Origin of the sequence: Burkholderia sp. 22313, assembly GCF_052045245.1 — a bacterium.
Classification (GTDB): domain Bacteria; phylum Pseudomonadota; class Gammaproteobacteria; order Burkholderiales; family Burkholderiaceae; genus Burkholderia.
On record NZ_JBQEON010000032.1, the window covers coordinates 1 to 46,292 of the forward strand.

Below are 46,292 nucleotides of genomic sequence, written 5' to 3' on the forward strand. Positions count from 1 at the left end.
TCGAACTCGCGACCTCAACCTTGGCAAGGTTGCGCTCTACCAACTGAGCTACTCCCGCATTGTCCTGCACCTGCAGCGCCTTGCCGTACAACACGCTGCCAGAAAAATCTGGAGCGGGAGACGAGTCTCGAACTCGCGACCTCAACCTTGGCAAGGTTGCGCTCTACCAACTGAGCTACTCCCGCATGTGTCCTGCATCTGCAGCGCTTTGCCGCACAACACGCTGCCAGAAAAAATCTGGAGCGGGAGACGAGTCTCGAACTCGCGACCTCAACCTTGGCAAGGTTGCGCTCTACCAACTGAGCTACTCCCGCGTATTGCTGCGCCACTTCTACTGCTTCCCCGTCACACACTTACTTCGTCGTGCAGCGGAGAAGCGAGATTATGTCGAAGGCACATTCGTGTGTCAAGAGCTTTTCCAGCCCTTTTTCCAAAAAACCTGCACGCTCGAATGTCCAGGCCCCGGTGCGGGGCCCGTCACGCGCCGCCGCGCTCGCGAATCTGCGGCCATGCGAGCTTCATGTAGTACAGCATCGACCAGATCGTCAGCACCGCCGCGAGATACATCAGCCACTCGCCCCACACGCGCGTGTCGATCGTCGCGATGCCGAGCGGCAGCGGGCCGTAGTACAGCAGCATCGGGATCGCGACCATCTGGCACGCGGTCTTGAACTTGCCGAGCTGATTCACCGCGACGCTCTTCGATGCGCCGATCTGTGCCATCCATTCGCGCAGCGCCGAGATCGCGATCTCGCGACCGACGATCACGAGCGCGATCGCCGCATCGACCCGCGAAATCTGCACGAGGATCAGCAGCGCGGCCGTCACCATCAGCTTGTCCGCCACCGGGTCGAGGAACGCGCCGAACGACGACGTCTGGTTCCACTTGCGGGCCAGAAACCCGTCGAACCAGTCGGTCAGCGCGGCGAGGATGAAGATCGCCGCTGCCGCGAGGTTGCGGTGCGCGCCGCCCATCACCGTGTCCGGCAGATAGAACACGCCGACGACGAGCGGGATCAGCACGATCCGTACCCACGTCAGGAAAATCGGGAAATTGAACGGCATGGCATGCGGGTCAGTAAAGGATTCGCAATTGTGCCGTGTCGACCGGCCTGCCACAAGAACGCGAGAACGCGAGAACGCGCGCAGGGGCCGCCGGCCGCACGGCCGGATCAGTGAAGCTGCTTGTAGATCTGCTCGGCGAGCGCATGCGAGATGCCATCGACGCTCGCCAGTTCCTCGACGCTCGCGGCAACCACCCCGCGCAGCCCGCCGAATCGCGCGAGCAGCCGCTGTCGACGTTTCGCACCGACCCCTTCAAGCTCCTCGAGCCGGGAGGTCTGCCGGGCCTTCGCCCGCTTCGCGCGCATCCCCGTGATCGCAAAACGGTGCGCCTCGTCGCGGATCTGCGCGACGAGCATCAACGCGGCACTCTCCTTGCCAAGCTCGAGCGGCGTGCGGCCGTCCGCGAACACGAGCGTCTCGAGACCAACCTTGCGCCCCTCGCCCTTCGCGACGCCGACCAGCATCGACGTGTCGAGCCCGAGCTCGGTAAATACCTGGCGCGCGATCTCGACCTGACCCTTGCCCCCATCGATCAACACGATGTTCGGCAGCAAGCCCGACGCCTCGGCCTGGCGAGTCGATTCGCCGTCGATGCCGGCCGCGGCGTCGGCGGCGGCCGCCTGCGCGGCCTGCTCGACCATCTTCTCGTAGCGGCGCGTCAGCACCTGCCGCATCGCCGCGTAATCGTCTCCCGGCGTGATCCCGGTAATGTTGTAGCGACGGTACTCGCCCGACTGCATCTTGTGATGGTGATAGACGACGCACGACGCCTGCGTCGCCTCGCCCATCGTATGGCTGATGTCGAAGCATTCGATGCGCAGCGTCGCGAGATCGTCGCATTCGAAGCTGAGCGTCTCCGCGAGCGCGCGCGTGCGCGCCTGCTGCGAGCCCTGCTCGGACAGCAGCCGCGCGAGCGCGAGCCGCGCATTCTGCTCGGCCATCGACAGCCATGCGCGCCGCTGCCCTTGCGGCTGACGCACGAGCGACACCTTGTGGCCCGCCTGCTCGGACAGCAGTTCGAGCAAATCGCGGCTCGCGGGCGCATGGCTCACGACCAGCACGGGCGGCACGCGGTTGCCGAGATAGTGCTGCGCGATGAACGCATCGAGCACCTCGGCCTCGACCGACGCCCCCGCATCGCGTGCCCCGGCCGCTTCTTCCGCGAGCGGGTCGGGCAACGCGCCAGCGGCTTCGGCGGCGGCGTCCGCCACCTCGGCCTCGTCGCCGAGCCCGCCTTCCGCAAGCGTCAGCGCACTTTCGACGTGCGTCGGGAAATAGGCCTTGTCGCCGAGATGCCGGCCGCCGCGCACCATCGCCAGGTTCACGCACACGCGCCCGCCCTGCGCGACGACCGCCAGGATGTCGACGTCGCTGTCGCTGCCGACCTCGATCGCCTGCTGATGCAACACCGTCGCGAGCGAGCTCATCTGGTTGCGCACGGCCGCCGCCTGCTCGAACTTCAGCTCGGCCGCGAACGCGTGCATCTTCTGCTCGAGTTCCTTCATCACTTCGGACTGCCGGCCGAGCAGGAAGCGCGCGGCATTCGACACGTCGATCGCGTAGTCGTCCGCGGAAATCGCACCGACGCACGGTGCCGTGCAGCGCCCGATCTGATGCAGCAGGCACGGCCGCGTGCGATTGTTGAAGACCGAGTCCTCGCAGGTGCGCAACTGGAACACGCGCTGCAGGATCTGGATGCTCTCGCGCACGGCCCACGCGCTCGGGAACGGCCCGAAATACTGGTTCTGCTTGTCGACCGAGCCGCGGTAGTACGCCATGCGCGGAAAGCGGTGCGCGGTGAGCTTCAGGTACGGATACGACTTGTCGTCGCGAAACAGGATGTTGTAGCGCGGCGCCAGCGCCTTGATCAGGTTGTTCTCGAGCAGCAGCGCCTCGGCCTCCGAGCGTGTGACGGTCGTCTCGATGCGCGCGATGCGCGTGACCATCATCGCGATGCGCGGCGACAGCTGGGTCTTCGTGAAATAGCTCGAGACACGCTTCTTCAGGTCGCGCGCCTTGCCGACGTAAAGCACGGCACCCGCCGTGTCGTAGTAGCGGTAGACGCCCGGCAGGTGCGGCAACTGCGCGAGGATCTTCTTCGGTTCGAACGGGAGGTCGGCGGCTTCTGGGGGTGTCATGCGTGATCCGGGTGCCTTGTGGCGCGGAACAGGTCCATTAGAATCGCCAGTTTAGAGCATTCACCGGCCCGCTTCGATGCCCAGCACCACCTCCGTCCCCGCCTCGCCTTCATCGCTCGCGCCCGACGAACCGATCGCGTGCGACCTCTTCTGCACCGTGATCGACAACTTCGGCGACATCGGCGTGTGCTGGCGCCTCGCCCGCCAGCTCGCGCACGAACACGACTGGCAGGTGCGCCTCTTCATCGACGACCTGCGCACGTTCGCGCGGCTGCTGCCGGGGGTCGATCCCGATGCGGGGCGGCAGACGCTCGACGGCATCGTGGTCGAACACTGGCACGCGGAAGTCGGCGACGCGCTGGAGATCGCCGATGTCGTGATCGAGGCGTTCGCGTGCGAGCTGCCCGGCGCGTATCTCGCGGCGATGGCGCGCCGCGCGCGCCGTCCCGTCTGGATCAACCTCGAATACCTGAGCGCCGAGGACTGGGTCGCGGATTTCCATTTGCGCCCGTCGCCGCATCCGCGCTATCCGCTGCTGAAGACGTTCTTCTTCCCGGGACTGTCGGCCGGCACGGGCGGCGTGCTGAAGGAACACGATCTCGACGCGCGCCGCGCCGCCTTCGAAGCCGACGCGGCGGCGCGTACCGCCTGGTGGCAGCGTGCGACCGGCGACGCGCCGCCGGCGCCCGGCACAACGGTCGTCAGCCTGTTCGCGTATGAAAACCCGGCCGTCGACGCGCTGCTCGCGCAGTGGCGCGACAGCCCGTCGCCCGTCGTCGCGCTCGTGCCCGCCGGCCGCGTGTCGCCCGACGTGGCCCGCTTTTTCGGGGTCGAATCGTTCGGCGCCGGCGCACGCGCGACGCGTGGCAACCTGAGCGCATACGGGCTGGCGTTCGTCCCGCAGGCCGACTATGACGCGCTGCTGTGGGTGGCCGACGTCAATTTCGTGCGTGGCGAGGACTCGTTCGTCCGCGCGCAATGGGCGCGCAAGCCGTTCGTCTGGCAGATCTACCCGCAGGCCGACGATGCGCACCTGCCGAAGCTCGACGCGGCGCTTGCGCACCTGTCGGCCGGCCTTGCCGACGCGCCACGCGCCGCGCTCGAGCGCTTCTGGCATGCATGGAACGGCGCCGGCACGCCCGACTGGGCCGATTTGCGCCAGCACCGTGCCGCGCTGGACGCCAATGCAGCCCGCTGGGCCGACGCACTGGCGAGCGTCGGCGATCTCGCCGGAAAGCTGGCGGAATACGCAAAATCTCAGTTAAAATAAGCGGTTATCCGACGGCTGACCAGGCAAGCGCTCGCTTTTGGCGTCCACCGGAAAAGCACGCTTGGCGCCTCACCCGTTGCGCAACGCTCAGGCACCTATTTATTTGATTTGATCAGGACAGTTTTTTTATGAAAACCGCACAGGAACTCCGCGTAGGCAACGTCGTGCAGATCGGCAGCGACGCATGGGTCATCGCCAAGGCCGAATACAACAAGTCGGGCCGTAACTCCGCCGTCGTCAAGATGAAGATGAAGAACCTGCTGACGAACGCAGGTCAGGAATCGGTCTACAAGGCTGACGACAAGTTCGACGTCGTCGTGCTCGACCGCAAGGAAGTGACGTACTCGTACTTTGCCGACCCGATGTACGTGTTCATGGACGCCGACTACAACCAGTTCGAAGTCGAAGCGGAAATGATGGGCGAAGCGCTGAACTACCTCGAAGACGGCATGGCTTGCGAAGTCGTGTTCTACAACGAGAAGGCGATTTCTGTCGAACTGCCGACGGTCCTCGTTCGCGAGATCACCTACACGGAGCCGGCAGTCAAGGGCGACACGTCGTCGGGCAAGGTGCTGAAGAACGCCAAGCTCGCGACGGGCTTCGAACTGCAAGTGCCGCTGTTCTGCAACACCGGTGACAAGATCGAAATCGATACGCGCACGAACGAATACCGCAGCCGCGCGTAATCGCCCGCGATTGCCGTGTCGAATAAAGCGCCCTTCGGGGCGCTTTTTATTTGTCTGCCGCCAACAGCACCGCGCGCGGTACCATGGGCAACACAAAATCCAGCACTAAAGGTATTCAATTTGTATCATCGGTAACTGTTTTATAGCGACGAAGAAATAATGCACGTCGCGCGTTCAGCGGGGCATAGAATCAGTTTTTAATCTGACATGCGGCTGCAGCCTGCTCGATGGCCGACAGCCCGCCTCTCTTGACTCGACTCGCGTCCACCATGCCACACGCCCTGATTGTCGAAGACGATCCCAACAGTCTCTCCGGCCTCACCGCGCTGCTTGCCGCGGACGGCTTCTCGGTCGACACGGCTACGTCGCTTACCGAAGCACGCACGGCGCTCGGCCGCTCGATTCCCGATGTCGTCCTCGTCGACCTGAACCTGCCGGACGGCAGCGGGTTCGACCTGCTCCAGCACCTGCCGCAGCAGCAGCCGAACGGTTCGCTGCCGGTGATCGTGCTGACGGGCAACGCGACGGTCGAAAGCGCGATCGAAGGCCTGCGTCACGGCATCTGGGACTACCTGCTCAAGCCGATCAACATTCCACGCCTGCGCAGCCTGCTGGCCCGGATTCCGCGGCCCTACGAACTGATCGACGAAGTGCAGACGCTGCGCGCGTCGCTGCGCCACCTCGGCCGCTTCGGTGCACTGGTCGGCCGCAGCGAGGCGATGCAGCACGTGTACGACATGATCGAGCACAACGCGCGCACCGAAACGGCCGTGCTGTTCGCTGGCGAAGCCGGCACCGGCAAGAAGCTGGCCGCGCGCACGCTGCACGACCTGAGCCGGCGCCGCAAGGGGCCGTTCGTGTCGTTCGACTGCCGCACGATCGCGGCGGCCGGCCGCCACGGCGCGTCGCTCGACAGCGTGCTGTTCGGCCATGAGCGCGGCGCATTCGACGGCGCCGAGCGGCGCGAATCGGGCCTGTTCGAACAGGCCGGCGGCGGCACGCTGTTCCTCGACGAGATCACCGCCCTGCCGCTCGTGCTGCAGGAAGCGCTGCTGCATGCGCTCGACTCGCAGAATTTCATGCGGATCGGCGGCACGAGCTCGATCGCGAGCGACTTCCGGCTGATCGCGACCACGCGCCGCCCGGCGCGCGAGGCGGTCGCGAACGGCACGCTGCGCGAGGATCTGTGGCTGCGTCTCGATGCGGCGTCGATCATGATGCCGCCGCTGCGCGAGCGCGACGGCGATGCACTCGCCATCGCGGACGCACTGATCGACGAACTGAATCGCGAAGCGCGCGCCACAGGCCGCAGCACGACCGACAAGCGCGCGGCGCCCGGCTTCGTGCGCGAATGCCTGTCGTACGAATGGCCCGGCAACGTGCGCGAACTGCAGGAACGCGTGCGCTTCGCGTATGACGCATCCGGCGACTTCATCGAAACGCTGCGTGCGGGCGAAGCGAGCTTCGCGGCCGGCGCCGCGCTGAACGGCAGCAGCGTGCAGATCAAGGTCGGCACCCCGCTGTCCGACGTCGAGGATCTGCTGATCCGCGCGACGCTCGACGCGGTCGGCGGCACGCGCCATCGCGCGGCGACGCTGCTCGGCATCAGCCCCAAGACGCTGTACAACAAGCTGCAGCGAATGAAGGTCAACTGACCGGGCCGCGGTTGTCGAGGGGGCTGGGCGGGTCTGACGGTTAGTTGCGTACCCCCCCTGCTTCACGCCTGTCATGAAGAAAGCCGCGCAAAAGCGCGGCTTTTTGTTTTCGGCAGCCGGCAAGGCGGCAGCGCGCCGCCCTGCTCCGCTCAAGCCAGCGCGCGGTTCAGCAACGCCTGCGCCTGCAGATAATCGGGCTGCCCGATCAGCTTGTCCCACTTGGGCGCCTTGCCGCGCGCCCGCATGCGCTTGATGCGCCGCCCCGACTCCGCCGATACCTGCGCCTTCAGTTCGTTCAGCACGACCTCGGCCGCGTCCGGCTGGTTGCAGACGAGCACCATGTCGCAGCCGGCGGCGAGCGCCGCATCGGCCGCCTGCGTGAGCGTGCCGCCTTCGCGCGCGGCTTCCATCGACAGGTCGTCGCTGAAGATCGCGCCGGTGAAGCCCAGTTGCCCGCGCAGGATGTCCTGCAGCCACACGCGCGAGAAGCCGGCCGGCCGCTTGTCGACCTGCGTGTAGATCACGTGCGCGGGAATCACCGCGGACAGCGACAGGCCAAGCCAGTCGTACGGCGGGACGTCCTGCTTGAGAATCGCGTCGAGCGACCGGTCGTCGGTCGGCAATGCGACGTGCGAGTCGGCTTCCGCGAAGCCGTGCCCCGGGAAATGCTTGCCGCAGTTCGCCATGCCGGCGAGCGACAGCCCGTGATTCAGGCTCTTCGCGAGCAGCGTGACGACGCGCGGGTCGCGATGGAACGCGCGATCGCCGATCACCTTCGAGTGCCCGTAATCGAGATCGAGCACCGGCGTGAAGCTCATGTCGATTCCGCACGCGCGCAATTCGGCGGCCAGGATATAGCCGACCGCGGTCGCGACCTTCGTCGCGAGCAGCACGTCGCGGTCCCACAGTTCGCCGAGGCGGCGCATCGCGGGCAGCACCGTGAAGCCGTCGGTGCGAAACCGCTGCACGCGGCCGCCTTCGTGATCGACCGCGATCAGGATGTCGTCGCGCACCGCGCGGATCGAGTCGGTCAGCGCGGTCAGCTGCGCGCGGTTCTGGAAATGCCGCGCGAACAGGATCACGCCGCCGGTATTCGGATGCGCAAGGCGCCGCGCATCGTCGCGCGACAGGGCCGTGCCGACGACGTCGAGCATGACCGGGCCGGGAGTCGTTTTCATCAGAATCGGGAAGTCCGTCAGGAAGTGGTTCGGGAAACAGGTTCGGGTGCGGGCGGCGCTGCCGCGCCGGTCTCGGCGATCACGAACGACACCGCGTAGTCGCGTTCGTCGCTGACCGTCACGCGCGCCGTGATGCCGCGCGCGGCGAGCCAGTCGGCCAGTTCGCCGGACGCTACGACGTACGGTTCGCCGCTGCGCTGGTTGAGGGTCTGCAGCGCGCGCCACGTCATCGGCCAGTGCATGCCGAGCCCGATCGCTTTCGAGAACGCTTCCTTCGCGGAGAAACGCGTCGCGAGAAACGCGATGCCGCGCGCCTCGGAGCGCGCACGGCGCGCATGGAACACACGCAGCTCGTCGGGGCCGAGCACCTTCTCGGCAAAGCGGCCACCCGTGCGCTCGAGCACGGCCGCGATGCGGCTCACCTGGACGATGTCGGTGCCGATGCCGTAGATCGCCATGTCAGCGCCCCCCGTGACGTGCGGACGATGCCGGGCAGCCCGCGAAGTGCGCGCGCATGGCATTCATGCGTCAGCGCGCGCCGCCGTGCAACGCGGCGACACGCGCGGCGACCATGATCGCCTTCATCTCGCGTACCGCGTTGTCCCAGCCCGCGAAGATCGCATGCGCGACGAGCGCGTGGCCGATGTTCAGTTCGACGATGCCGTCGATCGCGGCGATCTGCTGCACGTTCGTGTAATGCAGGCCGTGACCGGCGTTGACCTTCAGGCCCAGTTGCGCGCCGGCCTGCACGCCCGCGACGATGCGCTCGTATTCGCGCTGCTGCTCAGCTTCGTCGTGCGCATCGGCGTAGCGGCCGGTATGCAGCTCGATCACCGGCGCGCCGGCTTCGTGCGCGGCACGGATCTGCGTCTCGTCCGGATCGATGAACAGCGACACGCGCACGCCTGCGTCGGCAAGTTGCCTGCATGCCGCACGCACGGCCTCGAAGCGGCCGGCGACGTCGAGGCCGCCTTCGGTCGTCAGCTCCTCGCGCTTCTCGGGCACGAGGCACGCGTCGTGCGGACGCACTTCGCATGCGATGTCGAGCATCTCGGCCGTCACCGCGCATTCGAGGTTCATCCGCGTCTTCAGCAGCGGGCGCAGCTTGCGCACGTCGGCGTCGACGATGTGGCGGCGGTCCTCGCGCAGGTGCAGCGTGATCGCGTCCGCACCGGCCTCTTCGGCGGCGAGCGCCGCGCGGATCGGATCGGGATAGGTCGTACCGCGCGCGTTGCGCAGCGTCGCGACGTGGTCGATATTCACGCCGAGGTCGATGACAGTGGGCGTTGTCAGGAAGAAGCTCATAGGTTTTGCAGGTCGATCAGGATCTGACGCGTGGCAAGCGGCGTACCGCCGAGATAGGTGTTCAACAGGAAGCGCATCAGCGTCTTGCTTTGCGCGACCGTCTGAGCTCGATGGTAATCGTCCTGCTCCATGTCGAGCAACGTCTGTCCGGTAATGACCGGCCAGTGCGACGGCACGTCGTCGTCCGCATTGCGCACGCCACGCTCGGGATCGAACACATAGCGGCAATCGGGCTCGACCGCGCGGCGCGCGACCGTGCGGTTCAGCGCCATCGCATAACCGGTCTCGCGCAACAGCACGCGCTCGAACGAGCGCAGCACCTGCACCGCGGGTTCGCCGTGCGCGAGGCGGGTGAGCGTCAGCACGTAGTGATTGAAGAGCGGCGGCTGGGGATCCTCGCGCGCGCAGAATTTCACGAGCAGCTCGTTCGCGTAGAAGCCGCACAGCAGGCCCTCGCCGCCGAGCGGCAGCATCCCGCCCACCCACTCGGCGCCCGTCAGCGTGCGCACTTCGGATTTGCCCGACCAGGACAGCAGCAACGGCTGGAACGTCTGGAGCACGCCGCGCAACGCGGAGTGCGGGCGCTTCGCGCCCTTCGCGACGAGCGCGAGACGGCCGTGATCGCGCGTGAGCACGTCGATGATCAGGCTCGTTTCCCGGTACGGATAGCTGTGCAGCACGAACGCCGGTTGCTCGGCGACGCGGAAATCGGACGTGCGAGACGTCGCGCGCCGCGCCTTCCGGCGCGGCGGTTCGGGCGGTGCCGGCAGCGGCGCGTCGTTCGCGCCGGCGGTCACCGCGTCTTCGGTCGACGTCAGCGCGTCATTCGTACCCATAGGCGCGCAGCCCCGCCTCGTTGTCGGCCCAGCCGCTCTTCACCTTCACGAAGGTCTCGAGGTACACGGGGCCGTCGAACAGCTTTTCCATGTCCATCCGCGCCTCGGTGCTGATCTGCTTGAGCTTCTCGCCCTTCTTTCCGATCACCATCGCCTTGTGCGAATCGCGTTCGACGAGGATCGTCGCGAAGATGCGCTTCAGGCGCCCTTCCTCCTCGAACTTGTCGATCAGGACGGTGCTCGTGTAAGGCAGTTCGTCGCCGGTCCAGCGGAACACCTTCTCGCGCAGGATCTCGGCTGCGAGGAAGCGCGAGCTGCGGTCGGTCAGCTCGTCCTCGCCGTAGATCGGCTCGCCTTCCGGCAGGTACGGCTTGACCGTATCCAGCAGGCGCTTGATGTCTTCCGGCCGCTGCGCCGACAGCGGCACGAGTTCGGTGAATTCGCGCAGCCCGCTCATCTGCTGCATGAACGGGAACAGCTTCGCCTTGTCGGTCACGCGGTCGATCTTGTTCGCGATCAGCAGCGTCGGCATGCCGGGCGGGATCAGGTCGAGCACCTTCTGGTCGTCGGGCCCGAAGCGGCCGGCCTCGATCACGAACAGGATCACGTCGACCGACGTGAGGGTCGACGTGACCGCGCGATTCAGCGAGCGGTTCAGCGCGGTGCTGTGGCGGGTCTGGAAGCCCGGCGTGTCGACGAACACGAATTGCGCGTCGTCGAACGTGTTGATGCCGGTGATGCGATGGCGGGTCGTTTGCGCCTTGCGCGACGTGATGCTGATCTTCTGGCCGACGAGTGCGTTCATCAACGTCGACTTGCCGACGTTCGGACGGCCCACGATCGCGATCATGCCGCAACGGAATCCGGTAGGAGCGGGAGTGTTCATATCGTTTGGGAGACAGGTTCAGAACCGGCCGCGCGACGACGTGCGGCACGATCGATGGGCAATTTCAGTGGTCGGCATCAGCCACGCGCGCCTGCGCGGCAGCGAGGCTTGCACCGCCCGGCGGCGTCTCGGAGTCGGGCGCCGCGGCATCGCGGGCGCGCGGCGTCGCACGCGAATCGGGATCGGAATCGGCGGCCGGCTTCTCGGCGGTGACCGATGCGCCCGGCTCGGTCGCCATGCCGGCCGGCTTGTCGCTGACGCGGGGGGCGGCTTCCGCCGGCTTCTCGGCAGGCCTTTCGGCAGGTTTATCGGCCGTCGCCTTCGTCGACCGGTCGCTCTTGTCCGCAGCCGGTTCCACATGCGCTGCGCGAATCGCGGCCATCGGCGCCGGGGCCGGCCGTTCGGCCGGCTCCGCGGCGGCGCCGGACGCCGCTGCGGCCGCCTTCGCGTCGCGTGCCGCCGCACGTTCCTTCCGTTCCGGGGAACGCAGGTCGAGTGCTTCCTGCACGCCCTTCACGCCCGGCACGATTTCGGGCTCGACATGCTTCGACCCGCGTGCGTTCTTCGAACGCTTCGGTTTCGCCGCCAGCATCGGCGCGGCCGCCAGCACCTCGTCGAGCGCCTTCTTCGCGGCAGCCTGCTCGGCCGCACGCCGGCTCGCACCGGAGCCCGACACCTTCACGTCGAGCTTGGGCACCGTGCATTCGACCTCGAACTGTTGATTGTGCGCCGCACCATGGGTCGCGACGACCGTGTAGGTCGGCAGCGCGATCTTGTGCCCTTGCAGGTATTCCTGCAGCAGCGTTTTCGCGTCCTTGCCGAGCGTGCGCGGATCGATGTGGTCGAGAATCGGGATATAGAGGCGCTTGATGACCCCCTGGGCGGCTTCGAAGCCGCCATCGAGGAATACGGCCCCGATGATGGCTTCGAACGCGTCCGCGAGGATCGACGGGCGGCGGAAGCCGCCGCTGCGCAACTCGCCCTCGCCCAGCCGCAATCCTTCGGAGATATTCAGGGCCTGAGCGATTTCATACAGCGACTGCTGCTTGACGAGATTGGCGCGCACGCGCGACAGATCGCCTTCGTCCAGCTTGCTGAAACGCTGGAACAAAAGGGCGGCCACCGCGCAATTCAGAACGGAGTCGCCGAGAAACTCGAGCCGCTCGTTGTGCGTGGCACTGTGACTGCGATGGGTCAAAGCCTGACGCAACAATTCCGCATTGCGAAATTCGTAGCGTAGCCGGCTTTCCAACTGGGATGGGGGCATGTGCAGGAGTATAACGCGGGCGCCCGGTCGGGCCGAAACGGCACGGCCGGACGCGAAAAGGCGTGGCGAGGCGGTGTTACCGCCGGTTCTTAAAGTAGTTCGGCAATACGCGACGCGGCCCGTGCGCCGCGTATTGCGTGCGAGTCGAACGCGATCAGTTGAAGGAACCGATGCGCTTCAGGTCGCTGAAGTTCATCCAGATGAAGAACGCGCGGCCGACGATGTTGTTGTCCGGCACGAAACCCCAATAGCGGCTGTCCGCGCTGTTGTCGCGGTTGTCGCCCATCATGAAGTAGTGACCGGGCGGCACCTTGCAGATCACACCGCGGCTGTTGTACGTGCAGTTGTCACGATACGGATAGTCGTAGGCGCCCATCACGAACGGCGGCACGGCGGGATTGTTGAGGATCGCGTTCTTCTTCGTGCCGAGCGTTTCCTCGAACTGCTTCGCGTAGTTCTGCCGCTCGTCGTCGAAGAAATCCGGCAGCGGCGTTTCGGGCACCGGCTGACCATTGATCGTCAGCTGCTTGTCCTGGTACGCGACCGTGTCGCCCGGCAGGCCGATCACGCGCTTGATGTAGTCGACCGACTCGTCCTTCGGATAGCGGAACACGACGACGTCGCCGCGCGACAGCGGGCTACCCTGCGTGATCTTCGTGTTCGTGATCGGCAGGCGCAGACCGTATTCGAACTTGTTGACGAGGATGAAATCGCCGACCAGCAGCGTCGGCACCATCGAGCCCGACGGGATCTTGAACGGCTCGACGACGAACGAACGCACGACGAACACGGCCAGGATCACCGGGAAGAAGCTCGCGGTGTACTCGAGCCACCACGGCTGGCGCAGCCTTTCGTCGCGCAGCTTCGAACGCGTCTGCGCCGCGTTTTCGTCCGCGAAACGCTTGTCGATGCGCGACTGCTGGCGATCGAACTCCTCGATCGCCGTATCGGCCGCCTTGCGTCGCCGCGGCAGGAACACCAGTTTGTCCAACACCCACGCTACGCCCGTCACCACGACGAGCACAAAAAGAATCAGCGCAAAATTCATAAAAGGATCAGTCCTGTTATTTGTCTTCGACGCGCAAGATCGCGAGGAACGCCTCCTGCGGGATCTCGACCGAACCCACCTGCTTCATGCGTTTCTTACCTTCTTTCTGCTTCTCGAGCAGTTTCTTCTTTCGCGTGATGTCGCCGCCGTAGCACTTCGCGAGCACGTTCTTGCGCAGCGCCTTGATGTTCTCGCGGGCAACGATGTGCGCGCCGATCGCGGCCTGGATCGCCACGTCGTACATCTGGCGCGGGATGATCTCGCGCATCTTCGCGGCGACTTCACGGCCGCGGTACTGCGACTGCGACCGGTGCACGATGATCGACAGCGCGTCGACCTTGTCGCCGTTGATCAGCATGTCGACCTTCACGACGTCCGACGAGCGGTATTCCTTGAACTCGTAGTCCATCGACGCATAGCCGCGCGACACCGACTTCAGTCGATCGAAGAAGTCGAGCACGATTTCCGCCATCGGGATCTCGTACGTGAGCTGCACCTGGCGGCCGTGATACTGCATGTTGATCTGCGAGCCGCGCTTCTGCTCGCACAGCGTGATCACGGAACCGACGTAGTCCTGCGGCATGTACAGGTTCACGGTGACGATCGGCTCGCGAACTTCCGCGATGCGGCCGGGCTCCGGCATCTTTGCCGGGTTCTCGACCATGATCGTCGAGCCATCGCTCTGCACGACCTCGTAGACGACCGTCGGTGCGGTCGTGATGAGGTCCATGTCGAATTCGCGCTCGAGCCGCTCCTGCACGATTTCCATGTGCAGCAGCCCGAGGAAGCCGCAGCGGAACCCGAAGCCGAGCGCCTGCGACACTTCCGGTTCGTACTGCAGCGACGCGTCGTTGAGCTTCAGCTTCTCGAGCGACTCGCGCAGCGCGTCGTACTGGTTCGCTTCGACCGGATAGAGGCCCGCGAACACCTGCGGCTTCACTTCCTTGAAGCCCGGCAGCGGCTCCGCGGCAGCCTTGGTCACGTGCGTGACGGTATCGCCGACCTTCGCGGCCGTCAGTTCCTTGATGCCGGCGATGATGAAGCCCACCTGCCCCGCGGACAGCGAGTCGAGATTGCGCGACTTCGGCGTGAACACGCCGACATGCTCGACCGGATACTGCGCGCCGGTCGCCATCATCTTGATCTTGTCCTTCGGGCGCAGCGTGCCGTTGACGATGCGCACGAGCATCACGACGCCGACGTAGTTGTCGAACCACGAGTCGATGATCAGCGCCTGCAGCGGCGCGGCCGGATCGCCCTTCGGCGGCGGCACCTTCGCGATCAGCGCTTCGAGCACGTCCTCGACGCCGAGGCCCGTCTTCGCGCTGCAGCGCGTCGCGTCGGTCGCGTCGATGCCGATCACGTCCTCGATCTCCTCGATCGCGTTCTCGGGGTTCGCGGCCGGCAGGTCGATCTTGTTCAGCACCGGCACGACCTCGACGCCGAGCTCGATCGCCGTGTAGCAGTTCGCGACCGTCTGCGCCTCGACGCCCTGGCTCGCGTCGACCACGAGCAGCGCGCCTTCGCACGCGGACAGCGAACGGCTGACTTCGTACGAGAAGTCGACGTGCCCCGGCGTATCGATCAGGTTGAGGTTGTAGACCTTGCCGTCGCGGGCGCGATAGCTCAGTGCGGCCGTCTGCGCCTTGATCGTGATGCCGCGCTCGCGCTCGATATCCATCGAGTCGAGCACCTGCGCTTCCATTTCACGGTCGGCGAGGCCGCCGCATACCTGGATGATGCGATCCGCGAGCGTCGATTTGCCATGGTCGATGTGCGCGATGATCGAGAAATTGCGAATATGATCCATTCAGTGCCGATCAAGCGAAAAAGGCGCGCTCGACGACTGCGGAGCACGCCTTGTAAGTCGGTGAAAAAACGGCTTATTTTAGCCGAAAAGGCCTTGGCCGGGCGGTAATTTGGGGCGCACCCCGCCGGAGCCCTTGCCAGACGAGCCGGCAGCGCAAGCCCATCACGGGGCGCGACCGGCCGGCGTCCGGGCAGGATTCAGCGCCGGGCCGCAAGCGCGCCGCGCACCCTCGCCTCGTCGAACCGGTGGCGGCATACTTCCGCGCCGTCCAGCAGCAGCACCGGAACGTCCTCGTCGTAGCGGGCGACGAGCGCCGCATCGGCATCGATGTCGACATGGTCGACCGCGACGCCGAATTCGGCCGCGACGGGCGCCAGCGCGTCGCGCATGTCGTCGCACAGGTGACACCAGCCGCGGCCGTAGAGCGTGAACATCGGCGCGTTACTTCTGGCTCGGGCGCGGACGCACCGGCACGAACTGCGTGTTGTCGCCGCGCCGCACCAGCACCGCGACCGCCTTCTGCGGATCAAGCTGCGCGGTCACTTCGGCGAACTGCTTCGCGCTCGTGATGTCGGTGTCGCCGACGCGCAGCACGATGTCGCCGCGCTGCAGGCCCGCACGGGCCGACGGGCCGTCGACGCCGTCGATCTGCACACCGTTCTTCAGCTTCAGCGACTTCATCTGGTCCGCCGGAATGTCGCTGACCGTCAGGCCGAGCGAATTGGCCGGGCGCGGCTTCTGCGGCGCGTTCTTGCGCTGCTCGGTCTTCGCCGTCGTCTCCGCCGGCGTCTCGGCGATCGTGATCGGTACATCGCGTGCCTGACCCTTGCGCCACACGCTGACGGTCGCCCTGGTGCCCGGCTTCGTGTCGCCGACCATGCGCGGCAGATCCGACGCCGTATCGACCGGCCGGCCGTTGAACTTCAGGATGATGTCGCCCGGCTGGATGCCCGCCTTGTCGGCCGGACCGCCCGCTTCCACGCTGCTGACGAGCGCACCCTCGGCCTTCGGCAGCCCGATCGAATCGGCCACGTCCTTCGTCACCTCGCCGATCGCCACCGCGATGCGGCCGCGCGTCACCTTGCCGGTCGCCTTCAGCTGGTCGGCCACGCGCATCGCCTCGTCGATCGGGATCGCGAACGAAATGCCCATGAAACCGCCGGTGCGGCTGTAGATCTGCGAGTTGATGCCGATCACCTCGCCCTGCATGTTGATCAGCGGGCCGCCCGAGTTGCCGGGGTTCACCGCGACGTCGGTCTGGATGAACGGCAGGTAATCGCCCGTGTTGCGGCTCTTCGAGCTGACGATGCCGGCCGTCACGGTGTTGTCGAGGCCGAACGGCGAACCGATCGCGACGACCCACTCGCCGACGCGCACCTTGTTCGAATCGCCGATCGCAACGACCGGCAGGTTCGACGCCTGGATCTTGACGACCGCGACGTCCGTGCGGTCGTCCACGCCGATCAGCTTCGCCTTGAATTCGCGCTTGTCGGTCAGCGTCACGTAGATGGTGTCCGCATCGTCGACGACGTGCGCATTGGTCATCACGTAGCCGTCCGCCGACACGATGAAGCCCGAACCGACGCCGCGATTCTGCTCGGTGTCGGGCGGGTTGTCCGGCGCCGGCGCGTTCTTCGGGTTGCCGTTGCCGTTGCCGGGCGCCTGCGGCAGCGGAATGCCGAAGAAGCGCCGGAAGAATTCCGACATGTCGCCATTGTCGAACCCCGGCGGCAGCACGCCGCGCGGGCCGGGCACCGGCACGTTCGCGGTGGTCCGGATGTTCACGACCGCCGGGCCCACCTTTTCGACCAGATCGGCGAAGTCGGGAAGGCTCGCAGCGGGAGGCGTGACAGCGGCCGCGGTTTGCGGGACGAGCGGCAGGCAGGCACACAGCGCCGCCACCGCAAGCACTTTGCGCAGCGTGAGTTTCGTCATGTCGGAAGCCGTAGCGTTACTTGGAAGCCTTGTATTCTATGGCAGACGCGAACTGCTGCAACGTGGCCGGCGGCACTTCGCCGAGCACGGTGATCCAGTAATCCCCGCGACGCTTCACGAGGACGTGGGTCGCGCCGGTGCTGCCCGCGCCTTCCTTGCGCGTGTTCTTTTCAGCCGGCTCGATGAAAACGGAGATCGTCGCGAGGCCGTCGGTGAAGACGGCCTGGTCGACCGGAATCGGCGGATCGCCGGCGTCGCGCGCGGCCATCGGCCGGCGCACTTCGCGAATCTTCCGGAACCCGGCGACGGTCGGCGCGATCTGCCAGCCCTGCGCTTCCATGTCGACGGTCGCGACCGGCGGGCGAACCACCGTCCAGCCGCTCAGGTTGCGCATGCCCGCCGCGATCGCCGCCTTGTCGCCGGCCGAACCGCCCGTCTGGACTTGCGAGAACGCGATCTGCTCGAGCACGTGATCGTTCGCGTCGAGCGTCTGCGAACGCAGCAGCAGCCCGGTGCGGGCGTCGGCCCACAGCTTGTAGGTGAAGCGGTACGCATCCTTCGGCACGAGTTCGACGACCTGCGCATCGAGCCCCGCCACGCGATCCTTGCCGAGCAGCTTCGCATCATAGACGGACATCACGTGCTCGCCGCCCGCGCCGAGCAGCGCGGGGAACGAGTCGCGCGTCTGGCGGCGCTCGACCACGCACAGCTTGCGCTCGGGCACGAACGTGTAGAGCTCGTCGTTATGCCGCAGCACCTTGCGCGGCTTGCCGTCGAGCGACTCGATGCGCTCGAACTCGCCGTCGCGGGACGCCACGTGCGCGATGCGCGACGACTGGACATACCCGCCGCGCTGATAGACGAACGTACCCTCGTAGCTCTGCTGCTGCGCCGCCTGCTGGATGCGGTCGAGCCAGTCCGCCGCACCCTTGCGGGTCGCGACGGGATCGTCCGGTTGCTGGGCGCTGGCAGGAAGGGATTGGACGGACAACAGGGCGGCTGCGCAAAGCAGGAGGGCCGGCAGCCGCTTCCATCCGGAGATGGCGTGATTCAACCGCAATGTCCGCATCGGGTTTATTGGCCTGGCGTGGTGGTCACGGCAGCGCGGATCAGCGGCATCGAGCCCGTGACGACGGGCTGCTGCGCGAATTGCTGGTGCGCTTCAAGGTATTGGTCGAGACTGGCGTCGCGGATGATGTTGACGTCCTGCAGGCCCGGCTGCGCCGATGCCTGTGCGACCGTCACACGCTGCAGGTTGCCGTTCTGCGGCGCGCCTGCCGACGCGACCTGGACGGCGCCCGGCGCACCGGCCGTCTGCATTTGCGGGACGACGATCCACGTCAGCGTGGCTGCCGCGGCGGCCACCGCGAACGCGGGCACGACGCGCCGGCGCAGCGACAGCAGCTTGCGCGCGACCGGCGCGGCGGCCGGCGCGAGCAGGTGCGGCTCGCTTTCGAGCGCGGCCGACATGCGTGCGGCAAATGCGACGCTCAGCGCGGGCGACAGCGCGAGCTCGTCCGAGCGCAGCGCATCGCCGATCAGGTGGTAATGGGCCCACGCAGCGCGATCCGCGCGGTCGAGCTCAGCCAGAAACTGCCCGTGATCCGGGCCGTCGAACAGTTCACCGTCGACCAGCGCGGAAAGGCGCTCGCCGCGCGAGCACGCTTGCGACTGCGTATTGACCGACCCCATGATGCTCCCCATCTTGCACACACCCCGTCGTGATTTCACGACTCTATCCGTAACTAGACCCCGACCCACGTCGTTGCACCCGTCGCGCTTACCAGCGCTTGCCTTCGGGTGTATCGAGCAGCGGACGCAATTTCGCAGCGATTGCCTCGCGCGCCCGGAAGATCCGCGAACGGACCGTCCCGATCGGACAGCCCATCATTTCCGCGATCTCTTCGTAGCTCAGGCCCTCGATCTCGCGCAGCGTAATGGCCTGGCGCAATTCTTCGGGCAGCAAAGCCATGGCAGCGTTGACCGTCTCGGCAATCTGCTTGCTCATCAACATCGACTCAGGCGTGTTGATATCCCTTAGTTGGTCTGCGTCGGAGAAAGTTTCCGCTTCCTCTGCATCGGCCTCGGTCGAGGTCGGTGCCCGGCGACCCTGCGTCGCAAGGTAGTTCTTCGCCGTATTGACGGCAATCCGGTACAACCACGTGTAGAACGCCGACTCGCCACGAAATTGCGGCAGCGCACGATACGCCTTGATGAACGCATCCTGGGCCACATCCTCGACCTCGGCGGGGTCCCGCACGAGGCGCGAGATCAGCCGAATGATCTTGCGGTGGTATTTGGAGACCAGGAGTTCGAACGCTGCCTTGTCGCCTTTCTGTACGCGCTCGACCAGAGCCTGATCGATTTCTTTTTCACTCACCTGACAAATCCATTAACTAGGGATGCAACGCGGAGCGTTATTGTAGCGTTCCGGCGCCGGCCGCTGGTTACGGTCGGTAACCGGGCCGCCGTCACGCCTGCCCCGCCGTGCCCGCGGTACGCGCCAGCACGGAAAGCGCGCTGAACGACGCGGCGTCGAGCGCATCGGCCGGAATCAGCAGCGGCCGGGCGCGCCGGGCGCCCTGCCCGACCGACAGCACGAGCAGCAGGCTGCTCCAGTGTGCATGGCCCGTCACGCGGCCCCGGGCCAGCAAGCGCCCGCTGCGGCCAAACGCCGCAACTTCCCCGAATGCATCGATCCGCAGTTCGGCCGGCAGCCGACGGGCACAGGCCCGCGCGGCCCACACGGCAAGCAGCGCGGCAGTCGCCGCAGCCCCGCACGCGCCGGCGGCGGCACCGGCCCGCGGTGCCCAGAACAGGTACGCGGACGCGGCAGCCGCCGCGACGAACGCGGCCAGCACGACATACGACACGGCCGAGGCCCGCAACGCAAAGCGCTGCGGACGCCCGGCCGGAGCATCGAATGGACTCGTCAAGCGATTCTTCGTCAGACGCGCTTGAACACCAGCGTGCCGTTGGTACCGCCGAAGCCGAAGTTGTTCTTTACGGCAACGTCGATCTTCATGTCACGCGCGGTGTTCGCGCAGTAATCGAGATCGCACTCGGGGTCCTGGTTGAAGATGTTGATGGTCGGAGGCGACACGTTGTTGTGCAGCGCCAGCACCGTGAACACCGATTCGAGGCCGCCCGCGCCACCCAGCAGGTGACCCGTCATCGACTTCGTCGAGTTCACGACGAGCTTGTACGCATGCTCGCCGAAGGCCGCCTTCACCGCGTCGGACTCGTTCTTGTCGCCGAGCGGCGTCGACGTGCCGTGCGCGTTCAGGTACTGGACCGCGTCGGCATTCAGGCCGGCGTCGCGCAGTGCCGCGACCATGCAGCGGCGCGGGCCGTCCATGTTCGGTGCGGTCATGTGGTACGCGTCGCCCGTCATGCCGAAGCCCGCGACTTCCGCGTAGATCTTCGCGCCGCGCGCCTTCGCCGCCTCGTACTCTTCGAGCACCATCACGCCCGAGCCCTCGCCCAGCACGAAGCCGTCGCGGTCCTTGTCCCACGGACGCGATGCGGTAGCCGGATCGTCATTGCGGGTCGACAGCGCGCGCGCGGCGGCGAATCCGCCGATGCCGAGCGGCGACACCGTCGATTCGGCGCCGCCCGCGACCATCACGTCGGCGTCGCCGGCCTGGATCAGGCGCGCAGCGAGGCCGATGCTGTGCAGGCCGGTCGTGCAGGCCGTGACGGCCGCGAGGTTCGGGCCCTTCAGGCCGAACATGATGCTCAGGTGACCCGAGATCATGTTGATGATCGAACCCGGCACGAAGAACGGCGAAATCCGGCGTGCGCCGCGATCGACGTAGGTCTGGTGCGTATCTTCGATCATCGGCAGGCCGCCAATGCCGGAACCGACCAGCACGCCGATGCGTTCCGCATTGGCTTCGTTCACTTCCAGCCCGCTGTCCCGGATGGCCTGGACGCCGGCGGCGATGCCGTAATGGATGAACGTATCCATGTTCCGGGCTTCCTTCGCCGGGATGTACTCCTCGGCGCTGAAACCCTTCACTTCGCCCGCGAAATGGCAGGCGAGGTTCGACGGATCGAACTTCGTGACGGTGGCGATACCGGACTTGCCGGCGACGAGATTGGCCCAGCCGTCGGCAACATTATTGCCAACAGGCGAAATCAGCCCCAGGCCTGTAACAACAACACGACGGCGGCTCACGGTAACCTCTTTTCCATTATTGGATGACAAAAACAAAAGCCACAGTGGCCACAGGAACCAGCCCTGCGAGCCCTGTGGCTGTTAGTCCGTCCGGCGCGAATGCCGGCAGGATGGCGCGTCAATCGCGAAGATCGCGGCGACGTGGCGGACAAGCGCGAAAGACGCTTACGCCTTGACGTTTGCGCGAGCGTAGTCGATCGCTTGCTGAACGGTCGTGATCTTCTCTGCTTCTTCGTCCGGGATTTCCATGCCGAACTCGTCTTCCAGAGCCATCACCAGTTCGACCGTGTCGAGCGAGTCCGCGCCCAGATCGTTCACGAACGAAGCTTCGGTCTTGATCTCGGCTTCAGCGACGCCCAGTTGCTCAGCGACGATCTTCTTGACACGTTGTTCGATGTTATCCATTACCCCTCCGAGGGAAAGTTCAGATTTACAAGTGCGCGCATTTTATCAGGTTTGCTGACGCCAAAACGCGCGTTGGCTTGATGGTCGATCAAGCGCCGATCCGCCTGAAAAACGGGATACGGCGCGGATGGTAAACGAAAACCGTTACGACATGTACATGCCGCCGTTCACGTGCAGCGTCGTGCCGGTGATGTAACCGGCCTGCGGCGATGCGAGGAACGCGACGGCATGGGCGATGTCTGCCGGGCTGCCGAGGCGGCCGAGCGGAATCTGGGTCTTGAGCGCGGCCTGCTGTTCTTCCGGCAGCGTCTTCGTCATGTCGGTGTCGATGAAGCCCGGCGCGACGCAGTTCACCGTAATGCCACGGCTGCCGATTTCACGTGCGAGCGCACGGGTCATGCCCGCGACGCCGGCCTTCGCGGCCGCGTAGTTGGCCTGACCCGGGTTGCCGGCCGAGCCGACCACCGACGTGATGTTGATGATGCGCCCGCCACGGGCCTTCATCATCGGGCGCAGCACCGCGCGCGACAGGCGGAACACCGACTTCAGGTTGGTGTCGATCACCGCGTCCCAGTCTTCGTCCTTCATGCGCATCGCGAGCTGGTCCTGCGTGATGCCTGCATTGTTGACGAGCACGTGCAGCGCGCCGAATTCCTTCACGGTCGCGTCGATCAGCGCCTCGGCAGCCGCCGCGTCGTTGACGTTCAGCACCGCGCCGCGGCCCGTGACGCCCGCTTCCGCGAAACCGGCGGTAATCGCCGCGGCGCCCGATTCGCTCGTCGCCGTGCCGATCACCGTCGCGCCCTGGCGCGCGAGCTCGAGTGCGATCGCCCGGCCGATGCCGCGCGATGCGCCGGTCACGATCGCGACCTGTTTATCGAGAGTCTTTTCCATGAATCGAATATCCGTCTCTTGAGGAAAGGCGCCGCGTCAGGCGGTCGCCAGCTTCAGTGCTTCGTCGAGCGAAGCCGGATCGAACACCGATGCGCCGACCAGGTTGCCGTCGATGCGCTTCGTCAGGCCCGCCAGCACCTTGCCCGGACCGCATTCGATCACGTGCGTGACGCCCGTGCCCGCAATGTGCTGCACGCATTCGACCCAGCGCACCGGGCCTGCGGCCTGGCGCACCAGGGCGTCCTTGATCGCGGCCGGATCGCTGACCACCGCGACGTCGATGTTGTTGACGACCGGAATCTGCGGCGCCTTCACGTCGACGTTCGCCAGATAGTCGCGCAACTGATCCGACGCCGGCTTCAGCAGCGACGAATGGAACGGCGCCGATACCGGCAGCGGCAGCGCGCGCTTCGCGCCCTTCGCCTTCGCGATCTCGCATGCCTTCTCGACGGCCGCCTTCGCGCCCGCGATCACGACCTGCGCCGGCGCGTTGAAGTTCACGGCTTCGACGACGCCCGCTTCCGCGGCTTCGGCGCACACCGCGCGCACCGTGTCGTCATCGAGACCCAGGATCGCGGCCATGCCGCCCTGGCCGACCGGCACGGCCGTCTGCATCGCCTGCGCACGGAAGCGCACGAGCGGCACCGCGTCCTTGAACGCGATCGCGCCCGCGGCGACGAGCGCCGTGTATTCGCCGAGGCTGTGGCCCGCGACGATCGACGGCGCCGGGCCGCCGGCCTGCCGCCATGCGCGATAGCACGCATACGCGGCCGTCAGCATCACCGGCTGCGTGTTGGTGGTCAGATTCAGTTCTTCGGCCGGACCTTCGGCGATCAGCTTGCCGAGATCCTGGTTGAGTGCATCGGATGCTTCCTGGAGCGTCTCGCGCACGATGGCGAGATCGGCGAATGCATTGAGCATGCCGACCGACTGCGAGCCCTGCCCCGGAAAAACGAATGCAAATTTCATATCTTCCCCAATTGAATCGATTCGGACGGCGCGCGCGAACGGCGCGCCGGTTCGGGATCCGCGCGCAGCAGCGCGCGCAGCGGATCAGAAGCGGAAGACCGACGCGCCCCACGTGAAGCCGCCGCCGACGCCTTCGATCAGCACGTGCTGACCGCGCTGGATGCGACCGTCGCGCACCGCGGTGTCGAGCGCCAGCGGGATCGATGCAGCCGACGTATTGCCGTGCTGGTCGACCGTCACGACCATGCGCTCCTGCGGCAGGCCAAGCTTGCGGCAGGTGCTGGTCATGATGCGGATGTTGGCCTGGTGCGGAATCAGCCAGTCGATCTGCTCGGGTGCAAGATTCGCCTTGGCGAGCGCCTCGATCGCGACCTTTTCGAGTACGTTGACCGCGAGCTTGAACACAGCCTGCCCGTCCATGTACAGGAACGCGCTGCCGTCGATCACGCCGCGATTGACGTTGCCCGGCGTGCAGAGGATGTGCGAATAGCTGCCGTCCGCATGCAGCGCGCTGCCGAGCACGCCCGGCTCTTCCGAGGCGGACAGGATCACCGCGCCCGCGCCATCGCCGAACAGCACGCAGGTCGTGCGGTCCTTGAAATCGAGAATGCGCGAGAAGGTCTCCGCACCGATCACGAGCGCCGTACGGTGCTGGCCGCTGCGGATGAAGCTGTCGGCCGTCGCCATCGCGTAGGCGAAACCCGAGCAGACGGCCTGCACGTCGAATGCCGCGCCGCCGTTCTTGATGCCAAGCTTGTTCTGCAGCAGGCAAGCCGTGCTGGGGAACACGAAATCGGGGGTCGAAGTCGCGACGATGATCAGGTCGATCGACTGCGGATCGATGCCGGCCGCCTCGATCGCACGACGCGACGCTTCGAGCGCGAGATCGCTGGTCGTGACGTCCGGTGCGGCGAAATGGCGCGCATGGATGCCCGTGCGCGCGACGATCCACTCATCGCTCGTCTCGATGCCTTCCTTCGCGAGACGATCGGCAAGCTGCTGGTTCGTGACGCGGTCGGGCGGCAGGTAGCTGCCCGTGCCAAGCACGCGGGAATAGAGAGTCGATTGGGCCATTTATGCTTTAGAGGATTGCGCAGCGGAAGGTTCGGCGTGATGGCCTGCGGCCGGGCTCGCCTGGCCCGCGCCGCCCGCGTCGTGTTCGCCGTCGCCGAGCGACACCGAATTGTCCGCCATCGCGCGCGTGAGGCGCTCCAGCACGCCGTTTTTGACGGCATCATACCCGCGTTTGATCGCCCACTCAAACGCGTAGGCGTCGGCCGAACCGTGGCTTTTGATCACGAGGCTCTTCAGCCCCAGCAGCGCCGCGCCGTTGTACTGGCGATGGTCGACGCGCTTCTTGAAACGCATCAGCACCGGCAGCGCGAGCAGCGCCATCAGCTTCGACATCAACGAACGGCCGAACTCCTCGCGGATGATGTCCGACAGCATCTGCGCGAGCCCTTCGGACGTCTTCAGCGCGACGTTGCCGACGAAACCGTCGCAGACGATCACGTCGACCGTACCCTTGTAGATGTCGTTGCCTTCGACGTTGCCGCGGAAGTTCAGCGTGCTGGCGCGCAGCAGTTCGCCGGCGCGCTTGATCGTCTCGTTGCCCTTGATGACCTCTTCGCCGATGTTCAGGAGGCCGATCGTCGGACGCTCCTTGCCTTCGAGCGCGGCGACGAGCGCATGCCCCATCTCCGCGAACTGCAGCAGGTGCTGCGGCTCGCAGTCGACGTTCGCGCCGAGGTCCAGCATCATCGTGTAGCCGGTCGGGTTCGGCAGCGCGAACGCGATCGCAGGCCGCTCGATGCCGGGCAGCGTCTTGAGCACATAACGGGAAACGGCCATCAGCGCGCCGGTGTTGCCGGCGGAGATGCAGGCCTGGGCCGCGCCTTCCTTGACGTGGTTGAGCGCGACACGCATCGAAGAATCCTTCTTCTTGCGCAGCGCCACTTCGACAGGGTCGTCCATCGCCACGACTTCGGTGGCGGGCACGATGGTCAGCGCGGGATCGTCGAGGGCTTTCAGCTTCTTCAGCTGCGCGTGGATCGCGCTTTCGATGCCGACGAGCATCAGGTGCGCATCGGGATGCGCGCGGACGAACTTGACTGCCGCGGGAACGGTCACGGACGGGCCGTGGTCGCCTCCCATGCAATCGATTGTGAGCTTTACGGTCATGGAATGCGACGAATTTCAGGCACAAAAAAGCGGCAGTTGAATGCCGCCTTTTTGTTGCGCCAGGAAAGTGTCAAGCGAACCAGTTGTCACGCGAACGGCGATCGTAGCGCGCAACGCGTGACTTGACGCTTAGTCGTTCTTCGTCTTGACGACTTTCTTGCCGCGATAGTAGCCGTTCGGGCTGACGTGGTGACGCAGATGCACTTCACCCGTGCTCGGCTCGACTGCCAGCGGCGCTGCCGTCAGGAAATCGTGCGAACGATGCATGCCGCGCTTCGACGGCGACTTCTTGTTTTGCTGGACTGCCATGACTAACTCCTAAATAATTTTCCGGATTCTAACACAGCCCGATCCGGCGCTTAACTACCCTGGCCCAAAGCCCTTACGCCTTCCCGCGCCACAACTGCTTAGTGTTTCTTGCTGCCGCCCCCGTCCTTCTTCAGCGCTTCCAGCGCTGCGAACGGATTCGGCCGTTTGCCTTCGTCCTCGTCTTCGGCGGACTCATCGTCCGCCTCTTCCGAAGGACCGCTCGCACCCGACACGAGGCTTTCGTGAACTGCCGGGCAAACCTCGTGCTTGGGCACGAGCGGCAACGAAAGCAGCAATTCCTCTTCGATCAAGTCGACGAGATCGAACTGGCGTGAGCCCACGATCACATCGGCTTCATCGTCGTCGAGCGGAAATTCTTCAGCTTCTTCTTCGGTCGCGACGACCCGGTACGTCATGTCGACGCCGAACGTCTGGTCGTACGGGGTCATGCAGCGCTGGCACGTGAGCCACGCATGGCCGTGCACCGCGAGACGCAGATACGGCTGCTGCCCATCGGCGCCGTCGTCCTGCAACTCCTTCTGGGTGAACCCCTCGGCCTGCCACGTGAAGACCGTGTCGCGATCGGGCGCGTCCGCCGGCACTTCGTTCAACATCCGCGGCAACTGCGACAGGCGCACCGCACCCGCTGCCTGCCGCCCGCTGCGGGCGAATTCGAACAGGTCGACTGCGTGCGGATCAAGCGATGCCGCCGGCTTGCCAGAAGAAGTGTTCATGTTGCGCTCCTGCCTACAGGCTGACTTGCGGGATCCGGCTTCAGGCGCCGCTCACGCAGGTGATCTACGCCACGCACGCGCCTCGGCACCTCGTACGATTACGTACACTTTACGTCCGAAAACCCGGCAGGCGCCACCACAACGAAAGCCTGCCGACGAAAAGCGGGAAAGCATACCTGTTTTACCTTTTGCGGTCAATCACTTAAGCTTGCGCCCTCGCAACACCGCATCACACCTGACGACTCACCGACCCAACCGACCATGCCGGATACCGTTTGCCGCCTGCCGCGGCTGATTCTCGCCTCCAGTTCCCGCTATCGCCGCACGCTCCTCGAGCGCCTCGGCGTGCCGTTCGATGTCGTATCGCCCGACCTCGACGAATCCCCGCTCGCCGGCGAAACACCGGCCGCGACCGCGCTGCGCCTCGCCGGCGCGAAGGCGCGCGCCGTCGCCGCGACGATCGACGCGCCGGACGGCGTGCTCGTGATCGGGTCGGACCAGGTCGCGACATTCGACGGCCTCCAGATCGGCAAGCCCGGCACGCACGAGCGCGCGCTCGCGCAGCTGCTGTCGATGCAGGGCCGCGACGTGGCTTTCCACAGCGCGCTCAGCCTGTACGACAGCCGCACCGGCGAAACGCAGAGCGAGGACGTCGTCACGCACGTGCGCTTCCGCTCGCTGCCCGAAGCCGAACTCGATGCGTACCTGCGCGCGGAAACGCCGTACGACGTCGCCGGCAGCGCGAAGTCCGAAGGGCTCGGCATCGCATTGCTCGACGCGATCGATTCCAGCGATCCGACGGCGCTCGTCGGCCTGCCGCTGATCGCACTCACGCGGATGCTGCGCGCCGCCGGCTACCCACTGTTTGCATCCCAAGGAGACCGCGCATGACCGCCGGCACGCTGTATCTCGTCCCGAACACGCTCGGCGAGGGCGACGAATCGATGCTCGCCGCCGTGCTGCCCGCAGCCGTGCAGGCCCGCGCCGGCACGCTCGGCTATTACATCGGCGAAAACGCGAAAACGACCCGCGCGTTCCTGAAGAAGATCGGCACGACGCGGCCGATCCAGGAAATCGAAATCCGCGAGCTGAACGTCAACACGCCGGCCGGCGAGATCGACCGGCTGCTCGCACCGGTGCTGGCAGGCGCGGACGCCGGGCTCGTGTCGGAAGCCGGCTGCCCCGCCGTCGCCGATCCCGGCGCGCTGCTGGTGCGCCGTGCGCACGAGCGTGGGGTGAAGGTCGTGCCGCTCGTCGGGCCGAGTTCGATCCTGCTCGCGCTGATGGCATCCGGCCTGAACGGTCAGAGCTTTGCGTTCAACGGCTATCTGCCGGTCGACGCGGCCGCGCGCGCGAAACGCCTGCGCGAACTCGAGCAGCTGTCGCGCAAGGCCCGCCAGACGCAGATCTTCATCGAGACGCCGTACCGGAACCACGCAATGCTCGACACGCTCGTCGCGACCTGCGCGCCGTCGACGCAGATCTGCGTCGCCGCCGACCTTACCCTCGAAACCGAGACGATCGCCAGCCGCTCGGTGGCGGACTGGAAAAAGGCGCCTGCGCCGAATCTGCACAAGCGCCCTGCCATCTTCCTGCTGCTCGCGAACTGACACGCGCGCCGGCAGCCGCTTCGCGGCACGGGGCGCCCTGCTCCGTTCGCCGCGGCGCCGCCCGGCCGCCGCTCAGCGCAGGCTGAACGACGTGCCGCCCGCGGTGAGCGCCTTCATCGCGGCCCCGCCGACGGCCGCGCCGAACTTGCGCGCGACGCGGTTCGTCAGGCTTTCCTTCACCGTGTAGTCGACGAGATCCGGCGCCTTCAGCACGTCGCGCGCAACCGTATCGGTCGTGCCGTAGCCGTCGGCGAGCCCGAGCTCGACACTCTTCTCGCCGGTCCAGAACAGGCCCGAGAACATGTCGGGCGTCTCATGCAGCCGCTTGCCGCGGCCATCCTTCACGGCCTTGATGAACTGCGCATGGACCTGGTCGAGCAGCGCCTGCGCATGGGCGTCCATCTTCGGCGTCTCGGGCGAGAACGGATCGTAAAAGCCCTTGTTTTCGCCCGACGTGTGCAGGCGGCGATCGACGCCGAGCTTGCCCATCAGGCCCGTGAAGCCGAAACCGTCCATCAGCACGCCGATCGAGCCGACGATGCTCGCCTTGTCGACGAAGATCTTGTCGGCAGCCGACGCGATGTAATAACCGCCCGATGCGCACATGTCGGTCACGACCACGTACAGCGGCTTGTCCGGATACTTCGTGCGCAACCGCCGAATCTCGTCGTAGACCATCCCGGCCTGCACCGGGCTGCCGCCCGGACTGTTGATCCGCAGCACGACGCCGACCGTGCCGTCGTCGTCGAACGCGGCGTCGAGCGCCGTGTTGATATCGTCGGCATTCGCGTTGACACCGGCCGCGATCTCGCCGTCGATCGTCACGAGCGCCGTGTGCCGCCCGCTCGCCGAAAACTTCGAGTCGCTCGAGAAATCGATCAGCGCGAATGCGAACAGCACGAACACGCCGAGGAACGCGAAGCGGAAGAAGATCTTCCAGCGCCGCGCCGCGCGCTGCTCCTTGACGGCCGCGAGCGCGATCCGCTCGAGCGCCGCACGCTCCCAGTTCGGTTCGCGGCTGTCGGAACGGGGCGAGGAATCAGGGGAATTCGGTTGGTCGGCCATGCGATGGTGTCGTCAGTCGGTCGTGGCGGGAGGGAGCGGAGCAGCGGGACGCAAGTCCGCGTCGGGCACCCAGAATACCGCACGCCCGTCCGGCGTGTCGCGCTCGTCCACCTCGACCGGCCGCAAGCGGCCGCCGCGGCACGGGCCGCCGACGCACTTGCCGGTATCCGGTGCATAGATCGCACCGTGCGTCGCGCACATCAGGTAGAGGCCCGATGACTCGAAGAACTGCCCTTCGGCCCAGTCGAGCTCCATCGGGACGTGCGCGCAACGGTTCAGGTAGCCGTACGCGCGGCCGTCGTAGCGCACGAAGAACACGACCGCCTGCTCGCCGCGCAGCGTCGCATCGACACGCACGCCGGCGCCGCCGTCGCTCAGCGCGTCCGATGCGCACACTCGCACGGCATCCGGCCCCGCGCTCATGCGTGCTCCCGCAGCCACGCCGCCAGCGCGACGACGTCCGGCGCGACGAAACGCGGCGTCAGCGCGGCGAGCGCATCGGCCGTATGCGCGCCATACGACACGCCGACGCCCGCCGCCCCGGCACTCGCGGCCATCTGCAGGTCGTGCGTGGTGTCGCCGATCATCACGGTGCGCGCAAGATCCTGCCCCAATTCGCGGGACAGTTCGTGCAGCATCGCCGGGTGCGGCTTCGAGAACGTCTCGTCTGCGCAGCGCGTCGCATCGAACACGCTCGTCAGTTTCGACTGGTCGAGCACGCGATTCAGCCCCACCCGGCCCTTGCCGGTCGCCACCGCGAGCAGGTAACCCGTATCGCGCAACTCCGTCAGCAGCTCGCGCACGCCGGCGAACAATTCGATGCGCTGGTCGTCCAGCAGATAGTGATAGCGGTAACGCTCGGCGAGCCGCGGATAGTCGGCCGGATCGAGGGTGGGCGCGGTAATCTGCAGCGCATCGCGCAGACCGAGGCCGATCACGTAGCGGGATGCCTCGTCGGACGGGGTGGGCAGACCGAGATCGCGGCAGGCAGCCTGGATGCTGTGCGCGATGTGCGCAGTCGAATCCATCAGCGTGCCGTCCCAGTCGAAGACGATCAGATCGAATTGCTGTCGTGCCATGCGGTTCAGGTGGTATCGCGCAGAGCGCTGAGTTGATCGAGGAAGCGCCGGCATTCGTCCGGCAGCGGCGCATCGAACTGCAGCGCCTCGCCGGTCAGCGGGTGCGCGAGCTTCAGCCGGTGCGCGTGCAGGAACATCCGTTTCAGCGACGGCTGCGCGTTTGCGCGCGCCAGCGCCTTGTTCAGTGCGAAATCGCCGTACTTGGCGTCACCGGCGATCGGCAGGCCGAGATGCGCGAGATGCACGCGGATCTGATGGGTCCGACCCGTTTTGAGTTCCGCCTCGACCAGCGCGTAGTCCGGCCAGCTGTCGAGCAGGTTGAACACCGTGTGCGACGGCAGCCCGTCGTCCTGCACGCGCACCCGACGCTCCCCTTCCGGCGTCAAATACTTGAACAGCGGCGCCTTCACCGCGCGGCGGCGGCCCCAGTCGGGCAGCCATTCGCCGTGTCCGCACGCGAAATAACGCTTGTCCATCCGGTTTTCGCGGATCTGCTCGTGCAGGCCGACGAGCGCCGAGCGCTTTTTCGCGAGCATCAGGATCCCGGACGTCTCGCGATCGAGCCGGTGCACGAGTTCGAGGAATTTCGCATGCGGGCGCGCCTGGCGCATCTGCTCGATCACGCCGAACGCAACGCCGCTGCCGCCGTGCACGGCGACGCCGGCCGGCTTGTTGATGACCAGCATCGCGTCGTCTTCGTACAGCACCTCGAACTGCGCGGGCGGCACGATCGGCATGTCGGCGCGCGCGAGGTCGGCCGCGGCCACCCGCACGGGCGGCACGCGGACGATGTCGCCGAACGCGAGGCGGTACTGGGCGTCGACCCGGCCCTTGTTGACGCGCACTTCGCCGCTGCGCAGGATCCGGTAAATATGGCTTTTGGGCACGCCTTTACAGACGCGCAACAGGAAGTTGTCGATCCGCTGACCGGCCGAGTTTTCGTCGATCTGAATCATCGACACCTGGCCACTTGCGACTGAATTCTGGGATATTTTGCCTAACTCATTCATACTGAATATAATTTTGCCCAGCCTGACGTTGAGGGTGGCCTGACAGGCCGGCCCCGACCGAGTCGGGCAAGGCGCAAGCGCAAACCGCTATTTTACTTGCGCCGGGGGTCCGCTGCTCGCCCCTGATCAAAGAGATGCAGCAAGTTGCACGCACGGCGCCGCCCGTCGGCAAGGATCGCGCCCACAGGCGGATTCGGTCGGCAAGGCGCCGCGGTAACGGAAAGTTGGTTGAAAAGAATTTGATCGGCAGCCGGCGGCGCGAAGTGCGTCCGCAGGCTGCCGGTTGCGAAAATTACGGCGTTGCGCCCGATTTGGCCCTGCGAAGCGTGCGGGGCTTGGCGACGTCAAACCAGGGAAGTACACCCCAAGCGGGAAAGTCGGGCTGGATTCGATACTCCCCGCTGCGGCCCAAGCCGCAGCATCTGCCGCCCGTCGGCGCGCGCGACCCATTGCGCGCCCGTGGCGATGCCCGGACTCAGGCTTAGCGCGCTTGTGCAGCGTGCGGTGTGTGAACGCCGTGCTTTGAAACCGTATTCGCAGGTGCCCTATGGCCGCCGGCCCCCGTCTTTCGGGCCCAAGCGCCTCTTCAGGCAATTCTCCCCGCCATCCTTCCCGCTCCAGCGTGCTTGTGACAACACAACAAGGTGCGGCCTGCCGTCGTTCCCGCCCTCGCGACTGACAACCGCGAGGCGCCGGCAGCGGAGCCGCCTGGAGTCGTTCATGAAACGCATGCTGTTCAATGCGACGCAGCAGGAGGAGCTGCGCGTCGCCATCGTTGACGGGCAAAAGCTCATCGACATCGACATCGAGACCGCCGGGCGCGAACAGCGCAAAGGCAATATCTACAAAGGTGTCATCACCCGCATCGAGCCGTCGCTCGAAGCGTGCTTCGTCAACTACGGCGAAGACCGCCACGGCTTCCTGCCGTTCAAGGAAGTCGCCCGCCAGTACTTCAAGGAAGGCATCGACATGCGCTCCGCGCGCATCCAGGATGCCCTGCGCGAAGGCCAGGAGCTGATCGTTCAGGTCGAGAAGGAAGAGCGCGGCAACAAGGGCGCTGCCCTCACGACCTTCATCTCGCTCGCCGGCCGCTACCTCGTGCTGATGCCGAACAATCCGCGCGGCGGCGGCGTGTCGCGCCGGATCGAAGGCGACGAGCGCCAGGAACTGCGCGAAACCATGGCGCAGCTGCAGATCCCGGACGGCATGAGCATGATCGCCCGTACCGCGGGCATCGGCCGCAGCGCCGAGGAACTGCAGTGGGACCTGAACTACCTGCTGCAACTGTGGCGCGCGATCGAAGCGGCGTCGCAAAGCGGCAATGCCGGCCAGCCGATGCTGATCTATCTGGAATCGAGCCTCGTGATCCGCGCGATCCGGGACTATTTCCAGCCCGATATCGGCGAAATCCTGATCGATACGAACGAAATCCACGATCAGGCCCGCGCCTTCATGGATATCGTGATGCCGGACAACGTCGCGAAGGTGAAGCGCTACCACGACGACGTGCCGCTCTTCTCCCGCTTCCAGATCGAGCACCAGATCGAAACCGCGTACTCGCGCACAGTGCCGCTGCCGTCGGGCGGCGCGATCGTGATCGACCACACGGAAGCGCTCGTCGCGATCGACGTGAACTCGGCGCGCGCGACGAAGGGCGCGGACATCGAGGAAACGGCGACCCGCACGAACCTCGAAGCGGCCGACGAAGTGGCCCGCCAGCTGCGCCTGCGCGACCTCGGCGGCCTGATCGTGATCGACTTCATCGACATGGAGTCGGCCAAGAGCCAGCGCGAAGTCGAGCAACGCCTGAAGGATGCGCTCAAGCACGATCGTGCACGCGTGCAGATGGGCAAGATCTCCCGCTTCGGCCTGATGGAGCTGTCGCGCCAGCGCCTGCGTCCGGCCCTGTCGGAAGGCAGCCACGTGACGTGCCCGCGCTGTAACGGCACCGGCCACATCCGCGATACCGAATCGTCCGCGCTGCAGGTCCTGCGGATCATTCAGGAAGAAGCGATGAAGGAAAACACCGCGGCGATCCACTGCCAGGTGCCGGTCGAGGTGACCGCCTTCCTGCTCAACGAAAAGCGTCAGGAAATCAACAAGATCGAGTCGCGCTTCAAGGTCGGCATCGTGCTGATCCCGAACAAGCACCTCGATACGCCGCACTACAAGCTCGAGCGCCTGCGCCATGACGACGCGCGCCTCGACGATCCGCGCGCGTCCTGGAAGATGGCCGAGGAAGCCGCCCGCGAACTGGAGTCGGAAACCGGCTACAGCAAGCGCGCAGCCGACGTGAAGCCGAAACAGGAAGCGGCGGTCAAGGGCATCACGCCCGAGCGCCCGGCACCGAGCCCGGCACCGCAGCGTCCGGCCGAGCCGGTTGCAGCGCCCGCCCCGGTCACCCCGGCAAGCGGCGGTATCGTCGGCTGGCTGAAGGGTCTGTTCGGCATGTCGCCGGCTCCGGCGCCCGCGCCGGTCGCACCGGCACCGGCGAAGGAACAGGCTGCCCGTCCGGCCCGCGAGCGGTCCGAGAAGACTGACCAGCGTGGCGGCGATCGCAACCGCAACCGTCGCGGCGGCGCCCAGCAGGCTCAGGGCGGTCGCGATCAGGCAGCCGCAGGCCGCGGTCAGCCGCAACGCCTGGAACGCGAAGGCAAGGAAGCACGCGAGCCGCGTGAAGGTCGTGAGCCGCGTGAACCGCGCGAGAACCGCGAGCCGCGCGAAGGCCGCGAGCCGCGTGAAGGTCGTGACGGCCGTGAAGGTCGCGAGGGCCGTGGCCCGCGCGAAGGCCGCGAACCGCGCGAGCCGCGTGAAAACCGCGAGCCGCGTGAACCGCGCGAGAACCGCGAACCGCGCGAGCGCGCCGAGCAGACGGAAGCCGTCGAGGCAGCCGGCCGGGGCGAGCGCCAGGAACGCGGCGAGCGTCGCGAGCGCGGTGAACGCCGCAAGCCGACGCAGCATGCGGCTACGCTCGAGACCGTCACGCGTGGCGAGAACCACCCGGAAGCGGAACTCGACCAGGCCGCCGCAACTGCCCTGCCGGGCGCCGATGTGGCCGCCGACGCGGAAGCCGGCGCACGTGACGGCGAGGAACGTCGCCGCCGCCGCCGCGGCCGCCGCGGTGGTCGTCGCGAGCGCGAGGACGAAGGCGCAGTCGGCGAGCACGCCGAGCAAGGTGCGGAAGGTGAAGCCGCCGCGCCGGCCGTGACGGCGGAAGCGCCGAGCGCGATCGAGCCGGCCCGTACGGCCGCACCGGCCGCCGTGGCAGCTGTCGCCGCGGCAGGCGCCGTCGTTGCCGAAGCAGCGGTCGAGCAGCGTGCCGAAGCGGTCGCACCGGCCGCGGTCGAATCGCAACCGGCACCGGTTCGCGTCGAAGCGACGCCGGTCGCGCCGATCGAGCCGGCCGCAGTTGCCCCGGCAGCCGAATCGGCACCGGTCGCGGCAGCTGCCGCTCCGGAGGCCGGCCCGGCTCCGGTCGCGGTTTCGCCGACCGATGCGTTCGACGTGCCAGCCGCGCCGGCTGCCGTCGAAGCGCCGCAGTCCGCGCCCGTCGAGCAAGCCGCACCGGCACCGGTCGTCGCAGCCGAAGTGGCTCCGGCAGCCGTCGCGCCGGCGCACGTCGAAACCGTACCGGCCGAAACCGCTGCGGCAGCGCCAGCGCCGGTTCGACCGGCCGCAGCCTTCGCTTCGGCAAACCTCGATGTCGTGCTGGAGCAAGCCGGTCTCGTGTGGGTGAACACGGACGCCGACAAGTTCCGCGCTGCGCAGGAAGCCGCGTCGAACCTGCCGCGTCCGGCCCGCGTGCCGCGCGAACGCAAGGCGCTGCCGGCGGTCGACTCGACCCCGATGCAGCAGGTCGAAACGTCGCAGCATTAAGCGACGCATCGCCCGCCCAGAAAAGCCCGCCACCGGCGGGCTTTTCCTTTTCCGCGCTGCGGGTTTCCGCCCACCGGCCCGGCCGGCCGCTTGCGGCTAAAATAGAAGCTTGGCTCGCACTTCTTACAACATGTCCCGACGCATCATTCCTCTCACCGACGTCAGCGGGATGCCGGATGTCTCCGGTGTCGCGCATGCCCCTGACGGCGCCCTGGCCGATACGTTCGCCAGGCCGCTGCGCGACCTGCGCATCTCGGTGACGGACCGCTGCAACTTCCGTTGCGTGTACTGCATGCCACGCGACGTGTTCGACAAAAACTACCCGTTCCTGCCGCACAGCGCGCTGCTCACGCACGAAGAGATCGAGCGTGTGGCGCGGCTGTTCGTCGCACACGGCGTCGAAAAGATCCGGATCACGGGCGGCGAGCCGCTGCTGCGCAAGAACCTCGAATTCCTGATCGAGCGCCTCGCTCGCCTGACGACCCATGACGGCCGCCCACTCGACTTGACGCTGACGACCAACGGCTCGCTGCTCGCGCGCAAGGCGCGTGCGCTGAAGGACGCCGGTCTCACGCGCGTGACGGTCAGCCTCGACGCGCTCGACGACACGCTGTTCAAGCGCATGAACGACGCCGACTTCGCGAGCGCCGACGTGCTCGACGGCATCTTCGCCGCGCAGGCAGCGGGCCTCGCGCCGGTCAAGGTCAACATGGTCGTGAAGCGCGGCACCAATGACAGCGAGATCCTGCCGATGGCCGAGCGCTTTCGCGGCACCGGCGTGATCCTGCGCTTCATCGAATACATGGACGTCGGCACGTCGAACGGCTGGAACATGGCCGAGGTCCTGCCGTCCGCCGATGTCGTCGCGCGGATCGCCGAGCAGTTCCCGCTCGTGCCGCTCGAGCCGCACACGGCGGCGGAAACCGCGCAGCGTTGGGGCTATGCGGACGGCAGCGGCGAAATCGGCGTGATCTCGAGCGTCACGCAGGCATTCTGCGGCGACTGCACGCGCGCGCGGCTGTCGACCGAAGGCAAGCTGTACCTGTGCCTGTTCGCGTCGGCGGGCCATGACCTGCGCGCGCTGGTGCGCAGCGGCGCCAGCGACGCCGAGATCTTGACCGCAATCGCCCGGATCTGGCAGGCCCGCACCGACCGCTATTCGCAACTGCGCGGCAGCGCGGCCGGCGACGCCGCGCCCGAGGGCGCCGGCAAGCGCGTCGAAATGTCGTACATCGGCGGCTGACCCGCGCCGCTCGCTCGCGATGCCCGCCTCCCCCTCGCCTTCCATTGCCGGCCTGCTGCTCGCGGGCGGACGCGCGACGCGCATGGACGGCGCCGACAAGGGCCTGCAGCTGCTCGACGGCACGCCGCTCGCGCTGCACGTGCTGCGTCGGCTTTCGCCGCAGGTCGACGAAACGCTGATCAGCGCGAATCGCAATGCCGATCGCTACGCCGAGCTCGGTGCGCCGTTCGACGCGCGCATCGTGGTGGACGACACCTCCGATTTTCCCGGCCCGCTCGCGGGCCTGCTCGCCGGCATGCGAGCGGCGCGCGCACCGCTTGTCGTGTGCTCACCGTGCGATACGCCCTATTTGCCGGCCGATCTCGTCGCGCGGCTGCATGCGGCGCTCGACGCGCGGCAGGCCGACATCGCGATGGCGGTGACCGTCGACGCACAGCACACGCGTTCGCCGCAACCGACCTTCGCGCTGCTGCGCACGTCGCTCGCCGACGATCTCGCCGCCCGGCTCGCGGCCGGCGAGCGCAAGGTGCGTGCGTGGTACGCACGCCACAAGACGGTCGAAGTCGAGTTTCGCGACGAGCGTGCGTTTTACAATGCCAACACTTGGCAGGAACTCGCCGCGCTTGCCCGCCGCTGACGGCGCCGGCATCGTGTCCGCCCGCCGCATGCGCCTCCGCGCTCAGGCCCCCCTTCGCGCCACCGGCCACGAACCCGATACGCCTTGCGGCGCAGTCCGACTGATGATCACGCAATCCTCGCCCGCCTCCCGAACCGCACCCGATTCCGCTGCCCCGCTGTCGCTCGCCGATGCGCAGGCGCTCGCGTGCCGTTTTGCGGTGCCGGTCGACGCGTGCGACGCGGTGTCGCTGCATGACGCACTCGACCGCGTGCTCGCGGCCGACGTGAATGCGCCGTTCGACATTCCCGCATACGACAACTCGGCGATGGATGGCTATGCGTTCGACGCCGGCGCAGCCGCGCTCGCAGCGACCGCCGACATCACGCTGACGGTCGCCGGCACCGCGTTCGCCGGCCATCCGTTCGACGGCACCGTCGCGGCCGACACGTGCATCCGCATCATGACCGGCGCGCCGATGCCGACCGGATGCGACACCGTGATTCCGCAGGAACGCGTTCGCATCGACGGCGACGTCATCCGCTTCGCCGCGCACGACGTCGCACCCGGCGCAAACTGCCGCAAGGCCGGCGAGGATCTCGCGCGCGGCGCGTGCGCGCTCGCCGCCGGCCGCATCCTGCGCCCGTCCGATCTCGGCCTGCTCGCATCGTTCGGGCTGTCCGAGGTCACGGTGCGCCGCCGCGTGCGCGTTGCCGTGTTTTCGACCGGCGACGAACTGCGCGAGCCCGGTGAGCCGCTCGACCGAGGCACGCTGTACGACAGCAATCGCGGGATGCTGATTGCGATGCTCGAAAGGCTGCACATCGACGCGCTCGATCTCGGGATCGTCCGCGACGATCCGGCCGCGCTCGAACGCGCCTTGCGCGATGCGGCCGCCGCACAGGTCGACGCGGTGATCACGTCCGGCGGCGTATCGGTCGGTGAAGCCGATTTCACGCGCGACGTGATGGCGCGGCTCGGCGACGTGACGTTCGCCAGCCTCGCGCTGCGGCCCGGCCGGCCGCTCGCGTGCGGCACGCTCGCGCGTGCGGACGACGGCGCGGGTCACGTGCTGTTCTTCGGGCTGCCGGGCAATCCGGTCGCGTCCGCCGTGACGTTCCAAGCGATCGTGCGCCCCGCACTGCTGACGCTGGCCGGTGCACACACGCCGCCGACGGCGATGTACCCGGCGCGCAGCACGCAGGCATTGAAAAAGCGCCCGGGCCGCACCGAATACCTGCGCGCCATTGCAACGCGCACCGCCGACGGCCAGTGGGATGTCGCGCCGGCCGGTTCGCAGAGTTCCGCATCGCTGAGCGGCCTCGCGGCCGCCAACTGTTTCATCGTCCTGGGCCACGATACCGCGGCAGTCGACGCGGGCGCCTTGGTCGACATCCTGCCGCTTGACGGCCTGATCTGAATTCCAATCGGTATATCTCTACGGGGGCAATCCGCACATGAAGAAACAAATCTCGTCGATCGCCGCGGGGCAGACCGCGAAGGCGCTGATCCTCGTCTACCTGACGTTCAGCGTGCCGATCGTGCTGCTCGGCATTCTGGTCGCGTATATCCGCTACGGGATGGTCGAGTTGAGCACGATCCTGAGCGCGCTGCTGCTGAACGCGATCCTCGGGTTCGTGCTGCTGTGGATCGCCTGCCACGCGTACAACTGGGTCGCATCGCGCTTCGGCGGCATCGAGATCGTGCTGTCCGATCCGCCGGAGGAAGCGTGAGCGGCGCGCCGCTGATCCGCGCGGCCGAAACGCGCGATGTCGGCGCGATCCTCGCGCTGATGCGCGAGCTGGCCGAGTTCGAAAGGCTCACGGATCTGTTCGTCGCGACCGAAGCCGATCTGTCCGACGCGCTGTTCGGCGCGCGCCCCGCGGCCGAAACGCTGGTGGCCGAGCGCGACGGCGCGATCGTCGCGTATGCACTGTTCTTCCACAACTATTCGACGTTCCTCGGCCGTCGCGGCCTGTATCTCGAGGATCTGTACGTGCAGCCGTCGCAACGCGGCACGGGCCTTGGCACCGCGATGCTGCAGCACCTCGCGGCCCTGGCCGTCGAACGCCGCTGCGGCCGCTTCGAATGGTCGGTGCTCGACTGGAACCAGCCGGCGATCGACTTCTACGAGAAGATGGGTGCGACCGTGCTGCCGGAATGGCGCATCGTGCGCGTCACCGGCGACGCGCTGGACGCGCTCGCCGCACGCTGAACGCGGGCCGGCCGCGCCGGCCGTTGCTGCACAAGAAAAACGGGCGCCGCGGCGCCCGTTTCTTGTTCCAGCCGGTTTCGGCTGAACACGTCATGCGTCGTCCGCATCGGCGCCGTCCGCGGCTTCCGCGCCGAGCAGCCCGGCCGCCGTATCGCCCGGCAACGCCTCGACCTGCTTCAGCTTGCGGTTCATCACGCGGGTACGCTGCTCGGCCGCCTCGATCGAGCGCGTGACCGTTTCAAGCTGCGCCTTCGTGCGCGCGAGCACGTCGCCGAACTTCCCGAACTCGGTCTTCACCGCGCCGAGCACCTGCCACACCTCGCTCGAGCGCTGCTCGATCGCGAGCGTGCGAAAGCCCATCTGCAGGCTGTTCAGCAGTGCGGTGAGCGTGGTCGGCCCGGCCACCGTCACGCGATAGTCGCGCTGCAGCAGATCGGTCAACCCCGGGCGGCGCAGGATCTCCGCATAAAGCCCTTCGGTCGGCAGGAACAGCAGCGCGAAATCGGTGGTGTGCGGCGGCGCGACGTACTTCTCGGCGATCGTACGCGCCTCCATCCGCACGCGCGCCTCGAGCGCGCGGGCCGCTTCCTCGACCGCCACCGAATCGGCACGCTCCTGCGCATCGATGAGCCGCTCGTAGTCCTCACGCGGAAACTTCGCGTCGATCGGCAGCCACACCGGCGGCGCGTCGCGCGTGCCGGCTTCGCGCCCCGGCAGCCGGATCGCGAACTCGACGCGTTCGCTGCTCTTCGGCACCGTCGCGACGTTCTTCGCGTACTGGTCGGGCGTGAGCATCTGTTCGAGCAACGCTTCGAGCTGCACCTCGCCCCAGGTGCCGCGCGTCTTCACGTTGGTCAGCACCTTCTTCAGGTCGCCGACCCCCGCTGCAAGCGTCTGCATTTCGCCGAGCCCGCGATGCACCTGCTCGAGCCGGTCCGACACGAGCTTGAACGATTCACCGAGCCGCTGCTCGAGCGTCGCATGCAGCTTCTCGTCGACGGTGCGGCGCATCTCCTCGAGCTTCGCCGCGTTGTTCGTCTCGATTTCCTTCAACCGCTGCTCGAGCGTCGCTCGCACTTCGCCGATCCGGCGATCGTTGGCCTCGGTGAGCTGCGTGAGCTGCCGGTTCAGCGTGTCGCCGAACAATCGCAGCGCGACCGTCTGCTCTTCGCGTGCCTGCTGCGCCTGGCGCTGCACGCTCTCGCGCATCGCGTCGAACTGCTGCGCGTTGCCGGCGACCAGCTTGCCCAGCTGCTGCGCGAAACCGTCGATCTGGTTGTTCTGCACGGTCGCGATGCTCGTCAGCTGGGTCGCAAGCGACTGCTGAAGCTGCGAGAAATTGCCGGCCAGTTCGGTGCGCGAGCCGCGCGCGTTCTCGACGATCTCGCCGCGCAACTCGCGTTCGAGCCGCTCGACCGCGAGTGCCTGCGCGTGCGCGGCGTCCTCGATCTGGTCGCCGAGCACGGCCGCGTCGTCACGGCTGCCGCCGCCGCGCATGATCGCGACGACCGCCACTGCCAGCGCGACGGCCAGCACGACGACCGCCGCCAGCAACAACGTCGTGGTCATGCGCGCGGCTTCCCGATCACGTCAGGGTTGATCGGATTCGGCGGCTGCCCCGCGCGCGGCCCTTCGCCCAGCGCGGCGATCAGGTTGTCGGCCGCGAGATTCGCCATCGCGCGGCGCGTCTTCTCGGTCGCGCTCGCGATGTGCGGCGTCAGCACGACGTTCGGCACCTCGAGCAGCGCCGGATGCACGCTCGGCTCCCCTTCGTACACGTCGAGGCCGGCCGCGGCGATCGTTCCGTCGCGCAGCGCGGCGGCCAGCGCCGCGTCGTCGACGATACCGCCTCGCGCGATATTGGTCAGCGTCGCGGTGGGCTTCATCTTCGCGAGCTCGGCCGCGCCGATCGTGTGATGGTTGTCCTTCGTGTACGGCAGCACGAGCACAACGTGGTCGGCGCGCGCCAGCAGCACGTCCTTCGACACGTATTCGGCGTTCAGCTCGGCCTCGATCTCCGGCGCGACCCGCGACCGGTTGTGATAGATCACCTGCATCCCGAAGCCGCGCGCGCGGCGTGCGAGTGCCTGGCCGATGCGCCCCATGCCGATCACGCCGAGCGTCGAGCCGTAAATGTCGCTGCCGAGGAAACCGTCGTACGCCCACTTCTGCCACTGACCGGCGCGCAACCAGTGCTCCGACTCGGCGATCCGGCGCGCCGCGGCCATCATCAGCGCCCAGCCGAAATCGGCGGTCGACTCGTTCAGCACGTCGGGCGTGTTGGTGCCGAGCACGTTCGCCGCATTGAACGCGGCCATGTCGAAGTTGTTGTAGCCGACGGCCATGTTCGACACGACGCGCAGGCGCGGTGCCGCCGCGAGCGCGGCCGCGCCGACCGGGTCGCCCGCCGTCAGCGCGCCGTCCTTGTCGGCGAGACGCGCGGCGAGCGCGTCGGGGGCGAGCGCGTCGCCGTTGTTCCAGTCGACTTCGAAATACTGCTCGAGCCGTTCGATCACGTCCGGAAAAATCGGCCGTGCGACCAGGATCTTCTGCATCGCCATCTCCGCATGCCGCGGCCGGAACGCGGCGCATCGTGCGCCGCCGGGACCGCCCGCGCTTGGTTGAAAATCGTCAGCCTACGCCGTGAAGAAAATCCGCGACGTCAGCAGGAATACGGGTACCAGTATCACGAGCGCCCAGCCGAGATACGCGAAGAAGCTCGGCATCTTCACGCCGCGCGATTCCGCGATCGCCTTCACCATGAAGTTCGGCGCATTGCCGATGTAGCTGTTCGCGCCCATGAACACCGCCCCCGCGGATATCGCGGCGAGCGTCGTCGCGCCCGTCGTCATCAGCGATGGCGCATCGCCGCCCGCGAGGTTGAAGAACACGAGATAGGTCGGCGCATTGTCGAGGAACGACGACAGCAGGCCCGTCGCCCAGAAGTACATCGCGTCGACCGGCTTGCCGTCGGGCCCCGTGACGAGATGGACGATCTGCGCGAACGCGCCGTCGGCACCCGCGCGCAGGATCACGATGACTGGCGCGATCGTCACGAAGATCCCTGCGAACAGCTTCGCGACCTCCTCGATCGGCGCCCAGTTGAACGCATTGCCCTCGCGCGCCGAACGCGGCGTCAGCGCGAGCGACGCGAGCGCCACGGCGACGAGCGCGACGTCGCGCACGAGATTCTGCAGCGCGACGTGCGTGCCCCACACGTCGAACGTGACGCCGGGTTTCCAGATGCCGCTCATCAACACGAGGACGATCACGGCCGCGAGCAACCCGAAGTTGATCTTGCCGTCGATCGACAGCGCGGCGCCGTCGGGCGTCGGATCCAGCGCGGCCGGCCGCTCCTCGCCGCCCTGCCGGTAGAAATACGTATCGAGCACGAAGAACAGCGTCAGCAGCACCGCGCAGATGAACAGCATCGGGAGCGCCAGATGCGTCGTGGTCCAGAAGAAGCTCACGCCGTTCAGGAAACCGAGGAACAGCGGCGGATCGCCGAGCGGCGACAGCGAGCCGCCCGCGTTCGCGACGAGAAAGATGAAGAAGATCACGACGTGCACGACATGCTTGCGGTTGTCGTTCGCGCGCAGCAGCGGCCGGATCAGCAGCATCGCGGCGCCCGTCGTGCCCATCACGCTCGCGAGCAGCGTGCCGAGCGCGAGGATCGCGGTGTTCAGCTTCGGCGTGCCGTGCAGGTTGCCGTTCACGCAGATGCCGCCGGCGACCGTGTAGAGCGCCGTCAGCAGCACGATGAACGGGATGTATTCCTCGAGCAGCGCATGCACGAGCGTACCGAATGCCGTGCCCGCGCCGAATGCCACCGCGAACGGGGCCAGGAACGCGATCGCCCACGCCGCGGCGATCTTGCCGAAGTGGTGATGCCAGAACACCGGAGCGACCAGCGGGAACACCGCGATAGACAGCAGGATCCCGGCGAACGGGATGCCCCAGAGCGCGGACAGCGTGGCACCGTCGAGCGTGGCGGCCGATGCGAGCGCGGGAACGGCGCCAAACGCGGCTCCCGACGCCATGCCCGCCCAGGCGGCATGTCGTTTCATGCAGAACTTCCTTGTTCGTGTGAGATGGAATGCAGCGGGCGCGTCATGCGCCCCGCACGACGATCGCGTGAACGCGGTACGGGCCGTGTGCGCCCAGCACGATGGTCTGCTCGATGTCGCCCGTGCGCGACGGGCCGGAGACGAAATTGACCGCGCGCGGCAACTCGCCGCGCTCCGCGCGAATCAGCGCGAACGCATCTTCATGGCCCGCGACGATGCGCGACGCCGGCACGATCGCGATATGCGTCTCCGGCAGCAGCCCCGCCGATGCATAGGTGTCGGGGCCGGACAGCAACACCAGCGACCCCGTTTCGGCGGTCGCGCAGAAGCAGCCGGTCAGGCCGACGAGATCGCCGTCGCGCGGCTTGCGGCATTCGACCGACAGGCCCGCGCCGGCCCAGTCGAGCTCGGCGAGCGTGCGCCAGGCGACGGCCTGCAGCGGCAGGCCGTGAGCGGAAAGATAGCGGGCGGCGGCGGCAGGCGCGTCGGCCAGCGTCGCGACTTCGTCGACCGTCGTCGACAGGCGCGCCGCTTCATCGACGAACGCGGCGACGAGATCGGCCGGCACCGGCGGGCGCGGCCCTTCGGGATGACGGGCGAGATAGTCGGCGACGCCTTCGCGCTCCGCTGCATCGGGTTCGGGTGCGCGTCCTTGCGCCGCGCGAATGCGAGCGAGGATCTGGCGACGGGCAGCGGAAGTGTCCATGAACGGTCCTCGTGACGTTGGCGTGCGATACCGTCGGATTATACCGGCCGCCCCCGCCGCTACGCACCTGGCCGGACGGCCGACACTTACTGCGGCGCGTCGTCGTCTGCCGGCTGCGCGATGCCGAACACCTGGCGCAGGTACGCGAGATACGCCTTGTCGTCGCACATGCTCTTGCCCGGCGAATCCGACAGCTTCGCGACCGGCTGCCCGTTGCAGCGGACCATCTTGATCACGATCTGCAGCGGCACGTAGCCGAGATCGTTGGTCAGGTTGGTGCCGACGCCGAACGCGAGCTTGCAGCGGTTGCGGAACCGTTCGTACAACTGCATGACCTTCGGGATATCGAGCGCGTCGGAAAACACGAGCACCTTGGTGCGCGGGTCGCAGCGGTTCGCCTCGTAGTGGCGCAGCATGCGCTCGCCCCACTCGAACGGATCGCCCGAATCGTGGCGCGCGCCGTCGAACAGCTTGCAGAAGTACATGTCGAAGTCGTTCAGGAACGCGTCCATCCCGTAGACATCCGACAGCGCAATGCCGAGGTCGCCGCGATACTCTTTCGCCCACATCTCGAAACCGTAGGTTTGCGAATCGCGCAGCCGCGGGCCGAGTGCCTGGCATGCCTGCAGGTATTCATGCGCCATCGTGCCGAGCGGCGTGATGTCATGCTTCATTGCATACAGCACGTTGCTCGTGCCCGCGAACTGCGGCCCGAGCCCGTCGCGCAGCGTCAGCGCGACCTCCTCGTGCCATACCTTCGAGAAACGCCGGCGCGTGCCGTAGTCCGCGATCTTGCAGTCGGCGAATTCGGGCTTCGCTCCCAGCAACTTGATCTTCTCGCGCAGGCGCTCGCGGCCTTCGCGATAGTCAGGCTCGCGCTGCGTGTTGCGGAAATAGACCTCGTTGACGATCGCGAGCACCGGGATCTCGAACAGGATCGTGTGCAGCCACGGCCCTTCGATCTGGATGTCGATCTCGCCGTTGCCCTTCGGCGAAGGCGTGATCGAGATGTACTTCTCGTTCAGGTGGAACAGCGCGAGGAACTCGACGAAATCGCTCTTGATGAAGCGCATGCGCCGCAGGTAGTCGAGTTCGACATCGGTGAACCGCAACGAACACAGTCCGCGCACTTCGTCGCGGATCTCGTCGATGTACGGCACGAGATCGACGCCGGGCGTGCGGCACCGGAACCGGTATTCGACGTTTGCGGCCGGGAAGTGATGCAGGACGACCTGCATCATCGTGAACTTGTAGAGATCCGTGTCGAGCAGCGAAGTGATGATCATGATTACGGCACCGCCAATATCGTGACAGGGCCCGGCGCACCGCGCGCCGCCCGGTCTGTCGGCCATGTTACCCGAATGCGGGCCCGACCATCGTGAAACCGCCGCGCGGTGCCCGCCCCCAGGCGCCCGGGCGTCGCATCCGCGGCCGGCGCCCATAAACTAATCACGAAACGATATAAGCCGGAAAGCCGACCATGCCATGCGGGTTTTGAGGTTCAGTTACAATGCCGCTTTTGGCGCACACGCCACCCCATATATACCGCCAAGCAGGAGCGTTTTAATGACTCACGTTGTGACCGAAGGCTGCATCAAGTGCAAATACACGGATTGCGTGGATGTGTGCCCGGTGGATTGCTTCCGTGAAGGTCCCAACTTTCTCGCCATCGATCCGGACGAGTGCATCGACTGCGCCGTGTGCGTCGCCGAATGCCCGACCAATGCGATCTATGCCGAAGAAGACGTTCCGGGCGACCAGCAGCAGTTCACCGAGCTGAACGCCGAACTGGCGAAGAACTGGCCGTCGATCACGAAGACCAAGCCGGCACCGGCCGATGCGGACGAGTGGAAGGACGTGCAGGAAAAGCTGCATCTGCTCGAGCGCTGATCGCGCAGCGGCGCCGCAAAAATTTTTTGGTGCATTGCCGCTCAAAAGTATTGACAGGTTAGCGAACACTCCATAAAATCTCGTTTCTCTGCTGTTGTTGTTTGTTCCCCGATAGCTCAGTCGGTAGAGCGCCGGACTGTTAATCCGTAGGTCCCTGGTTCGAG

45 protein-coding genes and 2 tRNA genes are annotated in these 46,292 nt (G+C 66.7%); 12 read left to right on the forward strand and 35 right to left on the reverse strand.

Annotated features, from left to right (window positions below; translation table 11 throughout):
- Window positions 1–109: 109 nt before the first annotated feature.
- The 4 genes from ACTJKF_RS23780 to uvrC all read right to left on the reverse strand — a co-directional run bounded on the left by ACTJKF_RS23780 (window position 110) and on the right by uvrC (window position 3,203).
- Window positions 110–185 (reverse strand) — tRNA-Gly (locus tag ACTJKF_RS23780).
- Window positions 186–238: 53 nt separating this feature from the next.
- Window positions 239–314 (reverse strand) — tRNA-Gly (locus ACTJKF_RS23785).
- A 163-nt stretch (window positions 315–477) separates the two neighbouring features.
- Window positions 478–1,065 carry a CDP-diacylglycerol--glycerol-3-phosphate 3-phosphatidyltransferase gene (gene pgsA / locus ACTJKF_RS23790; protein WP_006757520.1) on the reverse strand — a complete coding sequence of 196 codons (588 nt, stop codon included), beginning with the start codon at window positions 1,063–1,065 and terminating at the stop codon, window positions 478–480.
- 107 nt (window positions 1,066–1,172) lie between these two features.
- A complete protein-coding gene (gene uvrC, locus ACTJKF_RS23795; RefSeq protein WP_440626637.1) occupies window positions 1,173–3,203 on the reverse strand; it encodes an excinuclease ABC subunit UvrC in 2,031 nt (676 codons plus the stop codon).
- Between the two features lie 76 nt (window positions 3,204–3,279).
- Here uvrC and earP point away from each other — a divergent pair, with 76 nt between their 5' ends.
- The 3 genes from earP (at window position 3,280) to ACTJKF_RS23810 (ending at window position 6,814) form a co-directional block, all read left to right on the forward strand.
- Window positions 3,280–4,473, forward strand: a complete 1,194-nt coding sequence (earP, locus tag ACTJKF_RS23800) for an elongation factor P maturation arginine rhamnosyltransferase EarP (RefSeq protein ID WP_440626638.1) — start codon at window positions 3,280–3,282, stop codon at window positions 4,471–4,473.
- A gap of 128 nt (window positions 4,474–4,601) precedes the next feature.
- Window positions 4,602–5,159 (forward strand): elongation factor P, encoded by a 558-nt coding sequence (efp, locus tag ACTJKF_RS23805; RefSeq protein ID WP_057928039.1) that lies wholly within the window; start codon window positions 4,602–4,604, stop codon window positions 5,157–5,159.
- Between the two features lie 269 nt (window positions 5,160–5,428).
- A complete protein-coding gene (locus tag ACTJKF_RS23810) occupies window positions 5,429–6,814 on the forward strand; it encodes a sigma-54-dependent transcriptional regulator (RefSeq protein ID WP_440626640.1) in 1,386 nt (461 codons plus the stop codon).
- 149 nt (window positions 6,815–6,963) lie between these two features.
- On the opposite strand, the gene nagZ is transcribed toward ACTJKF_RS23810, so the two are convergent.
- The 22 genes from nagZ to ACTJKF_RS23920 form a co-directional block, all read right to left on the reverse strand.
- The gene (nagZ, locus tag ACTJKF_RS23815) at window positions 6,964–7,992 is read right to left on the reverse strand and encodes a beta-N-acetylhexosaminidase (protein WP_440626641.1); all 1,029 of its coding nucleotides are present in this window, start codon (window positions 7,990–7,992) and stop codon (window positions 6,964–6,966) included.
- A gap of 17 nt (window positions 7,993–8,009) precedes the next feature.
- Entirely contained in the window at window positions 8,010–8,450 is a 441-nt protein-coding gene (gene acpS, locus ACTJKF_RS23820; protein WP_440626642.1) for a holo-ACP synthase, read from the reverse strand.
- A gap of 70 nt (window positions 8,451–8,520) precedes the next feature.
- Window positions 8,521–9,297 carry a pyridoxine 5'-phosphate synthase gene (pdxJ, locus tag ACTJKF_RS23825; RefSeq protein WP_440626643.1) on the reverse strand — a complete coding sequence of 259 codons (777 nt, stop codon included), beginning with the start codon at window positions 9,295–9,297 and terminating at the stop codon, window positions 8,521–8,523.
- Entirely contained in the window at window positions 9,294–10,133 is an 840-nt protein-coding gene (gene recO, locus ACTJKF_RS23830) for a DNA repair protein RecO (protein ID WP_440626645.1), read from the reverse strand. The genes pdxJ and recO overlap by 4 nt, the downstream gene beginning before the upstream one ends.
- On the reverse strand, window positions 10,120–11,019 hold the full coding sequence (gene era / locus ACTJKF_RS23835; RefSeq protein ID WP_440626647.1) for a GTPase Era: 900 nt from the start codon (window positions 11,017–11,019) through the stop codon (window positions 10,120–10,122). The genes recO and era overlap by 14 nt, the downstream gene beginning before the upstream one ends.
- A 64-nt stretch (window positions 11,020–11,083) precedes the next feature.
- Entirely contained in the window at window positions 11,084–12,286 is a 1,203-nt protein-coding gene (gene rnc, locus ACTJKF_RS23840; RefSeq protein WP_440626649.1) for a ribonuclease III, read from the reverse strand.
- Between the two features lie 154 nt (window positions 12,287–12,440).
- The gene (gene lepB / locus ACTJKF_RS23845) at window positions 12,441–13,334 is read right to left on the reverse strand and encodes a signal peptidase I (protein WP_440626651.1); all 894 of its coding nucleotides are present in this window, start codon (window positions 13,332–13,334) and stop codon (window positions 12,441–12,443) included.
- Window positions 13,335–13,350: 16 nt separating this feature from the next.
- On the reverse strand, window positions 13,351–15,144 hold the full coding sequence (lepA, locus tag ACTJKF_RS23850; protein ID WP_440626653.1) for a translation elongation factor 4: 1,794 nt from the start codon (window positions 15,142–15,144) through the stop codon (window positions 13,351–13,353).
- Between the two features lie 197 nt (window positions 15,145–15,341).
- On the reverse strand, window positions 15,342–15,578 hold the full coding sequence (locus tag ACTJKF_RS23855) for a glutaredoxin family protein (protein ID WP_440626655.1): 237 nt from the start codon (window positions 15,576–15,578) through the stop codon (window positions 15,342–15,344).
- 7 nt (window positions 15,579–15,585) lie between these two features.
- On the reverse strand, window positions 15,586–17,079 hold the full coding sequence (locus ACTJKF_RS23860; protein ID WP_440626657.1) for a DegQ family serine endoprotease: 1,494 nt from the start codon (window positions 17,077–17,079) through the stop codon (window positions 15,586–15,588).
- A gap of 16 nt (window positions 17,080–17,095) precedes the next feature.
- Window positions 17,096–18,148, reverse strand: coding sequence for a MucB/RseB C-terminal domain-containing protein (locus tag ACTJKF_RS23865; protein ID WP_440626659.1), 1,053 nt, complete (start codon window positions 18,146–18,148; stop codon window positions 17,096–17,098).
- Between the two features lie 5 nt (window positions 18,149–18,153).
- On the reverse strand, window positions 18,154–18,771 hold the full coding sequence (locus tag ACTJKF_RS23870) for a sigma-E factor negative regulatory protein (RefSeq protein WP_440626758.1): 618 nt from the start codon (window positions 18,769–18,771) through the stop codon (window positions 18,154–18,156).
- Window positions 18,772–18,859: 88 nt separating this feature from the next.
- On the reverse strand, window positions 18,860–19,459 hold the full coding sequence (rpoE, locus tag ACTJKF_RS23875) for an RNA polymerase sigma factor RpoE (RefSeq protein ID WP_006490873.1): 600 nt from the start codon (window positions 19,457–19,459) through the stop codon (window positions 18,860–18,862).
- A 91-nt stretch (window positions 19,460–19,550) separates the two neighbouring features.
- A complete protein-coding gene (locus ACTJKF_RS23880; protein ID WP_440626661.1) occupies window positions 19,551–20,015 on the reverse strand; it encodes a hypothetical protein in 465 nt (154 codons plus the stop codon).
- An 11-nt stretch (window positions 20,016–20,026) separates the two neighbouring features.
- Window positions 20,027–21,259 carry a beta-ketoacyl-ACP synthase II gene (fabF, locus tag ACTJKF_RS23885; RefSeq protein WP_440626662.1) on the reverse strand — a complete coding sequence of 411 codons (1,233 nt, stop codon included), beginning with the start codon at window positions 21,257–21,259 and terminating at the stop codon, window positions 20,027–20,029.
- 165 nt (window positions 21,260–21,424) lie between these two features.
- Window positions 21,425–21,664: an acyl carrier protein gene (gene acpP / locus ACTJKF_RS23890; RefSeq protein ID WP_014897657.1), complete on the reverse strand. Its 240-nt coding sequence runs from the start codon at window positions 21,662–21,664 to the stop codon at window positions 21,425–21,427.
- Between the two features lie 144 nt (window positions 21,665–21,808).
- Entirely contained in the window at window positions 21,809–22,558 is a 750-nt protein-coding gene (gene fabG / locus ACTJKF_RS23895; RefSeq protein WP_440626664.1) for a 3-oxoacyl-ACP reductase FabG, read from the reverse strand.
- A 36-nt stretch (window positions 22,559–22,594) separates the two neighbouring features.
- Complete coding sequence (gene fabD / locus ACTJKF_RS23900) at window positions 22,595–23,527, reverse strand: ACP S-malonyltransferase (protein ID WP_440626666.1); 933 nt, start codon at window positions 23,525–23,527, stop codon at window positions 22,595–22,597.
- An 84-nt stretch (window positions 23,528–23,611) separates the two neighbouring features.
- Entirely contained in the window at window positions 23,612–24,601 is a 990-nt protein-coding gene (locus ACTJKF_RS23905) for a beta-ketoacyl-ACP synthase III (protein ID WP_440626668.1), read from the reverse strand.
- Entirely contained in the window at window positions 24,602–25,708 is a 1,107-nt protein-coding gene (gene plsX / locus ACTJKF_RS23910; protein ID WP_440626671.1) for a phosphate acyltransferase PlsX, read from the reverse strand. It abuts the gene before it with no gap.
- Window positions 25,709–25,837: 129 nt separating this feature from the next.
- Window positions 25,838–26,017 carry a 50S ribosomal protein L32 gene (rpmF, locus tag ACTJKF_RS23915; protein ID WP_006051932.1) on the reverse strand — a complete coding sequence of 60 codons (180 nt, stop codon included), beginning with the start codon at window positions 26,015–26,017 and terminating at the stop codon, window positions 25,838–25,840.
- A gap of 98 nt (window positions 26,018–26,115) precedes the next feature.
- Window positions 26,116–26,751 (reverse strand): DUF177 domain-containing protein, encoded by a 636-nt coding sequence (locus tag ACTJKF_RS23920; RefSeq protein ID WP_440626673.1) that lies wholly within the window; start codon window positions 26,749–26,751, stop codon window positions 26,116–26,118.
- A 261-nt stretch (window positions 26,752–27,012) separates the two neighbouring features.
- Between ACTJKF_RS23920 and ACTJKF_RS23925 the strand changes: the two genes are divergently transcribed.
- Together ACTJKF_RS23925 and ACTJKF_RS23930 are read left to right on the forward strand one after the other, a co-directional pair.
- Complete coding sequence (locus tag ACTJKF_RS23925; RefSeq protein WP_440626675.1) at window positions 27,013–27,642, forward strand: Maf-like protein; 630 nt, start codon at window positions 27,013–27,015, stop codon at window positions 27,640–27,642.
- Entirely contained in the window at window positions 27,639–28,361 is a 723-nt protein-coding gene (locus ACTJKF_RS23930; protein ID WP_124500160.1) for an SAM-dependent methyltransferase, read from the forward strand. Before ACTJKF_RS23925 ends, ACTJKF_RS23930 begins: the two co-directional genes overlap by 4 nt.
- Before the next feature lie 72 nt (window positions 28,362–28,433).
- Here the strand turns inward: ACTJKF_RS23930 and ACTJKF_RS23935 are convergent, their stop codons facing one another.
- From ACTJKF_RS23935 to ACTJKF_RS23950, 4 genes are read right to left on the reverse strand one after another with little or no spacing between them, the layout of a single operon-like run.
- Window positions 28,434–29,426: a S49 family peptidase gene (locus ACTJKF_RS23935; protein WP_440626677.1), complete on the reverse strand. Its 993-nt coding sequence runs from the start codon at window positions 29,424–29,426 to the stop codon at window positions 28,434–28,436.
- Window positions 29,427–29,438: 12 nt separating this feature from the next.
- Window positions 29,439–29,849 carry a Rieske (2Fe-2S) protein gene (locus ACTJKF_RS23940; protein ID WP_440626679.1) on the reverse strand — a complete coding sequence of 137 codons (411 nt, stop codon included), beginning with the start codon at window positions 29,847–29,849 and terminating at the stop codon, window positions 29,439–29,441.
- A complete protein-coding gene (locus ACTJKF_RS23945; protein WP_440626681.1) occupies window positions 29,846–30,505 on the reverse strand; it encodes an HAD-IA family hydrolase in 660 nt (219 codons plus the stop codon). Before ACTJKF_RS23945 ends, ACTJKF_RS23940 begins: the two co-directional genes overlap by 4 nt.
- Before the next feature lie 5 nt (window positions 30,506–30,510).
- A complete protein-coding gene (locus ACTJKF_RS23950; RefSeq protein WP_440626683.1) occupies window positions 30,511–31,515 on the reverse strand; it encodes an RluA family pseudouridine synthase in 1,005 nt (334 codons plus the stop codon).
- A gap of 720 nt (window positions 31,516–32,235) precedes the next feature.
- On the opposite strand from ACTJKF_RS23950, the gene ACTJKF_RS23955 reads away from it, so the two are divergent.
- The 6 genes from ACTJKF_RS23955 to ACTJKF_RS23980 all read left to right on the forward strand — a co-directional run bounded on the left by ACTJKF_RS23955 (window position 32,236) and on the right by ACTJKF_RS23980 (window position 39,465).
- Window positions 32,236–35,391, forward strand: coding sequence for an Rne/Rng family ribonuclease (locus tag ACTJKF_RS23955; RefSeq protein ID WP_440626684.1), 3,156 nt, complete (start codon window positions 32,236–32,238; stop codon window positions 35,389–35,391).
- A 130-nt stretch (window positions 35,392–35,521) separates the two neighbouring features.
- Complete coding sequence (gene moaA / locus ACTJKF_RS23960) at window positions 35,522–36,634, forward strand: GTP 3',8-cyclase MoaA (RefSeq protein ID WP_440626686.1); 1,113 nt, start codon at window positions 35,522–35,524, stop codon at window positions 36,632–36,634.
- A gap of 19 nt (window positions 36,635–36,653) precedes the next feature.
- The gene (gene mobA, locus ACTJKF_RS23965) at window positions 36,654–37,271 is read left to right on the forward strand and encodes a molybdenum cofactor guanylyltransferase MobA (RefSeq protein WP_440626688.1); all 618 of its coding nucleotides are present in this window, start codon (window positions 36,654–36,656) and stop codon (window positions 37,269–37,271) included.
- 103 nt (window positions 37,272–37,374) lie between these two features.
- Window positions 37,375–38,670: a molybdopterin molybdotransferase MoeA gene (gene moeA, locus ACTJKF_RS23970; protein WP_440626690.1), complete on the forward strand. Its 1,296-nt coding sequence runs from the start codon at window positions 37,375–37,377 to the stop codon at window positions 38,668–38,670.
- Between the two features lie 37 nt (window positions 38,671–38,707).
- Window positions 38,708–38,983 carry a hypothetical protein gene (locus ACTJKF_RS23975; RefSeq protein ID WP_006476519.1) on the forward strand — a complete coding sequence of 92 codons (276 nt, stop codon included), beginning with the start codon at window positions 38,708–38,710 and terminating at the stop codon, window positions 38,981–38,983.
- Window positions 38,980–39,465 (forward strand): N-acetyltransferase family protein, encoded by a 486-nt coding sequence (locus ACTJKF_RS23980; RefSeq protein ID WP_440626691.1) that lies wholly within the window; start codon window positions 38,980–38,982, stop codon window positions 39,463–39,465. The genes ACTJKF_RS23975 and ACTJKF_RS23980 overlap by 4 nt, the downstream gene beginning before the upstream one ends.
- 90 nt (window positions 39,466–39,555) lie before the next feature.
- Here ACTJKF_RS23980 and ACTJKF_RS23985 read toward each other — a convergent pair whose 3' ends face one another.
- The 5 genes from ACTJKF_RS23985 to pncB form a co-directional block, all read right to left on the reverse strand.
- A complete protein-coding gene (locus tag ACTJKF_RS23985; RefSeq protein WP_440626692.1) occupies window positions 39,556–41,034 on the reverse strand; it encodes a DNA recombination protein RmuC in 1,479 nt (492 codons plus the stop codon).
- Window positions 41,031–42,020 carry a 2-hydroxyacid dehydrogenase gene (locus ACTJKF_RS23990; protein WP_440626693.1) on the reverse strand — a complete coding sequence of 330 codons (990 nt, stop codon included), beginning with the start codon at window positions 42,018–42,020 and terminating at the stop codon, window positions 41,031–41,033. The genes ACTJKF_RS23985 and ACTJKF_RS23990 overlap by 4 nt, the downstream gene beginning before the upstream one ends.
- Before the next feature lie 81 nt (window positions 42,021–42,101).
- The gene (locus ACTJKF_RS23995; RefSeq protein WP_440626695.1) at window positions 42,102–43,532 is read right to left on the reverse strand and encodes a sodium:proton antiporter; all 1,431 of its coding nucleotides are present in this window, start codon (window positions 43,530–43,532) and stop codon (window positions 42,102–42,104) included.
- A 43-nt stretch (window positions 43,533–43,575) separates the two neighbouring features.
- Complete coding sequence (locus ACTJKF_RS24000; protein WP_440626697.1) at window positions 43,576–44,238, reverse strand: LutC/YkgG family protein; 663 nt, start codon at window positions 44,236–44,238, stop codon at window positions 43,576–43,578.
- A gap of 86 nt (window positions 44,239–44,324) precedes the next feature.
- The gene (gene pncB / locus ACTJKF_RS24005) at window positions 44,325–45,524 is read right to left on the reverse strand and encodes a nicotinate phosphoribosyltransferase (RefSeq protein ID WP_440626699.1); all 1,200 of its coding nucleotides are present in this window, start codon (window positions 45,522–45,524) and stop codon (window positions 44,325–44,327) included.
- 280 nt (window positions 45,525–45,804) lie between these two features.
- On the opposite strand from pncB, the gene fdxA reads away from it, so the two are divergent.
- A complete protein-coding gene (gene fdxA, locus ACTJKF_RS24010; protein WP_006753067.1) occupies window positions 45,805–46,128 on the forward strand; it encodes a ferredoxin FdxA in 324 nt (107 codons plus the stop codon).
- The last annotated feature ends 164 nt before the right edge of the window (window positions 46,129–46,292 follow it).

Excerpts from the sequence above, each read along its gene's own strand:
- pgsA (WP_006757520.1), bottom strand. The coding sequence starts at position 1,065 with ATGCCGTTCAATTTCCCGATTTTCCTGACGTGGGTACGGATCGTGCTG.
- uvrC (WP_440626637.1), bottom strand. The coding sequence starts at position 3,203 with ATGACACCCCCAGAAGCCGCCGACCTCCCGTTCGAACCGAAGAAGATC.
- earP (WP_440626638.1), top strand. The coding sequence starts at position 3,280 with ATGCCCAGCACCACCTCCGTCCCCGCCTCGCCTTCATCGCTCGCGCCC.
- efp (WP_057928039.1), top strand. The coding sequence starts at position 4,602 with ATGAAAACCGCACAGGAACTCCGCGTAGGCAACGTCGTGCAGATCGGC.
- ACTJKF_RS23810 (WP_440626640.1), top strand. The coding sequence starts at position 5,429 with ATGCCACACGCCCTGATTGTCGAAGACGATCCCAACAGTCTCTCCGGC.
- nagZ (WP_440626641.1), bottom strand. The coding sequence starts at position 7,992 with ATGAAAACGACTCCCGGCCCGGTCATGCTCGACGTCGTCGGCACGGCC.
- acpS (WP_440626642.1), bottom strand. The coding sequence starts at position 8,450 with ATGGCGATCTACGGCATCGGCACCGACATCGTCCAGGTGAGCCGCATC.
- pdxJ (WP_440626643.1), bottom strand. The coding sequence starts at position 9,297 with ATGAGCTTCTTCCTGACAACGCCCACTGTCATCGACCTCGGCGTGAAT.
- recO (WP_440626645.1), bottom strand. The coding sequence starts at position 10,133 with ATGGGTACGAATGACGCGCTGACGTCGACCGAAGACGCGGTGACCGCC.
- era (WP_440626647.1), bottom strand. The coding sequence starts at position 11,019 with ATGAACACTCCCGCTCCTACCGGATTCCGTTGCGGCATGATCGCGATC.
- rnc (WP_440626649.1), bottom strand. The coding sequence starts at position 12,286 with ATGCCCCCATCCCAGTTGGAAAGCCGGCTACGCTACGAATTTCGCAAT.
- lepB (WP_440626651.1), bottom strand. The coding sequence starts at position 13,334 with ATGAATTTTGCGCTGATTCTTTTTGTGCTCGTCGTGGTGACGGGCGTA.
- lepA (WP_440626653.1), bottom strand. The coding sequence starts at position 15,144 with ATGGATCATATTCGCAATTTCTCGATCATCGCGCACATCGACCATGGC.
- ACTJKF_RS23855 (WP_440626655.1), bottom strand. The coding sequence starts at position 15,578 with ATGTTCACGCTCTACGGCCGCGGCTGGTGTCACCTGTGCGACGACATG.
- ACTJKF_RS23860 (WP_440626657.1), bottom strand. The coding sequence starts at position 17,079 with ATGACGAAACTCACGCTGCGCAAAGTGCTTGCGGTGGCGGCGCTGTGT.
- ACTJKF_RS23865 (WP_440626659.1), bottom strand. The coding sequence starts at position 18,148 with ATGCGGACATTGCGGTTGAATCACGCCATCTCCGGATGGAAGCGGCTG.
- ACTJKF_RS23870 (WP_440626758.1), bottom strand. The coding sequence starts at position 18,771 with ATGGGGTCGGTCAATACGCAGTCGCAAGCGTGCTCGCGCGGCGAGCGC.
- acpP (WP_014897657.1), bottom strand. The coding sequence starts at position 21,664 with ATGGATAACATCGAACAACGTGTCAAGAAGATCGTCGCTGAGCAACTG.
- fabG (WP_440626664.1), bottom strand. The coding sequence starts at position 22,558 with ATGGAAAAGACTCTCGATAAACAGGTCGCGATCGTGACCGGCGCATCG.
- fabD (WP_440626666.1), bottom strand. The coding sequence starts at position 23,527 with ATGAAATTTGCATTCGTTTTTCCGGGGCAGGGCTCGCAGTCGGTCGGC.
- ACTJKF_RS23905 (WP_440626668.1), bottom strand. The coding sequence starts at position 24,601 with ATGGCCCAATCGACTCTCTATTCCCGCGTGCTTGGCACGGGCAGCTAC.
- plsX (WP_440626671.1), bottom strand. The coding sequence starts at position 25,708 with ATGACCGTAAAGCTCACAATCGATTGCATGGGAGGCGACCACGGCCCG.
- rpmF (WP_006051932.1), bottom strand. The coding sequence starts at position 26,017 with ATGGCAGTCCAGCAAAACAAGAAGTCGCCGTCGAAGCGCGGCATGCAT.
- ACTJKF_RS23920 (WP_440626673.1), bottom strand. The coding sequence starts at position 26,751 with ATGAACACTTCTTCTGGCAAGCCGGCGGCATCGCTTGATCCGCACGCA.
- ACTJKF_RS23925 (WP_440626675.1), top strand. The coding sequence starts at position 27,013 with ATGCCGGATACCGTTTGCCGCCTGCCGCGGCTGATTCTCGCCTCCAGT.
- ACTJKF_RS23930 (WP_124500160.1), top strand. The coding sequence starts at position 27,639 with ATGACCGCCGGCACGCTGTATCTCGTCCCGAACACGCTCGGCGAGGGC.
- ACTJKF_RS23935 (WP_440626677.1), bottom strand. The coding sequence starts at position 29,426 with ATGGCCGACCAACCGAATTCCCCTGATTCCTCGCCCCGTTCCGACAGC.
- ACTJKF_RS23940 (WP_440626679.1), bottom strand. The coding sequence starts at position 29,849 with ATGAGCGCGGGGCCGGATGCCGTGCGAGTGTGCGCATCGGACGCGCTG.
- ACTJKF_RS23945 (WP_440626681.1), bottom strand. The coding sequence starts at position 30,505 with ATGGCACGACAGCAATTCGATCTGATCGTCTTCGACTGGGACGGCACG.
- ACTJKF_RS23950 (WP_440626683.1), bottom strand. The coding sequence starts at position 31,515 with ATGAATGAGTTAGGCAAAATATCCCAGAATTCAGTCGCAAGTGGCCAG.
- ACTJKF_RS23955 (WP_440626684.1), top strand. The coding sequence starts at position 32,236 with ATGAAACGCATGCTGTTCAATGCGACGCAGCAGGAGGAGCTGCGCGTC.
- moaA (WP_440626686.1), top strand. The coding sequence starts at position 35,522 with ATGTCCCGACGCATCATTCCTCTCACCGACGTCAGCGGGATGCCGGAT.
- mobA (WP_440626688.1), top strand. The coding sequence starts at position 36,654 with ATGCCCGCCTCCCCCTCGCCTTCCATTGCCGGCCTGCTGCTCGCGGGC.
- moeA (WP_440626690.1), top strand. The coding sequence starts at position 37,375 with ATGATCACGCAATCCTCGCCCGCCTCCCGAACCGCACCCGATTCCGCT.
- ACTJKF_RS23975 (WP_006476519.1), top strand. The coding sequence starts at position 38,708 with ATGAAGAAACAAATCTCGTCGATCGCCGCGGGGCAGACCGCGAAGGCG.
- ACTJKF_RS23985 (WP_440626692.1), bottom strand. The coding sequence starts at position 41,034 with ATGACCACGACGTTGTTGCTGGCGGCGGTCGTCGTGCTGGCCGTCGCG.
- ACTJKF_RS23990 (WP_440626693.1), bottom strand. The coding sequence starts at position 42,020 with ATGCAGAAGATCCTGGTCGCACGGCCGATTTTTCCGGACGTGATCGAA.
- ACTJKF_RS23995 (WP_440626695.1), bottom strand. The coding sequence starts at position 43,532 with ATGAAACGACATGCCGCCTGGGCGGGCATGGCGTCGGGAGCCGCGTTT.
- ACTJKF_RS24000 (WP_440626697.1), bottom strand. The coding sequence starts at position 44,238 with ATGGACACTTCCGCTGCCCGTCGCCAGATCCTCGCTCGCATTCGCGCG.
- pncB (WP_440626699.1), bottom strand. The coding sequence starts at position 45,524 with ATGATCATCACTTCGCTGCTCGACACGGATCTCTACAAGTTCACGATG.
- fdxA (WP_006753067.1), top strand. The coding sequence starts at position 45,805 with ATGACTCACGTTGTGACCGAAGGCTGCATCAAGTGCAAATACACGGAT.